This window comes from Pseudoduganella albidiflava (assembly GCF_004322755.1).
Classification (GTDB): domain Bacteria; phylum Pseudomonadota; class Gammaproteobacteria; order Burkholderiales; family Burkholderiaceae_D; genus Rugamonas; species Rugamonas albidiflava.
Genome location: NZ_CP036401.1, coordinates 457,408 through 515,078, shown reverse-complemented (window position 1 = coordinate 515,078; position 57,671 = coordinate 457,408). Strand labels below are relative to the sequence as shown.

At 65.6% G+C, this 57,671-nt stretch carries 49 protein-coding genes and 1 pseudogene (2 of these 50 only partly in view); 25 read left to right on the top strand and 25 right to left on the bottom strand.

Annotated elements, in window-relative coordinates; translation table 11 throughout:
* Window positions 1-939 carry the 5' portion of a UDP-N-acetylmuramate:L-alanyl-gamma-D-glutamyl-meso-diaminopimelate ligase gene (gene mpl, locus EYF70_RS02205; RefSeq protein WP_131143936.1) on the bottom strand. The gene continues 453 nt to the left of window position 1, outside the view, so 939 of the gene's 1,392 nt are visible here — the first part of the coding sequence; its start codon is at window positions 937-939; its stop codon lies beyond the left edge, outside the window.
* Window positions 940-1,027: 88 nt separating this feature from the next.
* On the opposite strand from mpl, the gene EYF70_RS02200 reads away from it, so the two are divergent.
* The 9 genes and pseudogenes from EYF70_RS02200 to EYF70_RS02165 all read left to right on the top strand — a co-directional run bounded on the left by EYF70_RS02200 (window position 1,028) and on the right by EYF70_RS02165 (window position 7,932).
* Complete coding sequence (locus EYF70_RS02200) at window positions 1,028-1,684, top strand: hypothetical protein (protein ID WP_131143935.1); 657 nt, start codon at window positions 1,028-1,030, stop codon at window positions 1,682-1,684.
* On the top strand, window positions 1,681-2,241 hold the full coding sequence (locus EYF70_RS02195; protein WP_131143934.1) for a TlpA family protein disulfide reductase: 561 nt from the start codon (window positions 1,681-1,683) through the stop codon (window positions 2,239-2,241). The genes EYF70_RS02200 and EYF70_RS02195 overlap by 4 nt, the downstream gene beginning before the upstream one ends.
* Before the next feature lie 130 nt (window positions 2,242-2,371).
* Window positions 2,372-2,809, top strand: a complete 438-nt coding sequence (gene aroQ / locus EYF70_RS02190; RefSeq protein ID WP_131143933.1) for a type II 3-dehydroquinate dehydratase — start codon at window positions 2,372-2,374, stop codon at window positions 2,807-2,809.
* Between the two features lie 110 nt (window positions 2,810-2,919).
* Entirely contained in the window at window positions 2,920-3,390 is a 471-nt protein-coding gene (gene accB, locus EYF70_RS02185; protein ID WP_131143932.1) for an acetyl-CoA carboxylase biotin carboxyl carrier protein, read from the top strand.
* A 112-nt stretch (window positions 3,391-3,502) separates the two neighbouring features.
* Window positions 3,503-4,861 (top strand): acetyl-CoA carboxylase biotin carboxylase subunit, encoded by a 1,359-nt coding sequence (gene accC, locus EYF70_RS02180; RefSeq protein ID WP_131143931.1) that lies wholly within the window; start codon window positions 3,503-3,505, stop codon window positions 4,859-4,861.
* On the top strand, window positions 4,858-5,799 hold the full coding sequence (gene prmA / locus EYF70_RS02175; RefSeq protein ID WP_131143930.1) for a 50S ribosomal protein L11 methyltransferase: 942 nt from the start codon (window positions 4,858-4,860) through the stop codon (window positions 5,797-5,799). Before accC ends, prmA begins: the two co-directional genes overlap by 4 nt.
* A gap of 10 nt (window positions 5,800-5,809) precedes the next feature.
* A pseudogene (locus EYF70_RS31990) lies at window positions 5,810-5,875 on the top strand (MJ0042-type zinc finger domain-containing protein); the annotation flags it as partial.
* Window positions 5,876-6,031: 156 nt separating this feature from the next.
* Entirely contained in the window at window positions 6,032-6,988 is a 957-nt protein-coding gene (locus EYF70_RS02170) for a DUF3426 domain-containing protein (protein ID WP_165497557.1), read from the top strand.
* 8 nt (window positions 6,989-6,996) lie between these two features.
* Window positions 6,997-7,932, top strand: coding sequence for a carbohydrate kinase family protein (locus tag EYF70_RS02165; RefSeq protein ID WP_131143928.1), 936 nt, complete (start codon window positions 6,997-6,999; stop codon window positions 7,930-7,932).
* A 324-nt stretch (window positions 7,933-8,256) separates the two neighbouring features.
* Here EYF70_RS02165 and EYF70_RS02160 read toward each other — a convergent pair whose 3' ends face one another.
* Together EYF70_RS02160 and EYF70_RS02155 are read right to left on the bottom strand one after the other, a co-directional pair.
* Entirely contained in the window at window positions 8,257-8,766 is a 510-nt protein-coding gene (locus tag EYF70_RS02160; RefSeq protein ID WP_371861748.1) for a YggT family protein, read from the bottom strand.
* Window positions 8,767-8,975: 209 nt separating this feature from the next.
* Window positions 8,976-10,160 carry a transcriptional regulator gene (locus EYF70_RS02155; protein ID WP_131143926.1) on the bottom strand — a complete coding sequence of 395 codons (1,185 nt, stop codon included), beginning with the start codon at window positions 10,158-10,160 and terminating at the stop codon, window positions 8,976-8,978.
* A gap of 1,025 nt (window positions 10,161-11,185) precedes the next feature.
* Between EYF70_RS02155 and EYF70_RS02150 the strand changes: the two genes are divergently transcribed.
* Window positions 11,186-11,383, top strand: a complete 198-nt coding sequence (locus EYF70_RS02150; RefSeq protein ID WP_131143925.1) for a hypothetical protein — start codon at window positions 11,186-11,188, stop codon at window positions 11,381-11,383.
* Between the two features lie 67 nt (window positions 11,384-11,450).
* Window positions 11,451-13,535: a glycoside hydrolase family 43 protein gene (locus tag EYF70_RS02145; protein ID WP_131143924.1), complete on the top strand. Its 2,085-nt coding sequence runs from the start codon at window positions 11,451-11,453 to the stop codon at window positions 13,533-13,535.
* A 272-nt stretch (window positions 13,536-13,807) separates the two neighbouring features.
* Here the strand turns inward: EYF70_RS02145 and EYF70_RS02140 are convergent, their stop codons facing one another.
* Window positions 13,808-14,230, bottom strand: coding sequence for a hypothetical protein (locus EYF70_RS02140; protein WP_131143923.1), 423 nt, complete (start codon window positions 14,228-14,230; stop codon window positions 13,808-13,810).
* Window positions 14,231-15,117: 887 nt separating this feature from the next.
* Here EYF70_RS02140 and EYF70_RS02135 point away from each other — a divergent pair.
* The gene (locus EYF70_RS02135; protein ID WP_131143922.1) at window positions 15,118-15,384 is read left to right on the top strand and encodes a PAAR domain-containing protein; all 267 of its coding nucleotides are present in this window, start codon (window positions 15,118-15,120) and stop codon (window positions 15,382-15,384) included.
* A 162-nt stretch (window positions 15,385-15,546) separates the two neighbouring features.
* Here the strand turns inward: EYF70_RS02135 and EYF70_RS02130 are convergent, their stop codons facing one another.
* From EYF70_RS02130 to EYF70_RS02080, 11 genes are all read right to left on the bottom strand, one after another.
* A complete protein-coding gene (locus EYF70_RS02130; RefSeq protein WP_131143921.1) occupies window positions 15,547-16,665 on the bottom strand; it encodes a ribonucleotide-diphosphate reductase subunit beta in 1,119 nt (372 codons plus the stop codon).
* Window positions 16,666-16,789: 124 nt separating this feature from the next.
* Window positions 16,790-19,744 (bottom strand): ribonucleoside-diphosphate reductase subunit alpha, encoded by a 2,955-nt coding sequence (locus EYF70_RS02125; protein WP_131143920.1) that lies wholly within the window; start codon window positions 19,742-19,744, stop codon window positions 16,790-16,792.
* A gap of 690 nt (window positions 19,745-20,434) precedes the next feature.
* On the bottom strand, window positions 20,435-21,892 hold the full coding sequence (locus EYF70_RS02120; protein WP_131143919.1) for a sigma-54-dependent transcriptional regulator: 1,458 nt from the start codon (window positions 21,890-21,892) through the stop codon (window positions 20,435-20,437).
* Window positions 21,889-23,607, bottom strand: coding sequence for a sensor histidine kinase (locus EYF70_RS02115; protein ID WP_229420667.1), 1,719 nt, complete (start codon window positions 23,605-23,607; stop codon window positions 21,889-21,891). The genes EYF70_RS02120 and EYF70_RS02115 overlap by 4 nt, the downstream gene beginning before the upstream one ends.
* A gap of 31 nt (window positions 23,608-23,638) precedes the next feature.
* Window positions 23,639-23,911, bottom strand: coding sequence for a PP0621 family protein (locus EYF70_RS02110; RefSeq protein WP_131143918.1), 273 nt, complete (start codon window positions 23,909-23,911; stop codon window positions 23,639-23,641).
* Entirely contained in the window at window positions 23,908-24,711 is an 804-nt protein-coding gene (locus EYF70_RS02105; RefSeq protein WP_131143917.1) for a cytochrome C assembly family protein, read from the bottom strand. Before EYF70_RS02105 ends, EYF70_RS02110 begins: the two co-directional genes overlap by 4 nt.
* 199 nt (window positions 24,712-24,910) lie before the next feature.
* Window positions 24,911-25,723: an ABC transporter ATP-binding protein gene (locus EYF70_RS02100; RefSeq protein WP_131143916.1), complete on the bottom strand. Its 813-nt coding sequence runs from the start codon at window positions 25,721-25,723 to the stop codon at window positions 24,911-24,913.
* 1 nt (window position 25,724) lies between these two features.
* Complete coding sequence (locus tag EYF70_RS02095) at window positions 25,725-26,546, bottom strand: ABC transporter permease (protein WP_131143915.1); 822 nt, start codon at window positions 26,544-26,546, stop codon at window positions 25,725-25,727.
* Between the two features lie 9 nt (window positions 26,547-26,555).
* Window positions 26,556-27,521: an ABC transporter substrate-binding protein gene (locus tag EYF70_RS02090; RefSeq protein ID WP_229420975.1), complete on the bottom strand. Its 966-nt coding sequence runs from the start codon at window positions 27,519-27,521 to the stop codon at window positions 26,556-26,558.
* An 83-nt stretch (window positions 27,522-27,604) separates the two neighbouring features.
* The gene (locus EYF70_RS02085; protein WP_131143913.1) at window positions 27,605-28,636 is read right to left on the bottom strand and encodes a M48 family metallopeptidase; all 1,032 of its coding nucleotides are present in this window, start codon (window positions 28,634-28,636) and stop codon (window positions 27,605-27,607) included.
* 3 nt (window positions 28,637-28,639) lie between these two features.
* Window positions 28,640-29,689, bottom strand: coding sequence for a YjgN family protein (locus tag EYF70_RS02080; RefSeq protein ID WP_131143912.1), 1,050 nt, complete (start codon window positions 29,687-29,689; stop codon window positions 28,640-28,642).
* A gap of 217 nt (window positions 29,690-29,906) precedes the next feature.
* Here EYF70_RS02080 and ffh point away from each other — a divergent pair, with 217 nt between their 5' ends.
* From ffh to EYF70_RS02065, 3 genes are all read left to right on the top strand, one after another.
* The gene (ffh, locus tag EYF70_RS02075) at window positions 29,907-31,274 is read left to right on the top strand and encodes a signal recognition particle protein (protein ID WP_131143911.1); all 1,368 of its coding nucleotides are present in this window, start codon (window positions 29,907-29,909) and stop codon (window positions 31,272-31,274) included.
* Window positions 31,275-31,606: 332 nt separating this feature from the next.
* A complete protein-coding gene (locus EYF70_RS02070; RefSeq protein ID WP_130187556.1) occupies window positions 31,607-31,990 on the top strand; it encodes an SWIB/MDM2 domain-containing protein in 384 nt (127 codons plus the stop codon).
* Window positions 31,991-32,256: 266 nt separating this feature from the next.
* On the top strand, window positions 32,257-34,938 hold the full coding sequence (locus EYF70_RS02065) for a Calx-beta domain-containing protein (protein ID WP_131143910.1): 2,682 nt from the start codon (window positions 32,257-32,259) through the stop codon (window positions 34,936-34,938).
* 96 nt (window positions 34,939-35,034) lie between these two features.
* Here the strand turns inward: EYF70_RS02065 and EYF70_RS02060 are convergent, their stop codons facing one another.
* Window positions 35,035-35,670 carry a lytic transglycosylase domain-containing protein gene (locus EYF70_RS02060; RefSeq protein WP_131143909.1) on the bottom strand — a complete coding sequence of 212 codons (636 nt, stop codon included), beginning with the start codon at window positions 35,668-35,670 and terminating at the stop codon, window positions 35,035-35,037.
* A complete protein-coding gene (locus EYF70_RS02055; RefSeq protein ID WP_131143908.1) occupies window positions 35,670-37,406 on the bottom strand; it encodes a proline--tRNA ligase in 1,737 nt (578 codons plus the stop codon). The genes EYF70_RS02060 and EYF70_RS02055 overlap by 1 nt, the downstream gene beginning before the upstream one ends.
* A 263-nt stretch (window positions 37,407-37,669) precedes the next feature.
* Here EYF70_RS02055 and EYF70_RS02050 point away from each other — a divergent pair, with 263 nt between their 5' ends.
* A complete protein-coding gene (locus tag EYF70_RS02050) occupies window positions 37,670-38,299 on the top strand; it encodes an RNA pyrophosphohydrolase (protein ID WP_131143907.1) in 630 nt (209 codons plus the stop codon).
* Between the two features lie 202 nt (window positions 38,300-38,501).
* Window positions 38,502-38,933, top strand: a complete 432-nt coding sequence (locus EYF70_RS02045) for a DUF1841 family protein (RefSeq protein WP_131143906.1) — start codon at window positions 38,502-38,504, stop codon at window positions 38,931-38,933.
* 290 nt (window positions 38,934-39,223) lie between these two features.
* Here EYF70_RS02045 and EYF70_RS02040 read toward each other — a convergent pair whose 3' ends face one another.
* Window positions 39,224-39,568, bottom strand: coding sequence for a c-type cytochrome (locus tag EYF70_RS02040; protein WP_131143905.1), 345 nt, complete (start codon window positions 39,566-39,568; stop codon window positions 39,224-39,226).
* Between the two features lie 8 nt (window positions 39,569-39,576).
* Entirely contained in the window at window positions 39,577-39,906 is a 330-nt protein-coding gene (locus EYF70_RS02035; RefSeq protein ID WP_131143904.1) for a c-type cytochrome, read from the bottom strand.
* A gap of 217 nt (window positions 39,907-40,123) precedes the next feature.
* On the opposite strand from EYF70_RS02035, the gene EYF70_RS02030 reads away from it, so the two are divergent.
* The 6 genes from EYF70_RS02030 to EYF70_RS02005 all read left to right on the top strand — a co-directional run bounded on the left by EYF70_RS02030 (window position 40,124) and on the right by EYF70_RS02005 (window position 46,302).
* Window positions 40,124-40,987, top strand: a complete 864-nt coding sequence (locus tag EYF70_RS02030; protein ID WP_131143903.1) for an AAA family ATPase — start codon at window positions 40,124-40,126, stop codon at window positions 40,985-40,987.
* Window positions 40,984-41,586 (top strand): GNAT family N-acetyltransferase, encoded by a 603-nt coding sequence (locus EYF70_RS02025; protein WP_131143902.1) that lies wholly within the window; start codon window positions 40,984-40,986, stop codon window positions 41,584-41,586. The genes EYF70_RS02030 and EYF70_RS02025 overlap by 4 nt, the downstream gene beginning before the upstream one ends.
* Window positions 41,580-42,761, top strand: a complete 1,182-nt coding sequence (locus EYF70_RS02020) for a vWA domain-containing protein (RefSeq protein ID WP_131143901.1) — start codon at window positions 41,580-41,582, stop codon at window positions 42,759-42,761. Before EYF70_RS02025 ends, EYF70_RS02020 begins: the two co-directional genes overlap by 7 nt.
* Before the next feature lie 155 nt (window positions 42,762-42,916).
* The gene (locus EYF70_RS02015; protein ID WP_131143900.1) at window positions 42,917-44,260 is read left to right on the top strand and encodes a sensor histidine kinase; all 1,344 of its coding nucleotides are present in this window, start codon (window positions 42,917-42,919) and stop codon (window positions 44,258-44,260) included.
* The gene (locus EYF70_RS02010; RefSeq protein ID WP_218943748.1) at window positions 44,260-45,012 is read left to right on the top strand and encodes a LytR/AlgR family response regulator transcription factor; all 753 of its coding nucleotides are present in this window, start codon (window positions 44,260-44,262) and stop codon (window positions 45,010-45,012) included. Before EYF70_RS02015 ends, EYF70_RS02010 begins: the two co-directional genes overlap by 1 nt.
* Window positions 45,013-45,210: 198 nt before the next feature.
* Window positions 45,211-46,302, top strand: coding sequence for a S41 family peptidase (locus EYF70_RS02005; RefSeq protein WP_165497556.1), 1,092 nt, complete (start codon window positions 45,211-45,213; stop codon window positions 46,300-46,302).
* A gap of 45 nt (window positions 46,303-46,347) precedes the next feature.
* On the opposite strand, the gene kdpE is transcribed toward EYF70_RS02005, so the two are convergent.
* The 6 genes from kdpE to EYF70_RS01975 are packed head-to-tail and all read right to left on the bottom strand — an operon-like array spanning window position 46,348 to window position 54,343.
* Window positions 46,348-47,088, bottom strand: coding sequence for a two-component system response regulator KdpE (gene kdpE / locus EYF70_RS02000; RefSeq protein WP_229420666.1), 741 nt, complete (start codon window positions 47,086-47,088; stop codon window positions 46,348-46,350).
* Entirely contained in the window at window positions 47,066-49,819 is a 2,754-nt protein-coding gene (locus EYF70_RS01995; protein ID WP_131143897.1) for a DUF4118 domain-containing protein, read from the bottom strand. The genes kdpE and EYF70_RS01995 overlap by 23 nt, the downstream gene beginning before the upstream one ends.
* A gap of 18 nt (window positions 49,820-49,837) precedes the next feature.
* The gene (gene kdpC, locus EYF70_RS01990) at window positions 49,838-50,422 is read right to left on the bottom strand and encodes a potassium-transporting ATPase subunit KdpC (protein ID WP_131143896.1); all 585 of its coding nucleotides are present in this window, start codon (window positions 50,420-50,422) and stop codon (window positions 49,838-49,840) included.
* Window positions 50,423-50,444: 22 nt separating this feature from the next.
* Window positions 50,445-52,520 (bottom strand): potassium-transporting ATPase subunit KdpB, encoded by a 2,076-nt coding sequence (gene kdpB, locus EYF70_RS01985; RefSeq protein WP_131143895.1) that lies wholly within the window; start codon window positions 52,518-52,520, stop codon window positions 50,445-50,447.
* Between the two features lie 9 nt (window positions 52,521-52,529).
* Window positions 52,530-54,248: a potassium-transporting ATPase subunit KdpA gene (kdpA, locus tag EYF70_RS01980; RefSeq protein WP_131143894.1), complete on the bottom strand. Its 1,719-nt coding sequence runs from the start codon at window positions 54,246-54,248 to the stop codon at window positions 52,530-52,532.
* A complete protein-coding gene (locus tag EYF70_RS01975) occupies window positions 54,245-54,343 on the bottom strand; it encodes a potassium-transporting ATPase subunit F (protein ID WP_131143893.1) in 99 nt (32 codons plus the stop codon). Before EYF70_RS01975 ends, kdpA begins: the two co-directional genes overlap by 4 nt.
* A gap of 355 nt (window positions 54,344-54,698) precedes the next feature.
* Between EYF70_RS01975 and EYF70_RS01970 the strand changes: the two genes are divergently transcribed.
* Together EYF70_RS01970 and EYF70_RS01965 are read left to right on the top strand one after the other, a co-directional pair.
* Complete coding sequence (locus EYF70_RS01970) at window positions 54,699-56,696, top strand: DNA topoisomerase IV subunit B (RefSeq protein ID WP_131143892.1); 1,998 nt, start codon at window positions 54,699-54,701, stop codon at window positions 56,694-56,696.
* Window positions 56,697-56,709: 13 nt separating this feature from the next.
* Window positions 56,710-57,671, top strand: the 5' portion of a protein-coding gene (locus tag EYF70_RS01965) for a molecular chaperone HscC (RefSeq protein WP_131143891.1). Its footprint extends 742 nt past the window's final position; 962 of the gene's 1,704 nt are visible here — the first part of the coding sequence; it begins with the start codon at window positions 56,710-56,712; its stop codon lies off the right edge, out of view.

Sequence of the window (57,671 nt, the reverse complement as noted above, 5' to 3'; positions counted from 1 at the left end):
CAGTGACTTGGCCGCCTGGGCGACCGGCACGCCGACATTGCGGGCGGCGGCGATCGCGGCCAGCGCGTTGTAGCGGTTGTGGCGGCCGGTCAGCTTCCAGTTGATCAGCGCTTCGAACTTGCCGTTGAACAGCACGTCGAAGCTGCCGTCCGGATGTTCCTTCAACGTCCAGTTGGCGTTGCCGTCATTGCCGAAGCTTTCCTTCTCGCTCCAGCAGCCGCGCCGGATCACGCGCTGCAGGGATTCTTCGTCGCCGTTGACGATCACGCGGCCGATGCCCGGCACGGTACGCACCAGGTGGTGGAACTGGGTTTCGATCGCACCGATATCGGGGAAGATGTCGGCATGGTCGTATTCCAGGTTGTTCAGGATCGCCGTCTTGGCGTGGTAGTGCACGAACTTGCTGCGCTTGTCGAAGAAGGCCGTGTCGTATTCGTCCGCCTCGATGACGAAGAACGCCGAATCGCCGCTCTTGCCGGCGGTTTGGCCCTGCAATCGCGCGGAAATGCCGAAGTTCATCGGCACGCCACCGATCAGGAAGCCCGGCGCGTAGCCCGCATCTTCCAGGATCCAGGCCAGCATCGACGAGGTGGTGGTCTTGCCGTGCGTGCCGGCCACCGCCAGCACCCATTTGTCACGCAGGATGTGCTCGCCGATCCACTGCGGGCCGGACACATACGGCAGGCTGCGGTTGAGGATTTCCTCGACCAGCGGATTACCCCGCGAAACCACGTTGCCGATCACGTACAGGTCCGGGTTCAGCTTCACCTGGTCCGCATCGAAACCCTGGATCAGTTCGATACCCTGGGCTTCCAGCTGGGTGCTCATCGGCGGGTAGACGTTGGCGTCGCAGCCGGTCACCTTGTGGCCGGCTTCCTTGGCGAGCACGGCGAGGCCGCCCATGAAGGTGCCGCAAATGCCGAGGATGTGAATGTGCATGGGGATCGTGCTCCGTGGTGCTGCGTGGTCAAAGGCGCGATTTTACCCGACGCGCTGGCTTTCGCCGGTTCAGAGTATCATTCCGGCCATGATGCCGAACCATGAAGCCAACGACCAGGTCGCGCTCCTGCGCGCCGAAATCGCCGCCGCCGCCGCCAGGATGGTTGCCCAGGATGGCGCCGACTACGGCACGGCGAAGCGCAAGGCGGCCCGCCGCATCCTCGGCGATGCGCAGGCCAATTCGCTGCGCGATGCGCTGCCGGACGATGCGCAGATCGAGGAAGAGGTGCGCCAGTACCATGCGCTGTTCAACGCCGCCACGCAGCCGGCCCGCCTGCTGAAGTTGCGCCTCATCGCGCTGGAAGTGATGGAACGGCTGGCCGAGTACCAGCCTGTCCTGACCGGCCCCGTATTGAATGGCAGCGCCGGCGAACATGACGACATCCGCCTGCAACTGTTCGCCGACAGCGCGAAGGAAGTGCAGATCTTCCTGCTGAATAAGAACGTCAATATAGAGATCTCGGAAAGCGAGCATTTCAAGGGGCCGCGCCACGACCCGGTCGAGACCGTGAGCTTCCTGTGGCATGGCGAAGGCGTGCATGCGGAACTGTATGAACAGCAGGACCTGCGCGGTGCCAGAAAGAAAAAGAACGAACAAAAAGCCGGCGATCGCCCGGCGCGGGCCGACATCGACGAGCTGCGCGCGCTGATCGCCACCGAACATCCTGAACACGGAAACGCATGAAGACATCCCACCTGCTGGCCTGCGGCGCCATCGCCGTCGTATTCGGCGCGATCGGCGCCTGGGTCGGCATCAACAAGAAAGCCCCGCCACCGCCCATTACCTCCACCGTCCCGCCCGGACAAGCCGCGGCCGGCAGCGCCGTCGTCAACGCCCTGCTGGCGCGCACCATGGCCGATGCCCAGGGCACGCAGCAGCCGCTGGCGCAATGGAAAGGCAAGCCGCTGCTGGTGAATTTCTGGGCAACCTGGTGTGCACCGTGCGTGAAGGAAATGCCGGAACTGTCGGCGCTGCAAACCAGCGGCAAGTACAAGAACCTGCAGGTGATCGGCATCGGCATCGACTCGCCCACCAACATCGCCGAATTCACGAAGAAGTTCCCGATCGCCTACCCGCTGTACGTGGATGGCGTGGCCGGCACCGAGCTGTCGCGCCAGTTCGGCAATGCCCAGGGCGGCTTGCCGTTCACGGTGCTGATCGGCGCCGATGGCCAGGTGAAGAAGACCTATCTCGGCCTGCTGAAGTTCGATCAGCTGCACCAGGATCTGGCAGCGCTGTGAGCGCTGCCGGCACTGCCCGCACCACCACTCCGGTAACGACTCAGTTTACTATTTGGCAAGTTCTTTTTTCTTGCCAAATAGTCGCGTCAGGCGGCAAAATGCGGAACTTTCGCTGGACTAAGGTCACAACATGGCAAAACACCTGCTGCTGCTGAACGGCCCCAATCTGAACCTGTTGGGTACCCGCGAGCCCGGAATCTATGGGGCGACGACACTGGCACAGGTGGAACAGGCGGCACGGGACCAGGCCGCCTCGGCGGGCGCGCAGCTGCATGCCTTCCAGAGCAACCATGAAGGCGCGCTGATCGACCGCATCCATGCCGCGCGCGACGAAGGGGTGGACTTCATCGTCATCAATCCCGGCGGGTATACCCACACCAGCGTGGCCCTGCGCGATGCGCTGGCCGGCGTGGCGATTCCGTTCGTCGAAGTCCATATATCGAATATTTATCAGCGCGAAAGCTTTCGCCACCACTCATTTCTCAGCGCGATTGCCAAGGGAACGATTTGCGGACTCGGCACCGAGGGATACCGCTTTGCCATCGACTTTGCACTAAGAAGCAGTTAATCTACGCGATCTGCGCGCTATTTACAGCGTAGTCGCTTATGTGCCAGCTTATTTGGCTTAACATGGCAGCCGCGCCAATTTCACAAAACAAGATTAGACGGGAGTCTCAGATGGATCTACGCAAGCTCAAGACTTTGATTGACTTGGTTGCCGAATCGGATATTGCAGAACTCGAAGTGACCGAAGGCGAGAGCAAGGTGCGCATCGTCAAGTCGTCCGCCATGCCGCAAAACCAGGTCGTGATGATGCCGCAGGGCGGCGCGCCGACCCAGTACATGCCTGCCGCCGCGCCGGCTCCCGCGCCTGCCGCCGCACCGGCCGTGCCGGCCGCCGCCGCCGAGCCGACCGGCCACATCGTCAAGTCGCCGATGGTCGGCACGTTCTACCGTTCTTCCGCACCAGGCAGCGCGCCGTTCGTCGAAGTGGGCGCGACCGTGAAGGAAGGCGATACGCTGTGCATCATCGAAGCGATGAAGCTGCTGAACGAGATCGATGCCGACAAATCCGGCACGATCACCCAGGTTCTCGTCGAGAACGGCCAGCCGGTCGAATTCGGCCAGCCGCTGTTCGTCATCGGCTGATCCATAGGCCGATGAGGGCCGGCGCGTGCCGGTCCGGCGGCCCAGCCGCCACGTTAGCTCCCTCTCCCAGGACACCCGGCACGCCCGGGTGTTCGCAAACATAGAACTAGCCATGTTTGAAAAAATCCTCATTGCCAATCGTGGTGAAATCGCGCTGCGTATCCAGCGCGCCTGCCGCGAGATGGGCATCAAGACGGTCGTCGTGCACTCCGAAGCCGACAAGGACGCGAAATACGTCAAACTGGCCGATGAATCCGTCTGCATCGGCCCGGCTTCGTCGAGCCTGTCCTACCTGAACATGCCCGCCATCATCAGCGCGGCCGAAGTCACCGACGCCGAGGCGATCCACCCCGGCTATGGCTTCCTGTCCGAAAACGCCGATTTCGCCGAACGTGTCGAAAAATCCGGCTTCGTGTTCATCGGCCCCCGTTCCGACTCGATCCGCCTGATGGGCGACAAGGTCTCGGCCAAGCAGGCGATGATCAAGGCGGGCGTGCCCTGCGTGCCTGGTTCCGACGGCGCGTTGCCGGAAGATCCGAAGGCGATCGTGCAGATTGCCCGCAAGGTCGGCTATCCGGTCATCATCAAGGCGGCTGGCGGCGGCGGTGGCCGCGGCATGCGCGTGGTGCATACCGAAGCGGCGCTGCTCAATGCGGTGACGATGACGAAGAGCGAAGCCGGTGCCGCCTTCGGCAATCCGGAAGTCTATATGGAGAAATACCTGGAGAATCCGCGCCACGTGGAAATCCAGATCCTCGCCGACGAACACAAGAACGCCGTATGGCTGGGCGAGCGCGACTGCTCCATGCAGCGCCGCCACCAGAAGGTAATCGAGGAAGCGCCGGCCCCCGGCATTCCACGCAAGCTGATCGAGAAGATCGGCGACCGCTGCGCCGAAGCCTGCCGCAAGATCGGCTACCGCGGCGCGGGCACCTTCGAATTCCTGTATGAAAACGGCGAGTTCTACTTCATCGAGATGAACACCCGCGTGCAGGTGGAACACCCGGTGACGGAGATGATCACCGGCATCGACATCGTGCAGGAACAGATCCGCATCGCCTGCGGCGAGCGCCTGCGCTTCCGCCAGCGCGACGTGATGCTGTCCGGCCACGCGATCGAGTGCCGCATCAACGCCGAGGACCCGTTCAAGTTCACGCCTTCGCCAGGCCGCATCACGTCGTGGCATGCCCCGGGCGGCCCAGGCGTGCGTGTCGACTCCCATTCGTATGCGGGTTACTATGTACCGCCGCACTACGATTCGATGATCGGCAAGGTGATCACCTATGGCGCCACGCGCGAGCAGGCGATCCGCCGCATGCAGATCGCGCTGTCGGAAATGGTGGTCGAGGGCATCCTCACCAACATCCCGCTGCACCGCGAGCTGATGGTCGACGCCCGCTTCATCGAAGGCGGCACCAACATCCATTACCTGGAACAGAAACTGGCGGAAATGCCGAAGGCGGGTGCATGAGCTGGAACGAAATCGTCATCGAAGTCGCCCGAGAGCATGCCGAGGCGCTGTCGGACGCGCTGATGGAAGCGGGCGCGCTGTCCGTTTCCGTCGAGGATGCGGACGAAGGCACCGAAGCGGAACAGCCGCTGTTCGGCGAACCGGGCATGGAGCCGAAGGAAGCGGCGTGGGAACACAGCCGCGTGGTGGCCCTGGCCGACGTCGATGCCGATCACTCGTTCATCGTGGCCGCAGCGGCCCGCGCCGTGGGCCTGAAGGCCCTGCCGGCCTACACCACGCGCAGCGTGGCCGATGAAGACTGGGTGCGCCTGACGCAATCGCAGTTCGAGCCGATCCACATCGGCAAGAACATCTGGGTCGTGCCGAGCTGGCACGAGGCACCGGACCCTGCCGCGCTGATCCTGGAACTCGATCCGGGCCTGGCATTCGGCACCGGCAGCCACCCGACCACGCGCCTGTGCATGGAATGGCTGGAAGCCCATCCGGCGCCCGGCAAGACGGTGCTCGATTACGGCTGCGGTTCCGGCATCCTGGCGATGGTGGCACGCAAGCTGGGCGCGGAAAAGGTCGCCGGCGTCGATATCGACCCGCAGGCGATCGACTCGGCGCGCGACAACGCCGCCCGCAACCAGGTACAGGACATCGAATACTTCGTGCCGGAAGACTTCGCGCAATCGGCTTATGCCAGCGCGCAGTTCGACATCGTCGTCGCCAACATCCTGTCGTCGCCGCTGAAACTGATGGCGCCGATGCTGTCGGGCCGCGTGGCCGACGGCGGCGCGCTGGTGCTGTCCGGCGTGCTGGCACGCCAGGCCGAGGAAGTGGCCGCCGCGTACGCGCCGTTCATCCAGCTGTCCGTCTGGGCCGAGCACGAGGGCTGGGTCGCCCTGTACGGCCGCAAGGGCGACGAAACCGCCCCTGCTTCACGCCAAGGGTAACGCCGCACGCATGGCGCTCGCCACCAAATGCCCCCACTGCCATACCGTGTTCAGGGTCGCCCTGGACCAGTTGAAGCTGCGTGGGGGCATCGTGCGTTGTGGGGCCTGTAACGAGATCTTTGACGGGAATGCGGCGCTCGTGGAGCCCGCGACACCCTTCTCCGTGGCGCCTGTCGCGCCCATGGCGGCTACTCCCTCATCCGCGCCTGCCGCGCCGAAGCTGGATCTGGAGTTGGACCTGGATGACGTGGCGGTCCACGTACGGGAAGCCGAGCCGGAACCGGCGCATGGACCTGAACCCGAGTTGGAGCCTGAGCCGGAACCTGAGCCGGAACCGGAAGCTGAGCCGGCCTCCGAGCCGGCACCAGCCGACAGCCACCGCCGCGAGCCCGCGTTCGACATGCCGTCCGAGCACATCGTGGCGGTCGCGCTGGATGACCTGCACCATTTCGACCACGAACCCGGCGACCAACCCGAACCGGTCGTCCCGCCCCCTGCATCGAGGAACAGCTCCAGCGATGGCGCCAGCGATGCAGCCAACCAGGCCGCCGAACGCGCGTCCGACGATGCCGCCGCCGCCGACCTGCTGGCGGCCGCGCCGGAAAGCGCGCTGCTGGCCGCCGGCGCCGGTGGTGCCACTGCCCTGCCCGATGACGCCGGCGGGCACGAAGAAGAACCGGAATTCGTCCGCCAGGCGGCGCGCCGCGAGCGCTCGCGCCACCTGGCGCGGCTGGCGATGATGGCAGGCATCCCGCTGCTCGCGTTCGTGCTGCTGGGCCAGGGCGTGGTCTCGCTGCGCAATCGGCTGGCCGCCGACTATCCGGCCATGAAACCGGCGCTGCAGGCGCTGTGCGGCCCGCTGGGCTGCACGGTCGAGCTGCCGCGCCAGATCGATGCGCTGGCGATCGAACAGGGCGAGCTGCAGACGCTGGCGCCGGACACGTACAGCTTCGTCACCGTGCTGCGCAACCAGTCGCGCTCCGTGCAAGCCTGGCCGCACATCGAACTGGTATTGAACGACACGGCCGACAAGCCCGTGCTGCGCCGCGTGTTCGCGCCGCGCGACTACCTGGGCAAGGCCGCGCTGGCCCAGGGCTTCCGCCCGCGCAGCGAGCAGTCCGTCAAGCTGTACTTCGAGCTGGACCGGCTGCGCGCCTCCGGCTACCACATCGCCATTTTCTACCCCTGAAGACTCCCATGAACCAGACTTCCCTGATCTGTGGCTCGCTCGCCATCGACATCATCATGCAATACGAAGGCCGCTTCGGCGACACGCTGCTGGCCGACCAGCTGCACAAGGTGAACGTATCGTTCCTGGTGCCGACCATGCGCACCGAGTTCGGCGGCTGCTCCGGCAACATCGCCTACAACCTGAAACTGCTCGGCGGCGATCCCCGCATCGTCGGCGTGATGGGCCAGGATTGCGCCGCCTACCTGGAGCGCCTGCAGAAGCTCGGCATCAGCACGCAGAACATCCTGATCAAGAAGGATGCGTACAACGCCCAGTGCTTTGTCACGGCCGACTCGGACAATAACCAGATCAACGCCTTCCACCCGGGCGCCATGTCGTTCGCGCACGAGAACGACATCGAAGCGGCCGGCCCGGCCCGCATCGCCATCATCTCGCCGGACGGCCACCTGGGCATGCTCAAGCACGCCGAGGACCTGGCCCGCCTGGGCATCCCGTTCGTCTTCGACCCGGGCCAGCAACTGCCGATGTTCACGCCCGAGCAGCTGCTCAAGTTCATCGACCAGGCCACCTACGTGACCTGCAACGACTACGAGATCGAGCTGCTGATGGACCGCACCGGCCTGGCGCTGGACGACATCGCCGCGCGCGTGGAAGCCCTGATCGTCACGCGCGGCGAGAAGGGTTCGGAGATCTACACGGCGGGCCAGCGCATCGACATCCCGGCCGTGGAAGCGGCCGTGCTGGACCCCACCGGCTGCGGCGACGCCTACCGCGCCGGCCTGCTGTACGGCCTGTCGCACGACCTGGGCTGGGAAACCACCGGCCGGCTGGCCAGCCTGCTGGGCGCGATCAAGATCGCCCACAAGGGCGCGCAGAACCACTGGTTCACGCGGGAAGAGATCGCGGACCGGTTCGAGCAGGCGTTCGGGTACAGGTTCTAGAGGTTGCTGATGGCGGTGGCGTACAGTTGTCTGTCCCTGATGTCGCCTGGTTAAGCGTTACCCGACACATCGAAAGTGCATGCATTCACCCCAACAGCGAAGGGCTGGGGTCAGACCCGCCGGGTCTGACCCCTGAATTTGCACTTGGGGTGGGCTTATCTAAGCGGCATAAGGATCAGTCCCCTCGATCTGCGATGTCGGCTCCGCTCCCTGCCGACAACTGGCTGGGACAGACCCCTGCGGCCCGCCCGCTATCTCCACATCGAGCTCTACCCCAAAACAAAAAAGGCGCCGCGGCGCCTTTTTCATTGGCTCATCAACACCTCACCGGAACAGCATGTCCAGCACGAGCTGGGCGATCTGCAGCAGCACCAGCGCGACCAGCAGCGACAGGTCGAGGTTGCCCACCAGCGGCACCACGCGCCGCACGGGCTTGAGGATCGGCTCGTTCAGGGCGCGCACGAACGGCGCCAGCGGCGCGTGCGGGTTGACCCAGCTGAAGATCGCCTCGACGACCAGCAGGATCATGAAGCCATACAGGATCCACTGCAGGAAGCGGTGCAGCGCCATCAGCATGATGAGGTCGAACGGGTAGCCGGCGAACCAGCGCACCGACGTGGCCAGCACCACGATCAGGAACGCGCCGAGCAGGCTGGCCCAGTCGTAGCCGCCCACGCCGGGCACGAGGCGGCGCATGGGGCGCACCAGCCAGTCCGACAGCTGGAACGTAAATTGCGCCACCGACGACGGCGGGCGCACGCGTGTCGCCTGCATCCAGAACCGCAGCAGCAGCACCCCGCCGAGCAGGACGGCAACGGTATCGACGATCAGCATCACAATACTAAGCACGAGCATTCTCCATAAAAAAACCGCCGTGCGATTGTCTCACACAGCGGTATTCTCGCCCATCAGGCCGCGAATCGGATCCGCTCAGTGGATACGCTCACTGGATGCGCTCACTGGATACAATTTGCGGATACGATGAGCGGCCGCGATCGGCAACCGGGACGGGCGGCCGGCATGGCCGGCACGCCCGTCGCCGATCAGGAAGGACGGGTGCTGGTCGGGAACGGCCATGCGGCCGCCGGTGCCAGCGTCGTCTTCGCCGATGGTACGGAAGCGGCGGCCGGAACAGCGGCCGGTGCTGCCGCCGGCGTGTCCTTCTTCGCTGCCGAATCCTTCTTCGCCGCGGCCTTCTTCGGCGCAGCGGCTTTCTTCGCTACTGGTTGTTCCGCGGGCTTGTCGGCCGTAGTCGCTGCCGGGGCGGTAGCCGGCGCGGCCTCAGGCTTTTTTGCTGCGGTCTTCTTCGCGGCTGGCTTGGCGGCTGGCTTGGCGGCTGCCTTCGTTGCGGCCGGCTTGGCTGCCGGAGCTGCCGACTTGGCTGCCGCCTTGGCGGCGGGCTTCGCTGCTGCGCCCTTGGCTGCAGGCTTGGCGGCTGCACCCTTGGCTGCTGGCTTGGCGGCAGCGGTCTTGGTGGCGGCGGCCTTTTTCGCTGCAGGCTTGGCTGCCGGCTTGGCTGCGGCGGTCTTGGTTGCGGCTTTCTTGGCTGCAGGCTTGGCGGCCGGCTTGGCGGCGGCGGTCTTGGTTGCGGCCTTCTTCGCTGCAGGCTTGGCGGCCGGCTTGGCGGCGGCGGTCTTGCCAGCGGCTTTCTTGGCTGCCGGCTTGGCTGCCGGCTTGGCGGCGGCCTTCTTGGCTGCAGGCTTGGCTGCCGGCTTGGCAGCGGCCTTCGTCGCGGTCTTCTTGGCTGCAGGCTTCGCTGCGGCGGTCTTGGTCGCGGCTTTCTTGGCTGCCGGCTTCGCGGCGGTGGCCTTGGTTGCCGACTTCTTCGCTGCCGGCTTGGCGGCGGCCGTCGTCGATTTCTTCGCTGCCGTCGACTTGGTTGCCGTCGTCGATTTCTTCGCTGCCGTCGACTTGGTTGCCGTCGACTTCGCTGCCGTGGACTTGGCCGCGGTCGACTTGGTTGCGGTGGTGGACTTCTTCGCTGCGGCCGGCTTTGCCGCTGCCGTGGTCTTCTTCGCCGCCGCCGGCTTCGCAGCCGCCGTGGTCTTCTTCGCTGCGGCAGGCTTTGCCGCGGCGGTCGTCTTCTTCGCCGCAGCAGGCTTGGCAGCCGCGGTGGTTTTCTTCGCAGCGGCAGCCGGCTTGGCGGCTGCAGCTTTCTTGGCAGGAGCGGCAGCGGCCTTGGTGGCGGCTGGCTTCTTCGTATCGGTCTTCTTGGTGGCGGTAGCCATTTTATTTCTCCTTCATCCGGGATGAAAATACGCACATAGTTGAAACCCGTCCGGCATACCCGTCGGCATGGCGGGCGAATTATTCATCGGCACAAGCATTTCGATGTTTGCGCTAATGAATTCGGCACCCGGCTGAACTGCTGCAGCTCCTCACGACTGCAGCACTTCAGCCATTCGACCAGCGTCACCGTCCGGTACGTTGTTGTTCGTACCCTGCCTCGTGCCTCATGCACGGGGCGCGGCGCCGGTCTCAAAATTCTTGTTCTTCGTGTCTCCGGTATCGGGCGCATACCCAGCTCCGAACCTTTGCATCCACTCGCATCGTGCCTGGCTCTCAAAGAAAAAACCGCCCGGCCTGACGATGTTCAGGCGAGGCGGCCTACCAGTTAACCATGTGGTTGTCGTGCATATCTGTGCGAACTTTTGTCCTGTTGTTCTTTGCCGCGGTGCTTGATTGCGCTCTTGGCTTTTTCGGGAATCGCAGCTTCGAGACACACTCGAAAAACACTGCTTGCAAATACCCTTGTTTTCAAGCTCGTAAAGTACACGAAAACCTTTGTGATGTGCAACCGGCACGCATGCTTTTCGCAGTGTTTTTTTACTGTGCTGCGCGAGGTAGCGCACATAGCCGAGCGCACCTCGCGCGCCGCGCACCATCGCCCAGCCTCGCCGCGAGGCCGGCGGCGAAATATGGCGCTTCGCATAGCGCCTTTACCTAAAGGCGCTATGCGAAGCGACACGACGCCACCACATGCATGAGCCGGCATGCGCGCGACGCGCGATGGCTGCTTCGCCGACGCGCCACATGGATGACGCCGCACGAAAAAAAAGTGCGCGCCCATGCACACGCAATGGTGTGCGCTCCCCCGAAAGAGCCATCCCGCAGCGTCCGCGCGCGACGCGACGCAGCCCCTCCGCATATCGAAAGACGCGCCAGGCATATCGACGCTGCACGCCACTTCGCCTTCCACGCACTGCTGCCGCGCTAAGAAATCACCGCGCTGATCGAAGACCTCGCCGCCGCGATGGCCGCGCTCACTGCCGGCCCGGCGGCGATCCAGCGCCTGCTGGACACGGCGGCGCGGCACACCCCGGCACCGTTCGGTGGCCTGCTGCCGGAAGGCTTCACGCTGCCCGAGCCGGCGGCATCGCGCAGTGAAGGCATCGCTGTTCCGGGTCCGCCAGGCATACCCTTCTTCATATGGATGAGCGCTAAAAATTGATTGGCCAGTGACAGCCGTTACGGTTATGTTGGGCTCCCCACATCGACCGCCTCCACGGATTGCCGACATGCCGACTCTGTTCTCCCTGCGCCTCGCCGCCACCCTCGCCCTGTCCTCCACCCTGATCGTCGCGCCCGCGATGGCCCAGCTTCAAGCGCGGCCCGCGACCGGCCTGTCGACCGCGACCTGGACGCCGGACAACGGCAACGGCACTTTCACGAACCCGCTGTTCTACGACGAGTTCTCCGACCCGGACATGATCCGCGTCGGCGAGTACTTCTACCTGACCGGCACCACCATGCATGCGATGCCGGGCCTGCCGGTGCTGCGCTCGAAGGACCTGGTGAACTGGGAGTTCATGAGCTACGCAACGCCGAAGCTCGACTTCGGCCCCGCCTACCGGCTCGAAGATGGCAAGGGGATCTATGGCCGGGGCATCTGGGCGCCCAGTTTCCGCTTCCACGACGGCACCTTCTACATCTTCAGCAACGTGAACGGCCGCGGCACGCAGATCTACACGGCCACCGACCCGAAGGGCCCGTGGACGCACCGCGAGATGAAGCGCAGCCTGCACGACCTGTCGGTGCTGTTCGACGACGACGGCAAGGTCTACGTGGTGTGGGATCACCAGGAAATGAAGATGGCCCAGCTCACCGCCGACCTCACCGACCTGGTGCCGGGCACCCAGAAAGTCCTGTTCGGGAAGGACCAGGGCATGGGCGAAGGCGCCCACCTCCTGAAGATCGACGGCAAGTACTACATCCTCAGCGCGAACTACGCCGGCGGCTTCCGCATGCCGGCCGCGCGCGCCGACCACCCGTTCGGACCGTGGGAGGTGAACCATTCGATCAGCACCAACGAAGGCTTCGGTCTGGCCCAGGGTAACCGGCTGAAGAAGAACGAGGCACCGTTCGAGGCGGTACCGGGCGACCCGAAGCGCCACGACGCCACCGCGATCCACCAGGGCGGCATCATCCTGACGCCGGCCGGCGAATGGTGGGGCTACTCGATGATGGACTACAACTCGGTGGGGCGCCTGCTGTCGCTGTCGCCGGTGACGTGGCAGGATGGCTGGCCCTACTTCGGCCTGCCGGGCAACCTGGGCCGCAATCCGCGCACCTGGGTGAAGCCGAAGACGGACGCGCCGCAACCCGTCGCGGTGCCGTTCCAGCGCAGCGACGATTTTTCAGGCACCGCGCTGAAGCCGGTCTGGCAGTGGAACCACGTGCCGGTCGATGGCAAGTGGTCGCTGGCCGAGCGGCCGGGTTACCTGCGGCTGCATGCGCTGCCGGCGAAGTCGTTCTGGGAAGCGAAGAACAGCCTGACGCAGCGCGCCATCGGACCGAAGTCGTCGCCCACCGTCGCGCTGGACGTCGCAGGACTGAAGGAAGGCGACGTGGCCGGCCTGGCCCTGCTGAACCTGCCCTATGCGACGCTGGGCGTGGAGAAGACCGCCGCCGGCCTGTCGATCGCCATGTTCGACCAGGCGAGGAATGCGACCCAGCGCGTGCCGCTCAAGCTCGATGCCAAGGCCGCGCGGGTGTGGCTGCGCGCCGATGCCGACTTCCTGACGGAGAAGGCGCGCTTCTCCTACTCCGTCGACGGCAGGAAGTTCGTGCCGCTCGGCGACGAGTTCACGATGATCTTCCAGCTCGTGACCTTCCAGGGCGTGCGCTACGCCCTCTTCAACTACAACACCGCGGGCATGGAGGGCGGCGTGGCCGACTTCGACAGCATCGACGTCTACCAGCCCTACCCACGCGGCCTGATGCGCGCGATCCCGGTCGGGAAGACGATCCGGCTGACCTCTTTTGGTGCGAAGACGGGGCTGCAAGGCGGCGGCGGCCGCCTGTCGGTCGGCGCGCCTTCCGCGTTCGCCGTGCAGGACATGCAGCTGGGCCGGGTGGCGCTGCGGGCCGGCAAGCAGTACCTCACGGTGGGTTCGGATGGCGCGGTGTCGCTGGCCGATGGCGCGCCGGGCGCGGCGCAGAGCTTCCAATGGATCGAGACGCCGACCGGGGAACTGGTGCTGATGTCGATCGCGAACAATCGCTTCCTGCGCGTGGATCCCGCGTCGCGGTCGATCGCGGCGGATAGCCCGGGGCCGCTGACCGAGAGCGCGGATGGGACGCGGTTTATCTGGGCGCGGTGAGTTGGGTGGTCGCCTGAACGAAAAACGCCAACCTGTCGGGTTGGCGCTTGATCCCAAGCGGCTTCGTCACGCGTTCGATTACCAGGACTAGGATCTGCCGCCTTCCGTGGCTGATCGCCTCAAGGCACGTCGCAATCGCCAGTTATCCGCGAAAACACACACGAACGCCACCAGGGTCAGTACATCGAACGCGTCCTGGCCCAGATAATGCCAAATCGCCCAGGCTGCGAGCGAACAGGCCAACCCCGTCACAACGAGCAGGATTCGATCGTTCATCGCTGTGTCGCGGCCAGCCGGTACATGTTGCGTCCGGGGACGTCCTTATATGTTCCAGGCCAACGCCGAAGGGTGACCGGAAGCCATGGCCGGCTCAAATGCTGTTGCTGGGCCAGCAGCATTACATCTGCCAACGAAGTTCCATTGCCCAGCACTCGACCGGTAGCGACAGCGATGCTTCCTATGACCGCCCCGACGTAAAAGGCTCCCGACAGGGCCCCAACCACAACAAGTTTCTCAAGGCGCGTACCGGCACCAATGAGCTCTCTGACCGTGACTTTTCGTCCGAATTTATCGAGGAGCCCAAGAAGCACCCCAGCATTGGTGACTGCTGTTTGAAACGATCCATAGAGGGATTCCGGCGCCGGCAACCCGAGCGCATCCATGTTTTCCTTGAAATAGCGATAGAAGTCGGACATGTTTCCTCCTGTAAGTAGTGTCAGGAGAGAGTAGCGCCGTCAAACTGAGGCGATTTGAAGTTACGCAGAGGCAGCCTGCGGACCAACGCCTCGCGACAATGCGCACGGTCATTCATCGGCCGCTCGGTAGCGGAGACGGCAGAGCAGCATCCGCCGAAGCAGCGCTGACCTGCTGCCTGCCTGATGGCAGAAAGGCAGCAACGCTCTATTCGATCGTCAAAATCGTCGCAGAGTCCGAATGGGTGCAGCAAAATTTATGTAAAGCATGAAATCAAACCGATCTTTCTCAACTGCCCTGTGTGTAGCCCTATCGATGGGATATGGGATCTGCGTGGCTGCATCAAATCATTCCGGCTTTCCAACCGGTTCCTTCCGCCTGCGCCCTGCTGGCAGCGATGTCAAAACCAGTGCCGCCACACCGGAAACCCGGCCTGATTCCCCCCTGGGAGAACTGGTTGCAAGCGGAAGCCCATGCCCGCAAACCGGTTGGTGGCAATCGAGCGAAGGAGGAAAAATCGAAGGCGGGCCCCGGCGGCGTTTCGTTGCTGGCGAACCGATGCCGGATGTCGTATTGCTTGGGGCGTCGTCCGTATGGCAGCGGTTCAAGGGCCAGCGGCCATCGCACCGGACCGCGACATTATGGAAGCTGGTCGGCTACGATGACGCTGCTCCGAAGCCATCCCTGGCGTCAGCTGATCCCAACGCCAACCCGCCATCATCGCAGGGAACCGAGCCGGAACCGCCTCGCGAAGGATGAGCTGAAGCCAACAATTATCAGTGCAACGCAGCACACGTGCCCGGCACGTGGTGCTGCCCGAAAGCAGGATTCACATCGGTCGAGGCCCTGGACTGGGCATGTCGACTTTTCTCACTGAACGGGATCACCCATGCCCAATGTCATTCGCCTTGGCGACCCCACTTCTCATGGCGGAAGAGTCGTGAGCGTTTCCGCATCTCATTTCACCGTTGGCGGCATTGCCGTTGCCCGGGTGGGAGACAAGTGCATCTGCCCCATCAGGGGACACGAGCTATGCATCATCACTGAGGGCAGCCCGGTGCACTCCATCGATGGCATTCCCGTGGCGTACGAAGGACACAAGACCAGTTGCGGTGCCACGCTGATTGCCACGACGGGTACCTTCAACGAAGAGTAGCCAATGCAGGCTGGTGCATCTTCCGCCTTGGACGCGCGAGCGCGAGTCGGCTCCGAATGCGGATGGGGCGCCGGTTACCACGACAGCCCCGGCACCCGGCCAACGAAAAAGGCCCGTCTCTCGACAGGCCTTCATATAGAACGTATTACTTCAAGCTGAACATCAATCCCAGTTCAGCGCCCCACCCGTCTGGTACTCGGTCACGCGCGTCTCGAAGAAGTTGCGTTCCTTCTTCAGGTCGATCATCTCGCTCATCCACGGGAACGGGTTCTCGTCCTGGTCGAACATCGGCTCCAGGCCGATCTGCACGGCGCGGCGGTTGGCGATGAAGCGCAGGTAGCCCTTGAACATGGCCGCGTTCAGGCCCAGCACGCCGCGTGGCATCGTGTCTTCGGCGTAGCGGTACTCCAGTTCCACGGCTTCCTGGAACAGCGCCTTGATTTCGTCGCGGAACTGCGGGGTCCACAGCAGCGGGTTTTCCAGCTTGATTGTGTTGATCAGGTCGATGCCGAAATTGCAGTGCATCGATTCGTCGCGCAGGATGTACTGGTACTGCTCGGCGGCGCCGGTCATCTTGTTCTGGCGGCCCAGCGCCAGGATCTGCGTGAAGCCCACGTAGAAGAACAGGCCTTCCATCAGGCAGGCGAACACGATCAGCGATTTCAGCAGCTTCTGGTCGCTTTCGATCGTGCCGGTGGTGAAGGCCGGGTCGGTCAGCGTATCGATGAACGGGATCAGGAACTGGTCCTTGTCGCGGATCGATTTCACTTCGTTGTAGGCGTTGAAGATCTCCTGCTCGTCCAGGCCCAGCGATTCCACGATGTACTGGTAGGCGTGCGTGTGGATGGCTTCCTCGAAGGCCTGGCGCAGCAGGTACTGGCGGCATTCCGGCGCCGTGATGTGGCGGTAGGTGCCCAGCACGATATTGTTGGCGGCCAGCGAGTCGGCCGTCACGAAGAAGCCCAGGTTGCGCTTGACCAGGCGGCGCTCGTCTTCCGACAGGCCGTTCGGGTTCTTCCACAGCTCGATGTCGCGCTGCATGTTCACTTCCTGCGGCATCCAGTGGTTGGCGCAGCCGGCCAGGTACTTGTCCCAGGCCCACTTGTACTTGAACGGTACCAGCTGGTTGACGTCCGTCTTGCCGTTGATGATGCGCTTGTCCTCGGCGTGCACGCGGTGCGAGATCTGCTCGGCCGTGGCTTCCGGCTCGGCGGCGCCCTGGCCGCTCTGGCCCACGACAGGAGCGGCAGGTTTCACCACGTCATCTTCCCAGTTCAGCATAGTGTTTTCCTTTGTTTGTGATGGAAACCGCCCCGGGCGGTTTCCTGTCTATATCAGATGGCGACTCGGCAGCGCCGAGTCAAGAAGCTGGTTGGCAACCTTGTTGGCTACCGGATTGGCAACCTTACTGGCAGGCTTCGCACTCTTCGAAACCCGCATCGCCCGGACGGAGGTAGCACGCGGCGCCCTCCTGCACTTCCTGCACCGTGGTCGGCGCGGTGTGCGTCGGCACGGCAGTACCGGCGGCGGCAGGGGCAGCAGTGGCCGAGGTCGAGCCGATGGCGGCCGGCGACACGGCGTTCAGCGCGCCCGTCTTCGAGGTCGACTTCTCCATGTGCGAGGCGGCGATCGTGCGCAGGTAATACGTGGTCTTCAGGCCGCGCAGCCATGCCAGCTTGTACGTCTCGTCCAGCTTCTTGCCGGAAGCACCGGCCATGTAGATGTTCAGCGACTGGGCCTGGTCGATCCACTTCTGGCGGCGCGACGCGGCTTCCACCAGCCAGCTCGGCGACACTTCGAAGGCCGTGGCATAGATGTCGCGCAGGTCTTGCGGCACGCGGTCGATCTTGGACAGCGAACCGTCGAAGTACTTCAGGTCGGCGATCATGACCTCGTCCCACAGGTCGCGCGCCTTCAGGTCGCGCACCAGGTAGGAGTTGATCTCGGTGAACTCGCCGGACAGGTTCGATTTCACGTACAGGTTCTGGAACGTCGGTTCGATGCAGGCCGAGACGCCGATGATGTTCGAAATGGTCGCGGTCGGGGCGATCGCCACGCAGTTCGAGTTGCGCATGCCGAACTGCTTGATGCGCTCGCGCAGCGGGGTCCAGTCCATCGACGACGACATGTCCTGCTCCAGGTAGCCGCCGCGCTCTTCGAGCAGCAGCTTCACGGAATCCTGCGGCAGGATGCCGCGGTCCCACAGCGAACCCTTGTACGAGGCGTACTGGCCGCGCTCTTCGGCCAGCTCGGTCGAGGCGTAGTAGGCGTAGTAGCACACCGCTTCCATCGACGTATCGGCGAAGTTCACCGCCTCTTGCGAAGCGTACGGCACGCGCATCATGTGCAGGCAGTCCTGGAAGCCCATCACGCCCATGCCCACCGGACGGTGGCGCATGTTCGCGTTGCGCGCCTTGTCGACGGCGTAGTAGTTGATGTCGATGACGTTGTCCAGCATGCGCATCGCGGTGCGGATGGTCTTTTGCAGCTTCACATGGTCGAGCTTGCCCTCTTTCATGTGCGCCGGCAGGTTCACGGAACCCAGGTTGCAGACGGCGATCTCGTCCGGGCCGGTATTCAGCGTGATCTCCGTGCACAGGTTCGAGCTGTGCACCACGCCCACGTGCTGCTGCGGCGAGCGGATGTTGCACGGATCCTTGAACGTGATCCACGGGTGGCCCGTCTCGAACAGCATCGACAGCATCTTGCGCCACAGGTCCAGCGCGGCGATCTTCTTGAACACGCGGATTTCGCCGCGGGCCGCCGCGGCTTCATAGCCGAGGTAGGCTTCTTCGAAGGCCTTGCCGACCTTGTCGTGCAGGTCCGGCGTTTCGGACGGCGAGAACAGCGTCCAGTCGCCCTTTTCCATCACGCGCTTCATGAACATGTCGGGAATCCAGTTCGCCGTGTTCATGTCGTGCGTGCGGCGGCGGTCGTCGCCGGTGTTCTTGCGCAGGTCGAGGAATTCCTCGATGTCCATGTGCCAGGTTTCCAGGTAGGCGCACACGGCGCCCTTGCGCTTGCCGCCCTGGTTCACGGCCACGGCCGTGTCGTTGACCACTTTCAGGAACGGCACCACGCCCTGCGACTTGCCGTTGGTGCCCTTGATGTGGGCGCCCAGTGCGCGCACCGGCGTCCAGTCGTTGCCCAGGCCGCCCGCGAACTTGGCCAGCAGCGCGTTTTCCTTGATGGCGTCGTAGATGCCTTCCAGGTCGTCGGAGACGGTGGTCAGGTAGCACGACGACAGCTGCGAGCGCAGCGTGCCGGAGTTGAACAGCGTCGGCGTCGACGACATGAAGTCGAACGAGGACAGCAGGTTGTAGAACTCGATCGCGCGCGCTTCGCGGTTTTCCTCGTTCAGCGCCAGGCCCATCGCCACGCGCATGTAGAACGCCTGCGGCATTTCGATGCGCACGTCGCGGATGTGCAGGAAGTAGCGGTCATACAGCGTTTGCAGGCCGATGTAGCCGAACTGCAGGTCGCGGTCGGCGACCAGCGCCTTGGCCAGCTTCTGCAGGTCGAACTCGGCCAGCTTCGGGTCCAGCAGCTCGGCGGCGATGCCCTTGGCCACGTATTGCGGGAAGTATTCCACGTACGCCGCGGCGGCTTGCGCCTGCGGGGTTTCCTTGCCGAAGACTTCGCGGCGGATCACGTGCAGCAGGATGCGGGCGGTAACTTGCGTGTAGGCCGGGTCCTTTTCCATCAGGGCCCTGGCAGCCAGGATGGCGGACTTGTACAGCTCTTCGACGGGCACGCCGTCGTACAGGTTGCGGAACGTCTCGGAGAGGATGGCGTCGGCATCGACGTGCTTTTCCAGGCCGGAGCAGGCGGCATCGATCAGGTCGCGCACTTCCTGCACCACCAGCGGACGGCGCTGGCCATTCTCGGTCACATGCAGTTCCGGCTCGGCGATGCCGGCGGCGCCCGCGGCGGCCTTCTTGGCACGGCGCTCTTCCATCTGCTTGGCGCGGTACAGCACATAGGCCTTGGCCACGTCGTGCTCGCCGGAGCGCATCAGGGCCAGTTCCACCTGGTCCTGCACGTCTTCGATATGGAACGTGCCGCCAGAAGGCTGGCGGCGCACCAGGGCATTCACCACGTTGTCCGTCAGCTGTTCGGCCAGGTCGCGGATACGCGCGGACGCTGCGGCCGGGCCGCCCTTGTCGGTCTGCACGGCCAGGAAGGCCTTGGTCATCGCGACCTTGATCTTCGATGGCTCGAAGGCCACGACGGCGCCGTTACGGCGGATGATGCGGTAGTCGCCCATGGCTGCTGCGGTGGCCAGGCCGCTGGCCGGCTGCGCTGCGGCGGCTGGAACTTGCTGGGCGGACTGCGTGGTGATGTCTTGGTTCGATTGCATGTGTATTCAGCTCCCGATTAGTTGTTCGGAACAAATTCTTTCGCCACAAAAAAACGAGATAAGAATGGCAATGCCGGGGCCCTCGAAACAGATGTTCGAATGACTCTCCGGTTGCCGGTCCTTGCCCGGTGGCTCATGTGTGGTGCGGTATCGGGTGTGGGCCCTGGCGCTATCGAAGAGATGCCTGATCACAACAAAGTTATCAAGCAGCGTCACCTGGTTATCAACCGGGTTATCAACGCAGTTATCAACTGAGTTATCAACCGAAATCGCCAAGTTACCCACCAGGTTATCCACCTGAGCACTAGATTTAGTGCACCACACAATCTATGACACTAATTGTAGTGAGCGAGGATGCGCGCGACAAGCGTTACGGCCGGATATTTTTGCCAGAATGCCTAATAATTCTATTGACTTTTGAAGCCTTCGATAAGAACAGGCGTTCTTTGGTAAGCAAGCGCTAACCCCGCAAATGTGCTAGCCATGCACGCTTGCCCAAGCTTTCAGCAATGGTCGCCACGACGTCCGCCCGGGTTGCTTTATTGATACCACCAGCGGTGCTGGCCAGCTTCGAAGCAAGGAGTGCCGGACATTTCCCCGCATGCATTCGCCGGGAAAAATGCCGGTTCCCGGTCCCGGCCCGGCAGGCAAACACCGGTGTCCGACACCAGACTTCGAGGTACCTCTGCTTTACCCCTCGGGCTCCTGGATGCCCAGTTTCTGCATCTGGTAGCGCAACTGCCGGAAGCTGATCCCGAGCAGTTGCGCGGCCTGGGTGCGGTTGTACTGGGTCTGGTCGAGGGCACGCACGATGATCTCGCGCTCCACCCGCTCGAGGTACGCGGGCAGGTTCGACGGCAGCACGGAAAGGTCGGGCAATGGCGGCATCCGTTCGCCGGCCGGTGCCGGTGCGGGGGACACCAGCGGTACCGGGGCCTCGACCGGAACCGAAGCGGCAGGCGCGGGCGCCGGAGTCGCCGCCTGGGGTTCGGCCAGCCTGGCCCCCTTCAGCGCCAGGTCGGCCACGCCGATCACGCCATCGTTGGAAAACGCCAGCGCCCGTTCCAGGATATTTTCCAGTTCGCGCACGTTGCCGGGGAAGCTGTAGCCGCGCAGCGCATCGAGCACGCCCGGCCCCAGCGTGGCCGGCGGGCCGCCTGGTGCGCTCAGCCGGGCCAGGATCGCGTCGGTCAGCACCGGCAGGTCGTCGAGCCGCTCGCGCAGCGGCGGCAGCGACAGCTCGATCACGTTCAGCCGGTAGAACAGGTCCTGGCGGAACTTGCCCTGCTCCACGCAGCGCGCCAGGTCCTGGTGCGTGGCGCTGACGATGCGCACATCCACCGGTTCCTCGGCGGTGGCGCCGATCTTGCGCACGCGCCGCTCCTGGATCGCGCGCAGCAGCTTGACCTGCATCGGCAGCGGCAGGTCCGCCACTTCGTCGAGCATCAGCGTGCCGCCGTTGGCGGCCTGGAAGAAGCCGTCGCGCTCGTCCGCCGCGCCCGTGAACGCGCCCTTGCGGTAACCGAAGAATTCCGCCTCCATCAGCGCCTCGGGAATCGCGCCGCAGTTCACGGCGATGAACGGCTTGTCGGCGCGCGCGCCCTGCGCATGGATTTCGCGGGCAGCCAGTTCCTTGCCGGAACCCGATTCTCCCGTGATGGCGATCGGCGCCATCGAACGCGCCAGCCGGGCGATCTGCGCGCGCAGGGCCTGCATCGCCGCCGACTGCCCTTTCAGGCGGCTGTCCACCGTGCTCGGCACCGCCGGCCCGGAAGGCACATTCAGCTTCAGTGCCGACTGCACCATCATGCGCAACTGGTCGAGCTGCAGCGGCTTCGTCACGTAATCGAAGGCGCCGGCCTTCAGCGCCACCACGGCGTTTTCCGCGCTGCCGAACGCGGTCACCACGGCCACCGGCAGGTTGCGGCCGCTGGCGGCGATCTCGCGCACCAGGTCGAGGCCCAGGCCATCGGGCAGGCGCATGTCCGTCAGCACCAGATCGTACTCGTGGGCGGCCAGCTGGGCGCGCGCGCTGCGCAGGTCGGCCGCGCCATCCACGTCCAGGCCCATCTTGAGCAGCGTGATTTCCAGCAGGTCGCGCAGGTCGTCTTCGTCATCGACTACCAGTACGCGGGGGGAGGTACTCATGTCGGCTCTTCTTCTCTTGACGGGTGCGCGAACGTGATGACGAAGCGGCCGGAGGACAGCGGCGCGGCCACCGGCCCGGCATCGAGGCGGTATTCGTAGTCCAGCATCGCCTCGTTGTTCAGGCACAGCTCGCGCGCCAGGTACAGCCCCAGCCCCGTGCCCTTCGACGAGGTAGTGTAGAACGGTTCGAACAGGTGGGCCCGCACCTCAGGGGAGATGCCGGGTCCGTCGTCCTGCACGTGCAGTTCCGTCGGGCGGCCCGGCACCTGCACCACGAACAGGCGGATCGACGACGGCTGCCGGCTGGCATAGCGGATCGCATTGCCGAGCAGGTTGAGGAGCACTTCGCGCAGGTGCAGCGGATCGAAGCGCACCGTCACGTCGCGCACCCGGGCCACGTCGAGCACCTGCGGATCGAGCCGGTGCGTTTCGTCGAATTCGGCCTTCAGCTCGGCCACCAGCGCGGCCAGTGCCAGCGGCTCGTCGTGCACGTGCGCCTTGCGCGACAGTTGCAGGATGTCTTCCACCATCCGGTTCACCCGCGCCACGTTGTCGCCGATGATCTTCAGCAGCCGGGCATGCACGGGGGTGTCCAGGTCCTCGGCCAGCAGCGAGTTGGCATGGCCGATCGCGGACAGCGGATTGCGCACCTCATGCGCGATGCTGGCGGTGAGCCGGCCCATCGACGCCAGCTTCAGCTGCTGCGCCTGGTTTTCGATGGCCGTCACGTCCTGCAGGAAGATCACGTTGCGCTCGGTACCCAGTGCCATCGTGTCGGCGGCCGCGAAGCGCACTTTCAGGTGCGCGGCCAGGTCTGCCCGCACGCTCCACGCCGTGGTCGGGTCCTGCAGCGCGGGATCGGTGTAAGGCTTGACGGTCACGTAGACGGTATGGCGCGCCGGGTCGGCGCGCCAGTCCTCGTAGGCTTGCGCGACCGGGTGCAGCGAGGGCATCGCGCCCAGCCGCAGCCCCAGCGCGCCGGACAGGCCGAGCATCTGGCGCGCCGCCGGGTTGCCGGCCAACAGTTCGCCATTCGGCCCGACCACCACGATGCCATCGCCCGCCTGCGACATCACCAGCCGGTTGACGGCCTGCTGCACGCCGATCTCGATGCCGCGCTGTACCGCCAGCTCTTCCTGGTTGATCAGCCGCGCCGCCATGCGGTTCACCACCAGCACGGCGGCAAAGAAGGCCGCGCCATACAGGCCGGCCTGCAGCACGGCCTTGTCGCCATCGCCTTCCAGCGCGCGCCAGATACTGTCGGCCAGCATGAACAGCGACGCCAGCGAGGCCCAGAACAGGGCCAGCACCAGCGGCGCGAGGATCGCGCACCCGGCCAGCGGGAACAGGTAAAGGATGCCCAGTCCGCTGCGCACGCCGCCGCCCGCTGTATACAACAGCGAGATGACGACGAGGTCGCAGGTGACCTGGGACAGCAGCTGCAGCATGAAGCGGCGGCGCCACCAGGCCGCCGTGAGCGCGAACAGGACCGCCAGGAACAGGTAGAACGCGCAGGTTTGCGCGTACAGGAAACCGCCGGCCGATGGCAGGCCGCGGCTGTCGAAGCTCAGGTAGGCGAGCAGCACCAGCGCGATGACGACGCGCGTGGCGTTGAGCGTTTGCAGCGAGCGCCAGAACGTGTCGCGGGCCGCCGGGGACAGCGCCGGCAACGCGCTGGCCGCCTGCGCTCCCGCACTGAATCCCCTGTCGATCACCTGTGTTCCGGCCGTTGCGCGGACCGCCGGTTCATTTCAGCGGCGCGTGGGCGGGGCTGCAGTAATCGCGCCCGTTGGCAGGCACGTTTTCCGATGCCGGAAAATGCACGCCGCAATGGGCGCAGCACAGCATGGCTTCGGGCGGTGTCACCTGCCGCGAAGTCGATGCATTGGCCTGGCGCTGCTGCTCGCGCTGTTGCTGCTCCCACTGCTGCTGCTGCCGCCGCTGCGACGCCTTCAGCTTGGAACGGATGGCGAAATACACCAGCAGCGCAAGCGCCAGCCAGAACAGGATACGTGTCATGCGAAACCTCGGTGTAGCACTACTTCCAGAACAAAACGGCTGCCGACATAGGCCAGCAGCAGCGTGGCGAATCCCGCCAGCGTGAACGACAGCGCCGTCTTGCCGCGCCAGCCGCGAAAGTGCCGGCCGGCCAGCAGCGCCGCGAACAGTACCCACGACAGCAGCGTGAACACGGACTTATGGTCCCATTTCAGCGCCTGGCCGAACAGCTGCTCGGAAAACACGATGCCGGACAGGACAGTGAGGCTGAGCAGTGCGAAGCCGAAGCCGATCAGGCGGAACAGCAGCTTTTCCATCGTCAGCAGCGCCGGCAGCTGGTCCAGCGCGGCGGACAGGAACGTGACCTGCTCGCTGCGGGTGTGCAGCCGCGATTCCTGCAAGGCCATCAGCACGGCATGGAAGGCGGCAATCGTCAGCGTGCTGTAGGCCAGCGTGGCGATCGCGATATGCCAGCCGAACATCGGCGAGCGCCCTGCCAGCGCTATCAGCGCGCCCGGGAACAGGGCCTGCAGCGCGCAGGCGATGGCGGCGCACGGCATCACCATGCGGCGCAAGCCATCCAGCGAGAAATTGCGGTTCTCGATCCAGTAGGCGCCCACCGAGATCCACAGGGCGGACGACAGCATCGCCGCGAAGCCGAGGCGCAGCGAGCCGGGCACCACCACATCCATCCACAGGCCCGCGCCATGCACCAGCCAGGCCAGCGCCGTGCCGGCGGCAATCGGCCTGGCCTTCGCGGCAGGCAACAGGGCGCACACGATGTACAGCAGCGCGGCTGCGATCAAGAGAATGGTCTGCATCCGCGCAGTTTACACTAACGCGGCCATGCCGGCCGGCGGGCAAAAGCGCCGAAGTCCGGTATCTGACACCATTATCCAAGGGATAATGGTGTCAGATACCGGTTTTCGTGGAGCCTGCGCGCCGATCATGCGAAAACCGGTGTCCGACAATTTTTCTGGGAACACCATCCAGAAAAAATGTCCGACACCAGGGCCAACGCTAATCCACCGCCGCCAGCCGCAGCTCGTCATGATGATGCCGCTGCTGCTCTTCCATCACCAGCTGCCCCAGCTCGCGCTTCAAGGCATTGAAGTCGGCGCCGGCGGGGTCGCGCAGGCGCGGCAGGTCGACCAGGATGTCGCGCTTGATCGTGCCGGGGCGGTAGGTCATCACCACGATGCGGTCGGCCAGGTAGATCGCTTCCTCGATCGAGTGCGTGACGAAGATGATCGTCTTCTTCAGTTCGGACCAGATGCGCAGCAGCTCGTCCTGCAGGTTGCGGCGGGTGAGCGCGTCGAGCGCGCCGAATGGCTCATCCATCAGCATGATCGGCGAATCGAGGGCCAGCACGCGGGCGATCGCCACGCGCTGGCGCATGCCGCCGGACAGGTCCTTCGGATAGCGCTGCCGGAAGTCGGCCAGCGACAGCATCGCCAGCAGCTTGTCGACGGTGGCGCGGATCGCCGCTTTCGGCTGGCCCTTGATTTCCAGGCCGAAGGCGATGTTGTCCTCGACCGTCATCCACGGGAACAGCGCGTATTCCTGGAACACCATGCCCCGCTCGGGGCCGGGCGCCGTGACCGGCTGGCCGTCGGCGGTGATGGTGCCGGTGGAAGGCAGCGCGAAGCCGGCCACCGCGTTCAGCAAGGTCGACTTGCCGCAGCCGGAAGGGCCCAGCAGGCAGACGAACTGGCCGCGCGGGATGGCCAGGCCGATATCCTGCAAGGCCACGACTTCGCGCCCGCCACCGGTGGCGAACACCTTGCTCACGCCCGCCACGACGATGTGCGCATCGTTCTTTTCCAGGTCCATGTCAGTTCTCCAGGCCGCGGTGCCAGCGCAGCAGGTGGTTGTTCAGGCGGTTCACGCCCACGTCGATGGCCAGCCCGATCACGCCGATGGTCAGCATGCCCGCAATGATCTTGTCGGACCAGAAGTACTCGCGCGCCTCGGTGATGCGGAACCCCAGCCCGTTGCTGACGGCGATCATCTCGGCCACGATGACGACGATGAACGCCGTGCCGATGCCGATGCGCACGCCCGACAGGATATACGGCACGGCGGCCGGCAGCATCACGCGCAGGAACAGCGTGCTGCCCGAGGCGCCCAGGTTGCGCGCCGCGCGGATATAGATGCCGTCGACCTGGCGCACCCCGGCGATCGTGTTCATCAGCACCGGGAAGAACGCGCCCAGCGCGATGAGAAACACGGCCGGCGGATTGCCCAGGCCGAACCACAGGATCGACAGCGGAATATAGGCGATCGGCGGAATCGGCCGCAGCAGCTGCACCAGCGGATTGAGCCAGGCATACACGCGCGGGCTGGCGCCCATCGACAGGCCGATCGGCAGCGCCAGCCCGGCGCCGATCAGGAAACCGACCGCCACTCTATATAGAGAGCCCAGCGAATCGTGGATCAGCTCCCCGGAAAAGGCCCACGCCAGCCACGATTGCGTGGCCGGGTCGTGCGGCTGCAGCGGCAGCAGGTACTCGACCCACTTCGTCACCACCGCCCAGGGCGACGGCAGCACCTGGGGATTGACCCACCCCATGCTGGAGAACAGCTGCCATGCGGCGATCAGGACCACCGGCACCACCATGCCGATGCCGGCTTCCCGCCAGTCGATGCGCGCCATGCCGCCCCCTTACTTGATGCCGAGGCTCTTGCGGGCCCCCTCCAGCAGGTCGGTCTTGACCCAGTCCTTCGCCACCGGCGGGCGGCTCATGCGGCCGACGCCGGTCTTCACCATCACGTCCGTGGTGGTCTGGATGTGTTCCACCGAAATGTCGTGCACATAGGGCGAATTGCCGATTGCATCCTCGAAATCGTCCTTGGTGATCTGCCCCTTGAACACCACCTCGCGCACGTATTTCTCGGCCACGGCCTTGTTGTCGATGAAGGTCCTGGTCGCTTCGACGAAGCAGCGCATGAACTTCTCGGCCACCGGCCGGCGCTCCTTGTAGAACTTTTCCGTCATCACCATGGTGCGCACCGGCTCGCCGATCGGCGTGTTGTACGGCTTCATGATCTCGTTGCCGAAGCCCTTGTTGATGGCTTGCGAGGACTGGGGTTCGGATTGCATCATCGCGTCGATGTTCTTGCCCAGCAGCGCCTGATTGAGGTCGGCGTAGGCCAGGAACACCAGGCGCACGTCCTTGCCCGGCTGGTCGGAAGCGGTCAGCCCGGCCTGCTGCAGCTCGGCCAGCAGCAGCACTTCCTGGATGCCGCCGCGCGTGACGCCCACGCGCTTGCCTTTCAGGTCCTTGATCGACTTCATGGCCAGGTCGGTGCGGCCGACCAGCCGCGCGCCGCCCTTGGCGAAGCCGGCCACCACGTAGATCGGCGCCCCGCCCGCGCGGCCCGAGATGGCCGCCTCCGACGCCGTGGCGCCCACGTCGAGTTCACCGGCAATGATTGCCTGCATCACGTCCAGCCCCTTGGCGAACACGTGCTCCTCGACCTTGATGCCGCACTTCGGCGCGATTTCCTTGATATAGGAAACCGCCCCATAGTGGGCGAACTTCAGGTTGCCCAGCCTGACCACGTCCTGCGCCTGCGCACCCTGGACCGCGCCGAGCGCCATGCCCGCCGTTACCACCATTGCCACCATCGACTTCAGCTTCATCCGCGTCTCCCCGATTGTTTGAACAGCGGGGCCATCATAGCAAGCCCTGCCGTTCAAACGCGAGGAATTCATTGCTTGTAGCGACCATGCTGGCGCACGCGCGCCAGCCGTTCGGCTGTATCGGGATGGCTGGACAGGTAGGCCGGCACCTGGATGCCTTCCTCCTGCAGGCCCTGCAGCGCTGAAAACACTTTCTCCATGTGCGCCAGCGGCAAGCCGTTCCTCTCCAGCAGCGCGACGGCGTAATCGTCGGCCTCGCGTTCCGCATCGCGTGAATAATGCAGGTCCAGCGCCAGCGCCGGCAGGCCGGCCACCAGCGAGCTGGCGTCGCCGGAGATCAGCAGGCTGGCCGCGCCAACGATGGAACCCTGGATCAGCCGCCGTGTCAGGTGGCGGCCATGCAGGTGGCCCAGTTCGTGCGCCAGCGTGGCCATCACGGCGCCATCGTCACCGAGCAATTCCACCATCTCGTCGGTCATCACGATGTGGCCGGATGGCAGCGCGAACGCGTTCGGGCCGATGCGGCTCTTGCGGAACACCAGTTGCCAGTCCGGCGCCGGCCCGCCGGCCAGTCCGTCGGCCGTGCCCGGCGGCACCAGCCGTGCGAAGCGCGCCGCCAGTTCGCCGCGCCGCGCCGCGGGCAGCCGGCTGGGCGAGAACACGTGCCGGTCCAGCAGCGCCAGCGTGCCCTTGCCCATCTGGCGCTCGACCGCTACGGGCAGGTTGTGCGCCAGCAGGTCGGCGCCGGCCGGCAGCACGAACAGGTAGCCCAGCACCAGCATGCAGCTCGTGACGCACAGCGCCACCAGCGTGCCGCGCCAGCTTTGCTGGGCACGCACCACCATGCTGTCGCGGTGGCCAGTGGCGTGCAGCAGCGTGTCGAGCGCCGCCTGGTCGTCCGCCTCGAAGGTGGCTTCGTCGGGAAACGTCAGCTTGCGCGGCGCGCGGGCGATGCGCTCGGCCACGCGCATCTCCCACAGCGGCGTGCTGCGTTCCACGTCGCCCTCCAGGTGCACGGCGCCGTCGCGCACGGCCAGCGTGACACGGTGCGCGCGCGACGTGGTGCCGTCGAAATAGCTGCCGGCCAGGCCCGTCTCCATGCCTTACAGCGCCAGGTCGAAGTCGGCCAGGTCGGCCGCGCCGTCGCCGAGCGGGCTGACGTGCATCCGCTCGCCGGCGACGATGTCGTCCAGGCTGCCGTTGACCACCAGCGACGTGGATTCCAGGCGATACTTCATCAGGCGCACGGTGGCGAACGGGATGAACAGGCCCAGCGTGCAGATGATTCCAAGCGCGTTGGTCAGGTAGATCCAGATGACTTCCTTGCCCCGCATCGTGGAGCGGAAGGCATGGCCGCCCAGCTGCGTGTGGTTCCAGATCAGGTTCTGCAGGAGGGTTGCGAACACCAGGGCACTGCAGATGAAGAAGGGATACAGGATCATCGGCACCCACATCAGCATGCCGAGGGCCGGCATCTCGACGATGGACGTCAGCACGATCGTGGTGGTCACGCCAGCCGCCACCCATACGGCGAACAGCCCCAGGTAGGCCTTGTAGAAGCTGCCCACCCGCGCGTCGAACGAGAACGGCATGGTGCCGAAGTGGCTGCTGGTGTGCTGGAAGCGCTTGAGGCGCTGGTGGGCGAACGGGTACAGCAGGCCCAGGGTCAGTACGCCCAGCAGCGGCAGCACCAGGAAATACAGGTAGGCTTCCTTCGCGCTGCCCTTGAAACTGAAGCGGATGCCGCGGTAGCTGCTGTTATACAGCGCGAACTGCAGGCTTTTCCAGAGCAGCCACGGCATCACGGCCCAGATCACCAGCAGGATGCCCAGGCCGAGCATCGGCGACACCTTGCCCGCCAGCGCGTAGGCGCCGAACAGGACCATCATCACGATGCGCCCCTTCAGGATCGTGAGCGGCTTGGCGTGGTACTCGAAGCCGCCGCCTGCCAGCCGCGTGTTGGCGTAAAAATACTGGTTGCGCCGCACCTTGGCCCAGGCCGTATAGATGCCCAGCGTGACGACCGACAGGAACAGGTTGACGATCCAGATCCGGAAATACTCGCTGCCCGAGGCGGTAAAGGCAAAGCCTTCTTCCCGGCTTTCCGGGTCTACCTGCCGTACCGCTGCACCGCCGCTATGTATGCTGCTCATGATGCTCCCCATGATGGTGAGATTGAAGTGAACGAGCACGATGCAGGCGCCTTGAATAGTTGTCAATCAGAAATGACAAATGTTCTCATGGAGTGTGCACGGCTGTGACAATTGGAGAGCATCGCCGGCTTCCCCGCGCCGGACCCGCGCCCTCCGCACTCATGTAAAATGGCACGGTTTCCGGGCAGCTGCCCGCCTCTCTTACTGATCACCCGACATGCTAGACAATCTGACTCAACGCCTCGCCAAGGTCGTCAAGACCATGCGCGGCGAGGCCCGCCTGACCGAAGCCAACACCGCCGAGATGCTGCGCGAAGTACGCCTTGCCCTGCTCGAGGCCGACGTGGCGCTGCCCGCGGTGCGCGAATTCATCGGCAAGGTAAAGGAAAAAGCGCTGGGCGAGGAAGTGGTGGGTTCGCTGTCGCCGGGCCAGGCGCTGGTGGGCGTGGTGCAGCGCGAGCTGGGCGCGCTGATGGGCGCCGACCTCGGCCCCGAAGCGGCGCAACTGAGCTTCGCGCAGCAGCCGCCGGCGATCATCCTGATGGCCGGCCTGCAGGGTGTGGGTAAAACCACCACCGTCGGCAAGCTGGCCAAGTACCTGCGCGAGCAGAAGAAGAAAAAAGTGCTGACCGTCTCGGCCGACGTGTACCGCCCAGCGGCGATCGCGCAGCTGCAGTCCGTGACCGGCCAGGCCGGCGCCGACTTCTTCCCGTCCACCGCGCAGGACAAGCCGGTGGATATCGCCCTCTCCGCGCTGGACTGGGCGAAGAAGCATTACCACGACGTGCTGATCATCGACACCGCCGGCCGCCTGGGCATCGACGAAGAGATGATGAAGGAAATCGCCGCCGTGCACGGCGCCGTGAAGCCGGTCGAGACGCTGTTCGTGGTCGACGCCATGCTGGGCCAGGATGCGATCAACACGGCCAAGGCCTTCAATGACGCGCTGCCGCTGACCGGCATCGTGCTGACCAAGCTCGATGGCGATTCGCGCGGCGGCGCGGCGCTGTCCGTGCGCCATATCACCGGCAAGCCGATCAAGTTCGCCGGGGTGTCCGAGAAGCTCGACGGCCTGGAAGCGTTCGATCCGGCGCGGATGGCCAACCGTATCCTCGGCATGGGCGACATCCTCGCGCTGGTGGAAGAAGCGCGCAAGGGCGTCGATGCGAAAGCGGCGGCGGACCTGGCCGCGAAGGTCAAGGCGGGCGGCAAGTTCGACATGAACGACTTCAAGGCGCAGCTGGGCCAGATGAAGAAGATGGGCGGCATGGCCGGCCTGGTCGACAAGCTGCCGGCGCAGTTCCAGCAGGCGGCCGGCAACGCCAACATGGACCAGGCGGAAAAGCAGGTGCGCCGCATGGTCGGCATCATCGATTCGATGACGCCGGCCGAACGCGCCAAGCCCGACCTGATCAAGGCGGCCCGCAAGCGCCGCATCGCGGCCGGCGCCGGCGTGCAGGTGCAGGAAGTCAACCGCATGCTGAACCAGTTCGAGCAGATGCAGACGATGATGAAGAAACTGCAGGGCGGCGGCCTGATGAAGATGATGCGATCCATGAAGGGCATGATGCCGGGCATGCGCTAATCGGCCTGCGCTGAAACGCGGCCATGGCGGCGGCGCGGCGACTTGCCGTACCTGAGTACTGTCTGCGTCGCCGCGCCTTGCCCTGACCACGTTGCAGCACAGTCCCAGCGACTGTGTTCCGCGCCCGCAAAGCCTGATACCACGGGCGTTTCTTCCTTCTAACCGCCCTGTGCGCAAGCCCAGCGGCGGTTTTTGCCATTATTAACCTTTCTTTACGTGCCGTTTCCCACAAATAAGACGAAAAACGCTTGCATCCTTGTAAAAAGCCCACCAATATTAGCCGTGCGATTGTAGTGCGCAAATTTCCCTGTGTTTGTTAAGGAGGCTCGAATATGGCAACAGCCAAGAAATCCACGGCAGCACCTGCCAAGAAAGCCGCGACCAAAGCGGCTCCGGCAAAGAAGGCCGCCGCTCCAGCGAAAGCTGCAGCCAAGCCGGCAGCGAAAAAGGCAGAACCCGCAGCACGCAAGCCCAATGCAGCATTCATGAAAGAGATGACTCCGTCCGCACAGCTGTCTCCGGTAGTAGGCGCCTCCCCGCTGCCACGCACGGAAGTCACGAAGAAAGTCTGGGAATACATCAAGAAGCACAACCTGCAGGACGCTGCCAACCGCCGCATGATCAACGCGGACGACAAGCTGAAAGCTGTCTTCGGCGGCAAGGCCCAGGTTTCCATGTTTGAAATGACGAAGCTGATTTCCGATCACCTGAGCTGACCATGTACCGGCCAGCCCGGTTGTAATCGCCCCGGCGTGAAAACCCCGGGGCATTTTTTTTTGGCGCTGTTCGCTTTAAACAGGCATCGTCGCTGAGCAGGCCTTGTCACCAGGCAGGCGTCGTCGTCAAATTTGGCGCTGTTCGCTTTCAGCGCCGCTTTCCAGGCCGCTCCTGTGCTCCGGCTGATGACAACTTGCATTTAATAAGTTGCCAAAAAGCTTATTTTTATCGATGATGGCATTCCCCACAAGACAAAGGAGATGCCGTGTCCAGCCAAGTTTCCTCCCCCATCGTCGCTGCCCAGCCGCCCCTGCTGTCGGTTGGCGATATCCAGGTCGACCGCTCCACCCATTTCGCCACGTTCACCGTCACGCTGAACCAGGCGGTCGCCCAGCCATTCAGCGTCGACTACGACACCATCAACGGCAGCGCGTATGCCGGCGTGCGCGGCGATTACATGGCCAAGGCCGGCACGCTGCATTTCGCCGCCGGGCAAACCACGCAGGTCGTGTCGATCCCGCTGGCCGCCGCGGACGCGCAGGGCGCGGAATGGTTCGGCCTGCGGCTCGGCGCGCTGCATGGCCCGGGCGCCCGCACGGTGACGGTCGGCGACGCGGTCGGCCAGGCCCTGCTGGGCGGCCAGGAAGCCGCTACCCTGTCGCCCTACCTGCGCATCGCGGACGTGGTGACCGACGAAGGCAAGGGCTACCTGGAGTTCGTGGCAACGCTGAGTGCGCCGAGCGCCGGCGCGGTCAGCTTCAGCTACAAGGCTTATGCGGCGGACAATCCCGGCCAGTTGCTCGCCGAGTCCCGGGTGACGATTCCCGCCGGCGCGACCCAGCATGTGATCCGCCTGCCCATCGCGGACGATACCGGCGTCCGCGATGCCCGCAACATCGTGCTCGAGACTTCCGCCGTGGCGGGCGCCCGCGCCGAACGTTCCGGTGCCACCGGGACGGTGCTCGACAACGACATGATGGCCAACGGCATCGTCAAGTCGCTGCTTTCCGTGGGCACGGTATCGGTCGATGAAACGGCGGGGCTGGTGACTTTCGCGGTCACGCTCGACAAGCCGGTGGAAGCACCCGTCTCGGTGCGCTATGCCACCGGGGACGGCAGCGCCGTTGCCGATCCGCTGGGTGGCGACTACCAGGCCGGGTGGGGTACCGTGCATTTCGCCGCGGGCGAGCAGGTCAAATACGTGACCGTTGCGCTGCGCGACGACGCGCTGGCCGAACAGGCCGAGATGTTCCAGCTGCACCTTGCCACCAATCCCACCGGGCCCGGCGCCGGGTTCGTGGTGGTCAGCACGACACCCGGCGAAGCGTGGATCGGCCGCAGCGACCTGCCGGCGGCCAGCACGCCGGCGCTGACCGCCGGCAGCGTGACGGTGGGCGGCAACGAAGGCTATGCCGAGTTCACGCTGACCCTGTCGGCAGCCGCGCCGGAACGCGTGAGCGCCGGACTGGTATTGCTGGATGCGCAGACGAAGGCGACGGTGCGCTTTGTCGGCAGCGTCGAATTCGAACCGGGCACCACGCTGCAGACGGTGCGCGTGCCGGTCGGCGAGGGCACGCCCTTCGTGGCGGACAAGGCTTACGAACTGGCGCTCGCCACCCCGCACAACCTGTCGACCGCGGCGGGTGCGACGCTGGCCAGCTTCACCGTCACCGAAGGCGACCCTGCCATCAGCAGGGTACCGGCCGCGTCGGTGCGCGACGTCACCGTCGATGAAGCCCATGGCACGGCCACGTTCAGCGTGGTACTGGACCGCCCGGCCACGTCGCCGCTGATGACGTTCTCATGGCATACGGCGGACGGCACCGCGCGCGCCGGCAGCGATTATGTCGCCGCCAGGGGCGTGGTGACATTCGGCGCGGGTGACGTGGTACAGCGCGTCACGGTGCCACTGGTGCAGGACCACGCGGCGGAGGGGACGACGGAAACCTTCCAGCTGGTCATCGAGCTGCCCGACGGCAGTGTCGACGCATGGATCCACGACAACGCCGGAACCGCCTACATCCGCGACAGCGGCGGCACGGCGCAAAGCTACACGATCGCCGCCCGCGCTGCCGTGGCCAGCGAGAATGGCTGGGCGGAGTTCGACGTGACCGGCAGCGCGATGAAGGGCGGGCCGGAGCTGACCTACACGATCAGCGGCATCGATGCGGACCGCGTGGCCGGTGGCCTGGAGGGCACGGTCACGCTGGGAGCGGATGGCAAGGCCCTGTTGCGCGTGCACCTGCTCGACGACCTGTCGGCCAATCCGGATGCGACACTGAAGGTCACGCTCGGTTCCGGCGCAAGCGCCGCGGTGACCGTGGTCGACACGCTGCCACTGAGCGGCACTCCCGGCAACGACCGCTTCACGCTGCCGCTGCATCGCGACGACCGGTTCGATGGCGGCACGGGGTTCGACACCGTGCTGGTGGGCGGCGTGCGCGAACAGTTCGACCTCGCCAGCTTCGAAGGTGGCTGGCACCTGCGCAATGCGGCGACGGGCACCACGATCACGCTGGTGGACGTGGAGCGCATCGAATTCCAGAACGGTGCGGTGGCGCTCGACCTCGATGGCCATGCCGGCCGGGCGTACCGGCTGTACCAGGCGGCGTTCGACCGCCTGCCGGACCAGGAAGGGCTGGGCTTCTGGATCGCGGGCCTGGACAACGGCGCCACGCTCCAGGATGTGGCGGCCCAGTTCGTGGGCTCCGCCGAATTCGCGCAACACTACGGCGCGAACCTGGGCGATGCCGCATTCGTCACGGCGCTGTACGCCAACGTCCTGCACCGCGCGCCGGATTTCAACGGCGAGGCATTCTGGCTGGGTGCGCTGCAAAAAGGCGCGTCGCGCGCCAGCGTGCTGGTGGAATTCAGCGAGTCGGCCGAGCACCGGGCTTCCCTGGTGGCCTCGGCGCAGGATGGCATCGAGTTCCAGGTGTTCGACTGACAAGCAGGCATGACAGGAAGAAGACGCCGGCAATGCCGGCGTAGCAGTACAACCGCCGGCGGTTCCGGCACGACAGGAACCGCCGGCGATACCGGCTCAGCGCCAGTTATTCCAGGCTTTGAGCACCGCGTTCGGGTAGGCCGGCTTGCCGCGGCTGCCGTTGTAGCGCCCCAGCGCCAGGAACAGGTCGCCCCGCTCCATGTCGATGTACATGCGCAGGATCGCGCAGCCATAGCGCAGGTTGGTCTGCATGTTGAACAGCTTGCGGCGGTCGCGGTCGCCGATCACGTTGGTCCAGAACGGCATCACCTGCATGTAGCCGCGCGCGCCCACGATCGACACGGCGTACTTGCGGTACGCCGACTCCACCTGGATCAGCCCCAGCACGAGCGAAGGCTCGAGGCCGGCGCGGCGGGCCTCGTACCACACGGTTTCCAGGAATTCGCGGCGATGCATCTCGTCGGGCAGCTTGCGCGCCAGGCGGCCGGACATGTCGGCCAGCCAGGCATCGTAGCGCGCCTGGTCTGCCGGATTGGTGAACGCGGGCTTGGGTGGACGGGCATCGAGGATCGCGTTGGACAGCGCCAGCCGCACCGAGTCGGCCAGCGATTCCTCTTTCTGGTTGCCGGCAAAGCCGAACGGCGCGCACAGCACGCCGGTGGCGAAGGCCACCGTGTGCCACCAGCGCAAGGGGCGCGCCCACCAGCGGCGCCTTTCCCGGCCCACCTTCATTATTGCTGCACTCGGGCCTTGATGAAGGCCACGATGTCCGCCACCGGCACGTTGGTGGCCTCGGTATCGCGGCGGCCCTGGTATTCCAGGTTGCCATCCTTCAGGCCACGGTCGCCGATCACCACCCGGTGCGGCACGCCGATCAGTTCCCAGTCGGCGAACATGGCGCCCGGGCGCAGGCCGCGGTCGTCGACGATCACGTCGATGCCGGCCGCCAGGGCCGCCGCGTACAGCTTCTCGGTCTCTTCCTTCACCAGTTCGCTGCGGTCGTAACCCATCGGGCACAGCACCAGTTCGAACGGGGCGATCGAGGTCGGCCAGATGATGCCCTTGTCGTCGAAATTCTGCTCGATCGCCGCGCCCAGGATGCGCGTGACGCCGATGCCGTAGCAACCCATCTGCAGCGGTGCCGGCTTGCCGTTTTCATCGAGGTAGGTGGCGTTCATCGCCGCCGAGTACGCGGTACCCAGCTGGAACACGTGGCCCACTTCGATGCCGCGCTCGATCGCCAGCACGCCCTTGCCATCCGGCGAAGGATCGCCCTCGACCACGTTGCGCAGGTCGGCGGTGACGTGCGGCTCGGCCACGTCGCGGCCCCAGTTGGCGCCCGTGAAGTGGAAATCTTCCTCGTTCGCACCGGTGACGAAGTCAGCCATGTTGGCCACGGTGCGGTCGGCCACCACCGTAACCGGGGCCTTGGTACCGATCGGGCCCAGGTAACCCGGCTTGCAGCCGTACACTTCGGCGATTTCCGCTTCGGTGGAGAAGCGGTAGGCGCCCTGCAGGCCCGGCACTTTCGCCGCCTTGATCTCGTTCAGTTCATGGTCGCCGCGCAGCAGCAGCATGAAGTACTGTTTATCCAGTTTGCCGTCAGTCTCGGTTTCCACCGTCAGGGCGATCGTCTTCACCGTCTTCGACAGGTCGATGCCCAGCAGTTTCGCCACGTCCTCGCACTTGGCCGCCTTCGGCGTGGCCGTCTTCACCAGCTCGGCGGAAGGCGCGGCGCGCGTGCCCGACGCTACCGCCTCAGCCGCTTCCATATTGGCCGCGTAGTCGGAGGTGGGGCAATACACCAGCGCATCTTCGCCGGTGCTGGCGATCACGTGGAATTCATGCGAACCGGTACCGCCGATGGCGCCGTTGTCGGCCGCCACGGCACGGAACTTCAGGCCGAAGCGCGTGAAGATCTTCGTGTACGCATCGAACATCACCTGATAGGACTTTTGCATGCCTTCCAGGTCGCGGTCGAACGAGTACGCATCCTTCATCGTGAATTCACGGCCGCGCATCAGGCCGAAGCGGGGACGGCGCTCGTCGCGGAACTTGGTCTGGATGTGGTAAAAATTCAACGGCAGCTGGCGGTACGACTTGATCTCGCCGCGCACCACGTCCGTGATCACTTCCTCGGACGTGGGCTGGATTGCGAACTCGCGGCCATGCCGGTCCTTTACGCGCATCAGTTCCGGCCCCATCTTGTCCCAGCGGCCGGTTTCCTGCCACAGCTCGGCCGGCTGGACCAGCGGCATCAGCAGCTCGATGGCGCCGGCGCGGTTCATCTCCTCGCGCACGATCGCCTCGACCTTGCGGATCACCTTCAGGCCCATCGGCATGTACGTGTAGATGCCCGAGCCCAGCCGCTTGATCATGCCGGCCCGCATCATCAGTTTGTGGCTGACGATTTCGGCGTCGGAAGGCGCCTCTTTGAGTGTGGAAATAAAAAACCGTGACGCACGCATATCTGTGAATTCTTTTCAAAAAGAGAGGGTTATAATCAACCTAATTTTAAAGGATTAGCTGGCTGATGCATCCATCATTTATACAATCTGCGCAACTGCGTGGCCAACCGCGCGTTCAACGGCGCGCCAGGCCGCGGCCTTCAACCGCGGTCGCGCCGGCTGCTTCCCTACCCGGGGGGCGCTGCCGGCACGCGGAATCATGGGCAAAAATGTAAGAAGATAGGTGGGGGCTGCGTCGGCACGCAGAAAGTTTGAGGTGCACTATGCTCGATCGGGAAGGGTTCCGCCCCAACGTCGGCATCATCCTGCTCAACTCGCATAACGAGGTGTGGTGGGGCAAGCGGGTGCGCGAGCACTCATGGCAATTTCCGCAAGGAGGAATCAAGTACGGCGAAACACCCGAGCAGGCAATGTATCGGGAGTTGCAGGAAGAAATCGGCTTGCGCCCGGAACACGTGAAAATCGTGGGCCGCACGCGCGACTGGCTGCGTTACGAGGTACCGGACCATTTCATCAAGCGCGAGATCCGCGGCCATTACCGTGGCCAGAAGCAGATCTGGTTCTTGCTGCGCATGTGTGCGCGCGACAATGAAGTGAACCTGCGCCTGACCGACCACCCTGAATTCGACGCCTGGCGCTGGCACGAATACTGGGTGCCGCTGGACGTGGTCATCGAGTTCAAGCGCGAGGTGTACCAGCGCGCGCTGCAGGAATTATCCAGGTTCCTCACCTGGCCCGCGCACGGCGAACGCCGCCATTCGTCGCGCTACCTGCGCCAGCCGCATGGCCGCGGCCAGCAGGGCCAGCGGCCCCAGCAGCAGACGGTGGCGGCGCCGCCACAGGAGCTGGTCGGTTGCGACGGCGCGGCGCTGGCGACGTCCGGCAAGCGCTGACGTTCGCCGATCCGGCGCCGCCAGATGCACTGGTGTCGGACATCCTGCCTCCGGCAGGGTGTCGGACACCGGTTTTTCCTTGCACGGCTGTCCGGCACGGGATCTCCCCGCCCCGCGTCCGGCGCCGTTTTTGACTGTCTACCGCATGCGCCGGCATTTCTTTGTACAATGTCCGCCCATCCCCGCACGCCTTCCGCCAGCCATGTTCACCCCCTCCTCCCACGACGTCCGCCGCTTCTTCTGCGAAGTGTTCCGCAAGGACCGCGCCCATGAAATCCTGACGCCGCTCGAAGCGATGGCGCTGGACTGGGTGCGGCTGCATCCCGAGTACGATGCGGCGCTCGCCGACGTGGACGCGGCGCTGGCGCGCGATTACTCGGTGGAAGGCGGCGAAGCCAATCCCTTCCTGCACCTGGCGATGCACCTGTCGATTTCCGAGCAGGTCTCGATCGATTCCCCGCGCGGCATCCGCGCCGCCTACGAAGCGTTGTCGAAAAAGCGCGATTCCACGCACGAGGCGCAGCATGAAATCATGGAATGCCTGGGGGAGATGATCTGGAAGTCGCAGCGCAGCGGGCTGCCGCCGGACGGGGATGCGTACATCGACGCCGTGAAGCGCCGCGTGCAGCAGTGAAAGTTGCCTGGAAAATGGGGTCGTCCCTGATGCCGCTTAGATAAGCCCACCCCAAGTGCAAATTCCGGGGTCAGGGTGGAGTACTGGCTGGTAGGCCAGTACCGCTACGCCGGCAAGGAGCGATGCTCCTTGAAACCCCGGCTACGCCCCGGCGGGGTGAGGCAGGGGTTTCGCGAAGCATGCTTCGCGCCTGCGGAACGATGCTGGCATGCAGGCCAGCATTCCTTCCTGACCCCAGCCCTTCGCTTTTGGGGTGAATGCATGCGCTTTCAATGTATCGGCAACAAGAATTACCGCTTGATGACCATCGACCCCGGCAGGCTGTGGAAATACGCCGCCAGGTCTTCGATATCCTTGTTCGACAGGGGCTTCACCAGCCCGCCCATGATCGGGTTGTTGCGGCCGTTCGGGCCGTCGCCGCGCTTGTAGGCGACCAGCGCGTGGGCCAGGTAATCCTTGTGCTGGCCAGCCAGCTTCGGATAGCTCGGGTCGATCGGCGAGTTGTAATCCTTGCCATGGCAGGTGGCGCAGGCGTACTTGTCGGCCAGGGCCTTGCCGTTGTTGATGTTGCCGCCGGCGGCGGACACCGCGGCGGAGGCGATGCAGCAGGCCACGGCGAGCAGGGTTTTCTTCATCGTGGTCCTCATTTCTGCTTGGCGTAATAGGCGGCGATGTCGGCGATGTCCTGGTCGGACAGGCTGACGGCGATGCCCTTCATCGACGGGTGCTTGCGGTCACCTTTCTGGTAAGCCTTGAGCGCCGCTTCGATGTACCTGGCATTCTGGCCGCCGATCTTCGGCACCTGGAACACTTCGGGGAACGTGGCCTTGTAGCCCGGGATGGCGTGGCAGCCGATGCACATTTCGATCTTGGCTGGCGCGGCGGCCGGGTTGCCGACGACGTCCGCGGCGACGGCGACCTGGGTTGCCTGCGTGGCGCCGGCAAGCAGGCATACTGCTATGAGTCTATTCATGGGTGGCTAGTCGAATCCAAAAGAGTAATTGGAGGGGACTCATTCTCGTCGCGGTCTCCGTGTCCCCTTGCTGCTTGCATAAATACTTGCTTTTCGTGCTACCAGCGGCCGATTCTAGCGCAGCTGTTTCCGGTCGTCCACCACGATTCCAGTACGTTCTGGCATGCTCGGAACTACCGTATACTGGCTTTTTTCGTCCGCTACGGAAAGCTTTTCCATGACCGTCCCCCACCAGACCCCACGATTCGACGGCTCCGCCCAGTATGTTGCCACCGCCGACCTGAAACTTGCCGTGAACGCGGCCCTCACGCTGCAGCGCCCGCTGCTCGTGAAAGGCGAGCCGGGCACCGGCAAGACCATGCTGGCCGAGGAAGTCGCCGCCGCGCTGGACCGCCCACTGTTGCAATGGCACGTCAAGTCGACCACCAAGGCGCAGCAGGGGCTGTACGAATACGACGCCGTCTCGCGCCTGCGCGATTCCCAGCTGGGCGACGAACGGGTGCGCGACATCCACAACTACATCGTCAAGGGCGTGCTGTGGCAGGCCTTCACCGCGCCCGAACCGGTGGTGCTGCTGATCGACGAGATCGACAAGGCCGACATCGAATTTCCCAACGACCTGCTGCGCGAACTGGACCGGATGGAATTCTATGTGTACGAGACGCGCGAGATGGTGGTGGCGAAGCACCGCCCGCTGGTCATCATCACATCGAACAACGAGAAGGAGTTGCCGGACGCCTTCCTGCGCCGCTGCTTCTTCCACTACATCGCCTTCCCGGACAAGGATACGATGGAAGCCATCGTCGAGGTGCACTTCCCGCACCTGAAGCAGGAATTGCTGGCGCAGGCGCTGCGGACGTTCTATGAAGTGCGCGATGTCTCCGGCCTGAAGAAGAAGCCGTCCACCTCCGAATTCCTCGACTGGCTGAAACTGCTGCTGGCCGAGGATATCCCGCCCGAGGCGCTGCGCAGCCAGGACAGCAAGGCGATCGTGCCGCCGCTGCACGGCGCGCTGCTGAAGAACGAGCAGGACGTGCACCTGTTCGAGCGCCTGGTGTTCATGGCGAGGACCAACCGGTGATCGACGTCCGCCCCGTCACGCTGGAGTTCAATGGCGTGCGCCTGGAGCCGCTGGAGCAAGGGCACGCCGGCGGCCTGCGCGCGGCCGCCCGCGACGGCGAGCTGTGGAAGCTGCGCATCACCTCCGTGCCGGAACCGGACAACGTGGCGGCGTATATCGCCACCGCGCTCGAGATGCGCCCTGCCCGGCTGGCCTTCGCCGTGCTCGATGCCGCCACCGGCGAAATCCTGGGTACCACCAGCTACCACGACATCGTGCCCGCCATCGACCGGCTCGAGATCGGCTACACGTGGTATGCGAAAAGCCGCCAGCGCAGCCACGTCAACACCAGCTGCAAGCGCATGCTGCTGGCGCATGCCTTCGACACGCTGGGCTGCGCCGTGGTGGGCCTGCGCACCGACAACTTCAACCATGCCTCGCAGGCCGCCATCGAACGGCTCGGCGCGAAGAAGGACGGCGTGCTGCGCCACCATGGGATCCGGCGCGACGGCACCGTGCGCGACACGGTCATGTACAGTATCGTGCGCGGCGAATGGCCGGAAATCCGCGCCCACGTCGACTATCTGCTGCAACGTCCGCAAGCTCCACGCCCATGCTGATCGACTTCTTCTTCACGCTGAAGGACGCGAAAATCCCCGTCACCATCAAGGAATTCCTCACCTTGCTGGAAGCGATGGAGCGCGGCGTCGTCACGCAATCGTTCGACGATTTCTATTACCTCGCGCGCCTGGCGCTGGTGAAGGACGAAGCCCACTACGACCGCTTCGACCGCGCCTTCGCCCAGTATTTCAAGGGCATCGACGGTGCGTTCGACGGCAAGGCGTCGATCCCGCTGGACTGGCTGCTGCAGCGCATGAAGCGCGAACTGACCGACGAGCAGAAGGCCGCGCTGGAAAAATTCGGCTACGACAAGCTGATGGACCGGCTGGCCGAACTGCTGAAGGAGCAGAAGGAACGCCACGAAGGCGGCGGCAAGTGGATCGGCACCGGCGGCACCTCGCCGTTCGGCAATGGCGGCACCAACCCGGAAGGGGTCCGCATCGGTGGGAACGAGTCTGCAAAACCTGGCAACCGTACCGCCGTGAAAGTGTGGGACCAGCGCACCTACAAGGACTACGACGCCGACAAGGAGCTGGGCACCCGCAACATCAAGGTGGCCCTGCGCCGGCTGCGCCGCTTCGCGCGCGATGGCGCCCAGCAGGAACTGGCGCTGGACCAGACCATCCGCGCCACCGCCAACAATGCCGGCTGGCTCGATATCCGCATGCAGCCGGAACGCCGCAACAACGTGAAGGTGCTGATGCTGTTCGACGTGGGCGGCACGATGGACGACCACATCGAGCGCACCGAGGAACTGTTTTCCGCCGCGAAGTCGGAGTTCAAGAACATGGAGTTCTTCTACTTCCACAACTGCGTCTACGACTACCTGTGGAAGAACAACCGGCGCCGCAATGCCGAGCGCTTCCCCACCTGGGACGTGCTGCGCAAGTACCCGCCCGACACCAAGCTGATCTTCGTCGGCGACGCCACCATGAACCCCTATGAAATCCTGCAGGCCGGCGGCTCGGTCGAGTACAACAACGAGGAAGCCGGCGCCGAATGGCTGGCCCGTTTCACGCAAGCCTTCCCGAAGTTCGCCTGGCTGAACCCGGAGCCGGAACAGTACTGGCAGTACCGGCAATCCATCGCGATCATCGGCCAGCTGATGAACGGGCGCATGTTCCCGATCACCCTGGACGGGCTGGAGCGGGCGATGCGGGTGCTGAGCAAGTAGGGTATCGGCCGCCAGGCGCCGGCGGCGATCCGGCTATCGGCATTCATCCCGCCGGCGCCGGGTTCCTCCCCGATTCACGGGCATTCGTCGCATGGGCGAAATCATCCTCTCGCCCGCCGCTAGAATGGCGGGGCAAGTTCAACACGAGGATTCCGATGAGCTCTCCCGCTTACCCGCCGTTCAACGCGCCGCCCGTGCCGAAGATCACGCACGAGCGCCGCCTGGTGCGCCGCTACCTGCTGCAGTCGGCGCTGCGCTTCAACGCTGGTTCGCTGCTGTTCGTGTCGCTGGCGATCGCGCTGCTGCCTCTCGGGATGGATATCGGCACGCCTGCGCCGGGCGAAGCGGGAGTCCGCAAGCTGGATCCGTACATCGTCGGCGGTGTCGTGCTGGCGATCATGGCCTGGCTCGCACTGTTGTCCAGCGGGATCGCCCGCGGCTTTCTTTCCCGGCTGGGCGACCAGGGCACGGCGCTGTCCGCCGAGTCGATCGCATCCACGGTGACGCGCCGCATCGATGCCCCGTTCAATCCCTACACCACCTTCGACCTGTGCACCGAAACCCTGTCGGGACTGGCGCTCGGCACGGCGCTGGGATACGCCGGGCCGCCGGCGTTCTCCCATGACCCGTTCAAGGGCCGGATCGTGCTGGGCCGCTGGCGTCCCCCGGTACTGGGGCGCCATGTCGAGGTGAGGGTCTCGACCGAGCTGGGCCCCAGCTGCCGCATCGAGCTGCGCAGCCGCCCGGGCCTGGCCTGGTTCGCGATCCAGCAGGGCCAGTCGCTGAAGGCCGCCGAGACGGTGTGCGCCCACCTGCGCCAGCACCTCGAACGCCACACGGCCGTGCTGGAAGCGGCGCGGCGCGAACGCGAGCTGGAACGCACCTCGCTGCAGGCGCGCCTGTCGGCCCTGCAGGCCCAGGTCGAGCCGCACTTCCTGTTCAATACCCTGGCCAACCTGAAGTACCTGATCCGCACCGACCAGCAGGCCGCGCAGGAGATGCTCGACCACCTGGTCGGCTACCTGCAGAACGCACTGCCGGACATGCGCTCGGTATCCTCGACGCTGGGCCGTGAAATGGACCTGGCCAGCGACTACCTGGCGGTGATGCGCATCCGCATGGGCGAACGGCTGCGCTTCGAGGTCGCCGTGGACGACGACGTGCGCAGCCTGCCGTTTCCGCCGGCGATGCTGATCTCGCTGGTGGAAAACGCCGTCAAGCACGGCCTGGAGCGGGCCAGCCGGCCGGGCCTGATCACCGTCGGCGCGCAGCGCGAGCACAAGGGGGACGGCGAGCTGCTGTGCGTGTCCGTGGTCGATGACGGCGTCGGCCTCACCGAACAGGCCGGGCAAGGCACGGGCCTGGCGAACATCGCCGAACGCCTGGCGCTGCTGTACGGGCGCGCGGCCAGCCTGTCCGTGGAGCCCGGCGGCGGACCAGGCGAAGCACGGGGTGTGAAGGCCGTGCTGGCGGTGCCTGTGGCAGGAAAGGACGCCTGATGCCGACCGCCCTGCTCGTCGAAGACGAACCGCTGCTGCGGGCGGAACTGGCGGACCAGCTGCGCGGCCTGTGGCCCGAGCTGCAGATCGCCGGCCACGCCGAGAACGGCATCGACGCGGTGGCGCGCATCGATGCCTTGAAACCGGACATCGTGTTCCTGGACATCCAGATGCCCGGCCTGAACGGCCTGGAAGTGGCGCGCCACATTCCCGAATCCTGCCAGGTGGTGTTCGTCACGGCCTACGCGGAACATGCGCTGGCCGCCTTCGATGCCGGCGCATCCGACTATCTGGTCAAGCCATTGACCACCACGCGCCTGCTGCGGACGATCCGCCGCCTGAAGTCGCGCGCGGTCGCAAATCCGCCGCCGGCCGTGTGGGAAAAGCTGTTCGAACGGGATACCGCGCCGGTGTACCTCAAGTGGATCAAGGCGTCGAGCGGCAATACGGTGCGGCTGGTGATGGTGAGCGAAGTGCTGTACTTCCAGTCGGACGAGAAGTACACCCGGGTGGTGACGGAGAAAGGCGATGCGCTGATCCGGCTGCCGCTGAAGACCCTGCTCGAGCAGCTGGACCCGCAGCAGTTCGCGCAGATCCACCGCAGCGCCATCGTCAACCTCCAGGCCGTCGACCGGATCGAACGCAACGAATCCGAAGGGCGCGGCGGCGCCGGCCTGGAGGTGATCCTGAAGGGCCGGGCCGAGCGCCTGGCCGTCAGCGAAGCCTTTACCCGGCAGTTCCGCCAGATGTAGCCGGGCCGGGTAACGCCGGGCCGCCACCCGGCGCAGCGATGTCCAGTCTGCATGCCCGTAAGCTCGCAGCCGTTGGATATCCGGTCATCAAATTTCAGAGTCTGAATGAAGCAGCTGAATGGCCTGTGGACAAGGCCGCCGATCGCGCACGCCCGTTCGATCGGCACGACACATCGTTATCAACCAGGAGGAGAAAAAATGAAGAAGAACTGGATCGTCATACCGTCGTTGCTGGTGCTGTCCGTGGTCGGCGTAGTGGTGGCAGCAGGTGCGACCCAGCCCATGTGGCGGCCGCTCTGGGAACGCGTCAATCCTCCGCCGAAGGTCGTGGTCGACCGCGCGATGCGGACGCAAGCGCTCGATACGCTGGTGGCGAAACTGAACGAGAACTACATCTTCCCCGACAAGGCGAAGCAGATCGAAGCGGTGCTGCGCCAGCGCCAGCAGGAGGGCAAGTACGATGGCATCGCGGAAGGCGAACAGCTGGCAAGACAGCTGACGAAAGATATCCACGGCGTCGTCAAGGACCTGCACATGGAAGTGGTCTTCAGCCCCGGGGTGGTGCCGCCCGACGATGCGCTCGGACCTCCCCCCAGGACGCGTGCCGAGTGGGAGGAGCGCGCCCCCCTTCCCATGCGCCTGTTCGCCAGTTTGTCGGACCTTGGCGTGGAGAAGGTCGATCACCTGGGCCCGAGGGTGGGCTACTTGAAGCTCTCCGCATTCCATCCTCATTTCCTGGTGGACGAAAATTTCGCCTCGGCCATGGATGAACTGGCCGATACCGATGGCCTCATCATCGACCTGCGCGAGAACGGCGGTGGCGCACCGGACTCGGTGGCCTTGCTGGTCAGCTATTTCGTCGACGAGCGGACCCGCCTCAACGATATCTGGGACCGCAAGACCGGCGTCGCCAAACAGTTCTGGACGGTGGACAAGCCTGGCGGCAAGCGCTATGGCGGCAAGAAGCCGGTGGTGATCCTGGCCGGCCCCGGCACGATGTCCGCCGGCGAAGACTTCACCTACACGATGCAGGCACTGAAACGCGCCACGGTGATCGGCGAGCGGACCTGGGGCGGCGCCCACCCGGCGCGACCCTATCGGCTTGGCGACCATTTTTTCGCCGTGATCCCTGACGCGCGCAGCATCAGCCCGATCACCCAGGGCAACTGGGAAGGCGTGGGCGTCATCCCGGATATTCCGGCGGCACCCGACAAGGCGCTGGCGATGGCCGAGGACCTGCTGCGGCGCCGCCTTCAGGGCTCCGCCCCGCTGGCCGCCGCGGGACACTGACGGCACCCTGCCTTCCTGGCGCCGCGTCCCGGCGCCCGGACCGTATCAGCCCGGTGCGAGCAGCAGCCGGTAGCCGACCGCCGTTTCGGTCAGCAGGTGCGCCGGCTGGGCGGGATCGCGCTCCAGCTTCTGGCGCAGGTGGCCCATGTAGATGCGCAGGTAATGGCCGTTGTCGGCATTCGACGGTCCCCATACCTCGCGCAGCAGCTGGGGATTGGTCACCACGCGGCCGGCATTGTTGACCAGTACCGCCAGCAGGCGGTACTCGGTCGGCGTCAGGTGCACCATCTGGCCGCCGCGGGTGATCATGCGTGCCGGCAGGTCCACCTTCACGTCGCCGAACTGCACCACGCCGCCGGCGTCCTGTTCAGGGGCGCGGCGCCGCCGCTGCAGCGCGCGCACGCGGGCCAGCAGCTCGCCGACACCGAACGGCTTGGTCAGGTAATCGTCGGCACCGGCATCGAGCGCGCGGATCTTCTGCTCTTCGGCGACGCGGGCCGACAGCACGATCACCGGCACCGGCGACCATTTGCGCAGGTCGGCGATCAGGTCCACGCCATCGCCGTCGGGCAGGCCCAGGTCGAGGATCACCAGGTCGGGGCGGCGGGTACCGGCGTCGATCAGGCCGCGCTGCATCGTCGCCGCCTCCTGCACGTGCCAGCCTTCTTCCTCCAGCGCCATGCGCACGAAGCGGCGGATCTGCGGTTCATCCTCGACCAGCAGCGCGGTCGGCATCGGCCCGTCCGCCAGCTTGCTGGTCACCTTATTGCTCAACTTGTCGCTCATCCAGTGGTTCCTCCGGCAGCGCGGGCGGGGTACCCAGCGGCAGCGTGAAGACCAGGGCCGCGCCCCCTCCCCCGCCGCGCCGCGCGGAGATCGCGCCGCCGTGTGCCTCGATGATCGCGCGGCAGATCGCCAGCCCCAGCCCCACGCCGGGCTTGGCGGACTCCCGTTCGCCGCGCGTGAATTTTTCAAAGATCGCTTCTTCCTGGCCGGCCGGCAGGCCGGGGCCATCGTCGGCGACGGTGACTTCCAGGCTGCCGCGGAAGACCCGCGCGGACAGCGTGATCGTACTGCCGGCCGGCGTATATTTCGCCGCGTTTTCCAGCAGGTTGCCAAGTACCCGCTCGATCAGTACGGCGTCGTAGCGCACCAGCGGCAGGCCGGCCGGCAAGGCGGTGGCGATGCGGTGTCCGGCCAGCAGCGTGCGGCTGGCGCGCAGCGCACTGCCCACCGTTTCCTCCAGCGCCTGCCATTGCAGGTTCAGGTGCACGGCGCCGCTTTCGATGCGCGCCATGTCCAGCAGGTTCGCCACCAGGGTGCTCATGCGCACGGTTTCTTCCTGCAGCGCGCGCGCCAGGTCCATCTGCGTGATGGACAGGGCCGGCTTCGACATCGCCAGCGACTCGGCCAGCCCCACCAGCGACGTCAGCGGCGTGCGCAGGTCGTGCGACAGCGCCGCCAGCAGCGAGTTGCGCAGCCGCTCCGATTCCATCTGCACCAGCGCTTCCTGCGCCACGTCGATGTAATGCACCCGCTCCAGCGCGATCGCGGCCAGCGCGGCGAACGTGTCGAGATGGCGGCGCTGTTCGGGGATCAGCAGCCAGCGGCGCTCTTCCGGCTGCAGCGCCAGCACGCCACGGGTGCGCATCGGCGCGACCAGCGGCAGGTAGAACCAGGGCGACGCCGGCAGGGTGCCCGTGCCGATGCCGGCCGCCTCGGCATGGTCGAACGCCCACTGGCCGATGGCCGGATCGGGCGAATCCGCACCATCGGCGGCCGCCGGCGCCGCCGCAGCCTCCAGGCGCCCATCGGCATCCGGCAGCAGCAGTGCCACGCGCGCTCGAAAGGCCTGCGCCAGCGTGCGCTGCGTGATCTCGACCACCTGCTCCGCCTGCAACACACCGGTCAGCTCGCGCGCATATTCATAGAGCGCACGCACGCGCTCCTCGCGGTGCGACGCGACCCGGGCCTGGAAGCGCAGGTTGGCCGCCAGGTGGCTCGTGATCAGGCCCACCACCAGCATGACGCCGAACGTGATCAGGTACTGGACATCGCTGACGGCGAACGAGAACGTCGGCTGCACGAACAGGAAATCGAACGCGGCCACGCTGGCGAAGCTGCACAGCACGGCCGGCCCGCGGCCCAGCCGGAACGCCACCACCAGCACGGCGAGCAGGAACAGCATCGCGATGTTGGTGACTTCGAGCGCACCCGCCAGCGGCAGGCCCGCCAGCGCGACGGTACCGCTGGCGGCCAGCGCCAGCACGTAGCGCCCGTAGCCCTCCTGCCCAGAAAAACGGTGACAGTCACCATTTTTTCTGGAACTTCCGTTGCCCGAAAATTGGTGACTGTCACCGTTTTTCGAGAAACTTTGCTCGGCGGAAGCTACTTCGACGATGTCAAGCGCCGGGGCGGCGGCGGCGATGCGCCGCAGGTGCGGGGTGCGCCACGGCCTGGCGGGTGCGGCCCGGCCCAGCACCACCCTGGGGATATTCTGCGCCAGCGCGTAGCGGGCAATGGCCGTGCCGATGTCGTCGCCGGCCAGCACGGCCGTGGTGGCGCCCAGGTCCTGTGCCAGCTTCAGCACCTGCAGGATCTTCTCGCGCCGCGCGGCCGGCAGGCGTTGCAGCGCCGGCGTTTCCACGTACACCGCATGCCAGTCCGTGTTCAGCTGGCTCGCCAGCCGGGCCGCGCTGCGCACCACCTGTTCGCCATCCGCGCCGGTGCCCACGCAGGCCAGCAGCGCCGCGCCCGACTGCCACAGCGGGCGGATGGCCTGTTCCACGCGGTAGGCCTGCACGTCGCCGCCGATGCGGTCGGCGGTGCGGCGCAGCGCCAGTTCGCGCAGCGCGATCAGGTTCCCCTTGCGGAAGAAATTGCGGGCGGCGCGCCCGGCCTGCTCGCCGTGGTAGACCTTGCCCCGCCTCAGCCGGTCGAGCAGTTCATCGGCGGGCAAGTCCACCAGCACGACTTCGGCGGCCCGGTCGAACACGGTGTCGGGCAGGGTTTCCGCCACGCGGATGCCGGTGATGCCGCCCACCACGTCGTTCAGGCTTTCCAGGTGTTGCACGTTCACCGTGGTGAACACGTCGATGCCCGCGTCCAGCAATTCCTCCACATCCTGCCAGCGCTTCGGGTGCCGCGAGCCGGGCGCGTTCGAATGGGCCAGCTCGTCCACCAGAATCAGGCCGGGGCGGCACGCCAGCGCGCCATCGAGATCGAACTCGGGCAGCATCCTGCCGCGCCAGGCCACCTGCTTCGGCGGCAGCACCTCCAGGCCGTCGAGCAGCGCCGCCGTTTCGCCGCGGCCATGGGTTTCAGCGACGCCCACCAGCGGCCGCAAGCCCTCGGCCTGCAGCTTGCGGGCCGCCGACAGCATTGCAAAAGTCTTGCCCACGCCGGCCGAAGCGCCGAAGTAGATGCGCAGCCGGCCGCGCGCCGCGCGCTCTTCGCCGGCCTGCACCCGGGCCAGCAGGGCGTCCGGGTCGGGGCGTTGGCTGTCGATGGGAATCATGCGGCGCAGTGTAGACGATTACGGCGCAGCGGGCGCAAGCCGGTCGAGCGCCATGTTCAGCGCCAGCACATTGACCCTTGGTTCGCCGAGGAAGCCGAACCGCGGCCGCTCGGCGTGCTCCTCGATCAAGGTCGCCACGCTGGCCGGGGCGATGCCGCGCGTGCGCGCCACGCGGCCGGCCTGGTAGCGTGCCGCCGCCAGGCTGATGTCCGGATCCAGGCCGCTGGCGGACGCGGTGACCAGGTCGACCGGCACCGGCGCCGTATTGCCCGGGTCGGCCGCGCGCAATGCCGCGATGCGGCCCTTGACGGCATCGTGCAGTGCCGGGTTCGTGGGGCCCAGGTTCGAGCCCGCCGAAGCGGCGCCGTGGTTCGGCGCCGGGCTGGTGGCCGATGGCCGCCCCCAGAAGTAGCGCGGCGACGTGAATGCCTGGCCGATCAGGCGCGAGCCGACGGCCTGGCCGTCGCGGACGACGACACTGCCGGCGGCCTGGCCCGGCCAGGCCAGCTTGCCGATGCCCGTGACCACGGCGGGATAGACGATCCCGCACAGCAGCGTCAGCGTGGCGAAAATGGTGGCAGCGGGGCGGAGATGGGAAATCATGGCGGTTCCTTTCAGACGTCGTTCAGGCGAAGTGCAGCGCGGCCAGCGCCATGTCGATCAGCTTGATGCCGATGAACGGCAGCACCAGGCCGCCCAGGCCATACACGAGCAGGTTGCGGCGCAACAGCACGGCGGCGCCCAGCGCCCGGTACTTCACGCCTTTCAAGGCCAGCGGGATCAGGAACACGATGATCAGCGCGTTGAAGATCACCGCGGACATGATGGCCGAGCCGGGGCTGGCCAGGCCCATCACGTTCAGGCTGTTCAATTGCGGATAGGTGCCCACGAATGCCGCCGGGATGATGGCGAAGTACTTGGCCACGTCGTTGGCGATGGAAAAGGTGGTCAGCGCGCCCCGCGTCATCAGCATCTGCTTGCCGATTTCCACGATCTCCAGCAGCTTGGTCGGATTCGAATCCAGGTCGACCATGTTGCCCGCTTCCTTGGCCGCCTGGGTACCCGTGTTCATCGCCACCGCCACGTCGGCCTGGGCCAGTGCCGGCGCGTCGTTGGTACCGTCGCCCGTCATCGCCACCAGCCTCCCCTCGGCCTGCTGGTGGCGGATCAGCTTCAGCTTGTCCTCGGGCGTCGCTTCGGCGAGGAAATCGTCGACGCCCGCCTCGGCGGCGATGGCCGCCGCCGTCAGCCTGTTGTCGCCGGTGATCATCACGGTGCGGATACCCATCTTGCGCAGTTCGGCAAAGCGCTCGCGGATGCCGGCCTTGACGATATCCTTCAGCTCGACCACGCCCAGCACCCGGCCGCTGTCGACCACCACCAGCGGCGTGCTCCCGCGGCGCGCCACGTCGTCCGCCAGGCGCGCCACCTCGGCCGGCCAGTGGCCGGCCTGCCGCTCGACATGCTTGCGTATCGTGTCGGCAGCGCCCTTGCGCAACTGTCGCTCGCCGATATCCACGCCGCTCATGCGCGTCTGCGCCGTGAATTCCACGAATGCCATGTCCTCTTCGGCTCCCGCGGCAACCAGCTCATGCGCTCTTTCGTCCATCGCAAACCGCTGGCGCGCCAGCACGACGATGCTGCGTCCTTCCGGCGTCTGGTCGGCCAGCGAGGCCAGGTTCGCCGCGCTGGCCAGCTGTTCTTCCGTCACGCCGGGCGCCGGCAGGAACGCGGCCGCCTGGCGGTTGCCGTGCGTGATCGTGCCGGTTTTATCCAGCAACAACACGTCGACATCGCCGGCCGCCTCCACCGCCCGGCCGGAAGTGGCGATCACGTTCGCCGCCATCATGCGGCTCATGCCGGCCACGCCGATGGCCGACAGCAGGCCGCCGATCGTGGTGGGAATCAGGCACACGAGCAGGGCGATCAGCACCGTCACCGATACCGGCGCGCCGCTGCCGGAAGCCTGCACGGCGAACAGCGAGAACGGCAGCAGCGTCACGGTCACCACCAGGAACACGATGGTCAGCGCGACCAGCAGGATGGTCAGCGCGATCTCGTTCGGCGTCTTCTGACGTTTGGCGCCCTCCACCATCGAGATCATGCGGTCGATGAACGCCTCGCCGGGATTGACGGCGACGCGCACCACCAGCCAGTCCGACAGGACCCGGGTGCCGCCCGTCACCGAGGAGAAATCGCCGCCCGATTCGCGGATCACCGGCGCCGATTCGCCCGTGATCGCGCTTTCATCGACGGAAGCGACGCCTTCGATCACCTCGCCGTCGGCGGGCACCACGTCGCCCGCCTCGACCAGCACCGTCATGCCCTTGCGCAGGTCGCTGGCCGGTACCGGCAGCCAGCTGGTGCCGTACTTCGGCGTGGCCAGCTTCCTGGCAGTGACCTGCTGTTTCAGCGCACGCAGCGACGCCGCCTGCGCCTTGCTGCGGCCCTCGGCCAGTGCCTCGGCGAAGTTGGCGAACAGTACGGTGAACCACAGCCACACGGCGATGGCGGCGATGAATCCGGGGCTGGCTTCGCCTCCGCCGGTGGCGGCCTGCGCGGCCAGCAGCGTTGTGGCGATGCTGCCCACGTAGACGACGAACATGACCGGGCTGCGGAGCTGCACGCGCGGGTGCAGCTTGCGCAGCGCATCCAGCGCGGCGGCTCCCGCCAGCCGGCGGTCGAACAGGGTGCTATCCATGAAAACCTCTTAGTGGAAAAGTTGCAGGTGCTCGACGACCGGGCCGAGCGCCAGCGCGGGCACGTAGTTCAGCACACCCACCAGCAGCACGACACCGATCAGCAGTGCCACGAACAGCGCGCCATGGGTCGGCATCGTGCCGGCCGTGACGGGCAGCCGCGCCCTGCCGGCCAGCGAACCGGCGATCGCCAGCACCGGCACGATCACGCCGAAGCGGCCGAACCACATGGCGATCGCCAGCATCGTGTTGTAGAACGGCGTATTGGCGGACAAGCCGGCAAACGCGCTGCCGTTGTTGTTGGCGGCGGAACTGAAGGCGTACAGGATTTCGGAGAAACCGTGCGCGCCGGGATTGGCGATGCCCGCCGTGCCGGCCCCCGCCACCACCGCGATGGCGGTACCGGAAAGCACCAGCAGCGGCGTGACCAGGATGGCGATCGAGGTCACCTTCATCTCGTACGGGCCGATCTTCTTGCCCAGGTATTCCGGCGTGCGGCCGATCATCAGCCCGGCGATGAACACGGCCAGGATCGCGAACACCAGCATGCCGTACAGCCCGGAGCCCACGCCGCCGAAGATCACCTCGCCGAACTGCATCAGCAGCAGCGGCACGGCGCCGCCCAGCGGCATCAGCGAATCGTGCATGGCATTCACCGCGCCGCAGGAGGCGACCGTGGTGACGGCGGTGAACAGCGCCGAGGCGCCGATGCCGAAGCGGGTTTCCTTGCCTTCCATGTTGCCGCCCGACTGCAGCGCGCCCGCCGCCTGGTCGACACCCAGCGCCTGCAGTGCGGGATGCGCCGCCTGCTCGGCCGCGAACACCGCGAGCGTCATCGCCACGAACACGATCGTCATCGCCGCCAGCACGGCCCAGCCCTGGCGGAGGTCGCCCACCATGCGGCCAAACGCGAAGCACAGCGCGGCCGGGACCAGGAAGATGGCGATCATCTGCACGAAGTTGGTGAACGCCGTCGGGTTCTCGAACGGATGCGCCGAATTGGCGTTGAAGAAGCCGCCGCCGTTGGTGCCCAGCAGCTTGATGGCTTCCTGGGAGGCGACCGGGCCCATGGCGAGCACCTGCACGCCGCCATCGAGCGTGGCGACCTGGCGGTACGCGTCGAAGTTCTGGATCACGCCCTGGCTCATCAGCAGGACCGCCAGCAGCAGCGACAGTGGCAGCAGCACGTACAGCGTGGCGCGGGTGGCGTCGACCCAGAAGTTGCCGATGGACCCCGTGGCGCGGGCCGCGAATGCCCGGATCAGCGCGAACACCACGGCGATGCCGGTGGCGGCCGAGAAGAAATTCTGGCCGGCCAGCGCCACCATCTGGGTCAGGTAGCTCATGGTCTGCTCCCCCGCGTAGCCCTGCCAGTTGGTGTTGGCAACGAAGCTGACGGCCGTGTTGAACGACGAATCCGGGCTCACGCCGGGCAGCGCCTGCGGATTCAGGGGCAGCCACCCCTGCAGGCGCTGCACCGCATACACGAACAGCGTGCCCAGCGCGTTGAAGACGATCAGCGCGGTGGCATAGGCTTGCCAGCCCATGGTCCGGCCGGCCGGCACGCCGGCGGCGCGATACAGCGCTCCTTCGAACCGGTGCAGCCAGCCCAGGCCCCGGATCGGGCCATCGCCCTCGCCCACCCGGGCCAGGAAGGCACCCAGCGGCCAGGCCAGCGCCAGCAGCACGAACAGGAAGGCGCCCAGCAGGATCAGCGATGGGGTCGTCACAGAGCCTCCGCCTTCAGCAGCGCCACCAGCAGGTAGACGAACAGGGCGGCGGCAGTGGCGGCGCCGGCCACGTACACGACTTCGGTGGGGTTCATGGCCGGCCCCCCAGGCGGGCGCACCCCGCCGCCATCCCCCATGCCAGCGCGGCAAACGCGCCGATCAGTGCCAAAAACACGCTATCCATCGCTTTCCTTCCAGCTGTTGTCATGGAAGGAAGGTTATCGACGGGGGTCTAAAAACGGGGTAAAGACTTGCCGCCCCTGTGTAAACAAAGTATAAAAACGCCTTTTTACTGTATATTCATACAGCATTTGTATAATGCGTCCCACCCGGCGGCACCGTGTCGATGCGAGAGCGCTTGCTTTCCGGCCCGGCGCCTCGGCTAGAATGCCGGACTATCCGCTACCGCGTCCACCATCCGTTACAGCTTCAATTACGCAATTTGCAAGTATGGCCACCAAAAAACCAGTTTCCGACTACAGCGAATCATCGATCCGCGTCCTGAAGGGCCTCGAACCCGTCAAGCAGCGTCCCGGCATGTATACCCGCACGGAAAATCCGCTGCACATCATCCAGGAGGTGATCGACAACGCATCCGATGAGGCGCTGGGCGGCCATTGCCGGAACATCGTCGTCACGCAGAACGGCGATGGCAGCATCACCGTCGAGGACGACGGCCGCGGCATCCCGGTCGGCCTGCACCCGGAAGAAAACGTGCCCACCGTGGAAATCGTGTTTACCCGGCTGCACGCCGGCGGCAAATTCGACAAGGGCTCGGGCGGCGCGTACGCGTTTTCCGGCGGCCTGCACGGTGTCGGCGTATCCGTCACCAACGCACTGTCGAAGCGGCTGGAAATCAATGTCTGGCGCAAGGACGACAAGGGCAACGGCTACCACACCATCGCCTTCGAGAACGGCGACCTGGTGCAGCCGCTGACGTCCGGCCCGGCGCCCAAGGATGGCAAGAAGTCCGGCACCCGCGTCACCGCCTGGCCGGACGCGAAGTATTTCGATTCGCCGCTGATTTCCCAGGTCGAGCTGCAGCGCCTGCTGCGCTCGAAGGCGGTGCTGCTGCCGGGCGTGACCGTCACGCTGAAGAATGCCAAGACGGGCGACGTGCAGACGTGGCAATACAACGACGGCTTGCGCGGCTACCTGACGGAAGCGCTGGCCCAGACCGGCAACGGCGAAACCTGGGTGCCCCTGTTCGAGGGCGAGCAGTTCGCCGGCCCGGACGCGGAAGGCTTCGCGGAAGGCGAAGGCGCCTCATGGGTGGTGGCATGGACGGAAGAAGGCGCCATCATGCGCGAATCCTACGTGAACCTGATTCCCACGCCGAATGGCGGCACGCACGAATCCGGCTTGCGCGAAGGCTTGTTCGGCGCGATGAAGAACTTCGTCGAACTGCACTCATTGTTGCCGAAAGGCGTGAAACTGCTGCCGGAAGACGTGTTCGCGCGTGCCTCGTTCGTGCTGTCGGCGAAGGTGCTCGACCCGCAATTCCAGGGCCAGATCAAGGAACGCCTGAACTCGCGCGACGCGGTGCGCCTGGTCTCCACGTTCAGCAAGCCGGCGCTGGAGCTGTGGCTGAACCAGCACATCGACTGGGGCAAGAAGCTGGCCGACCTCGTCATCAAGCAGGCCCAGTCGCGCCTGCGCTCGGCGCAGAAGGTGGAAAAGAAGAAATCGTCCGGCGTGGCCGTGTTGCCGGGCAAGCTGACCGATTGCGAATCGACCGACGTGTCGCGCACCGAACTGTTCCTGGTCGAGGGCGACTCGGCGGGCGGCTCGGCGAAGATGGGCCGCGACAAGGAATTCCAGGCCATCCTGCCGCTGCGCGGCAAGGTGCTGAACTCGTGGGAGACGGACCGCGACCGCCTGTTCGCCAACAACGAGATCCACGACATCGCCGTGGCGATCGGCGTCGACCCGCACAGCTTCAGCGACACGCCGGACCTGTCGAACCTGCGCTACGGGAAAATCTGCATCCTGTCGGACGCCGACGTCGACGGTTCGCACATCCAGGTGCTGCTGCTCACGCTGTTCTTCCGCCACTTCCCGGCGCTGATCCAGAACGGCAATATCTGCGTGGCGCGCCCGCCGCTGTACCGCGTGGATGCGCCGGCGCGCGGCAAGAAGCCGATCCAGAAGCTGTATGCGCTCGATGACGGCGAACTGACCGCGATCGAGGACAAGCTGCGCAAGGATGGCCTGAAGGATGGCAGCTGGAGCATTTCCCGCTTCAAGGGCCTGGGCGAGATGAATGCCGAGCAGCTGTGGGAAACCACCATGAATCCCGATACGCGGCGCCTGCTGCCGGTGGCGCTGGGCGATTTCGCCCACACCGAGGCGGCGGCCCGCTTCAACATGCTGATGGGCAAGGGCGAAGCCGCCGCCCGCCGCGCATGGATCGAGGAACACGGCAACGAAGTCGAAGCAGATATCTGACAACGGACCTGCGATGATCATCGGGATCGATCTCGGCACCACCAACAGCCTCGCCGCCATCTGGCGCGACGGGCAATGCGTGATCGTGCCCAATGCGCTGGGCGAGCACCTGACGCCATCGTGCGTCAGCCTGGACGAAGACGGCACCATCCTCGTCGGCAAGGCGGCGCGCGAGCGCCTGCACACGCACCCGCACCTCACGGCCGCCACGTTCAAGCGCTACATGGGCACGGACAAGCGCATCCGTCTCGGCAGCCGGGAATTCCGGCCGGAGGAACTGTCCTCGATGGTGCTGCGCGCGCTGAAGGAAGATGCCGAAGCGTTCCTTGGCCACCCGGTCGAGGAAGCGATCGTCACCGTGCCGGCCTATTTCAGCGATGCCCAGCGCAAGGCCACCAAGGCCGCCGGCAAGCTGGCCGGCCTGAAGGTGGAGCGGCTGCTGAACGAACCCACCGCCGCGGCGCTGGCCTACGGCATCCGCGACCGCGAACAGGAAAGCAAGTTCCTCGTGTTCGACCTGGGCGGCGGCACGTTCGACGTGTCGATCCTGGAACTGTTCGAAGGCGTGATGGAAGTGCGTGCGTCGGCCGGCGACAATTTCCTCGGCGGCGAAGATTTCTCGACGATGCTGGTCGATGCCTTCCGCTCGCGCAGCGGCCTGGCCAAGGCGGGCGGCGTGGCGGATGCGGCGCTGGACCAGCGGCTGCGCGCCGAAGCGGAGCGCGTCAAGCGGGTGCTGACCGAGCAGGCATCGGCCACGATGAGCGTACGCCACGGCGGCCAGGAATACCGCTGGGACGTGGACGAGGAAGCCGTCACGCGGCTGTGGGAACCGCTGCTGGCGCGCCTGCGCGCACCGGTCGAGCGGGCGTTGCGCGACGCCACGATCCGCGCCACCGAACTCGATACGGTGGTGCTCGCGGGCGGGGCCACGCGCATGCCGGTGGTGCGCAAGCTGGTCTCGCGCATGTTCGG

Coding starts and splice junctions, on each gene's coding strand:
- EYF70_RS02200 (WP_131143935.1), top strand. CDS start 1,028: ATGATGCCGAACCATGAAGCCAACGACCAGGTCGCGCTCCTGCGCGCC.
- EYF70_RS02195 (WP_131143934.1), top strand. CDS start 1,681: ATGAAGACATCCCACCTGCTGGCCTGCGGCGCCATCGCCGTCGTATTC.
- aroQ (WP_131143933.1), top strand. CDS start 2,372: ATGGCAAAACACCTGCTGCTGCTGAACGGCCCCAATCTGAACCTGTTG.
- accB (WP_131143932.1), top strand. CDS start 2,920: ATGGATCTACGCAAGCTCAAGACTTTGATTGACTTGGTTGCCGAATCG.
- accC (WP_131143931.1), top strand. CDS start 3,503: ATGTTTGAAAAAATCCTCATTGCCAATCGTGGTGAAATCGCGCTGCGT.
- prmA (WP_131143930.1), top strand. CDS start 4,858: ATGAGCTGGAACGAAATCGTCATCGAAGTCGCCCGAGAGCATGCCGAG.
- EYF70_RS02165 (WP_131143928.1), top strand. CDS start 6,997: ATGAACCAGACTTCCCTGATCTGTGGCTCGCTCGCCATCGACATCATC.
- EYF70_RS02160 (WP_371861748.1), bottom strand. CDS start 8,766: ATGCTGATCGTCGATACCGTTGCCGTCCTGCTCGGCGGGGTGCTGCTG.
- EYF70_RS02155 (WP_131143926.1), bottom strand. CDS start 10,160: ATGGCTACCGCCACCAAGAAGACCGATACGAAGAAGCCAGCCGCCACC.
- EYF70_RS02150 (WP_131143925.1), top strand. CDS start 11,186: ATGGCCGCGCTCACTGCCGGCCCGGCGGCGATCCAGCGCCTGCTGGAC.
- EYF70_RS02145 (WP_131143924.1), top strand. CDS start 11,451: ATGCCGACTCTGTTCTCCCTGCGCCTCGCCGCCACCCTCGCCCTGTCC.
- EYF70_RS02140 (WP_131143923.1), bottom strand. CDS start 14,230: ATGTCCGACTTCTATCGCTATTTCAAGGAAAACATGGATGCGCTCGGG.
- EYF70_RS02135 (WP_131143922.1), top strand. CDS start 15,118: ATGCCCAATGTCATTCGCCTTGGCGACCCCACTTCTCATGGCGGAAGA.
- EYF70_RS02130 (WP_131143921.1), bottom strand. CDS start 16,665: ATGCTGAACTGGGAAGATGACGTGGTGAAACCTGCCGCTCCTGTCGTG.
- EYF70_RS02125 (WP_131143920.1), bottom strand. CDS start 19,744: ATGCAATCGAACCAAGACATCACCACGCAGTCCGCCCAGCAAGTTCCA.
- EYF70_RS02120 (WP_131143919.1), bottom strand. CDS start 21,892: ATGAGTACCTCCCCCCGCGTACTGGTAGTCGATGACGAAGACGACCTG.
- EYF70_RS02110 (WP_131143918.1), bottom strand. CDS start 23,911: ATGACACGTATCCTGTTCTGGCTGGCGCTTGCGCTGCTGGTGTATTTC.
- EYF70_RS02105 (WP_131143917.1), bottom strand. CDS start 24,711: ATGCAGACCATTCTCTTGATCGCAGCCGCGCTGCTGTACATCGTGTGC.
- EYF70_RS02100 (WP_131143916.1), bottom strand. CDS start 25,723: ATGGACCTGGAAAAGAACGATGCGCACATCGTCGTGGCGGGCGTGAGC.
- EYF70_RS02095 (WP_131143915.1), bottom strand. CDS start 26,546: ATGGCGCGCATCGACTGGCGGGAAGCCGGCATCGGCATGGTGGTGCCG.
- EYF70_RS02090 (WP_229420975.1), bottom strand. CDS start 27,521: ATGGTGGCAATGGTGGTAACGGCGGGCATGGCGCTCGGCGCGGTCCAG.
- EYF70_RS02085 (WP_131143913.1), bottom strand. CDS start 28,636: ATGGAGACGGGCCTGGCCGGCAGCTATTTCGACGGCACCACGTCGCGC.
- EYF70_RS02080 (WP_131143912.1), bottom strand. CDS start 29,689: ATGAGCAGCATACATAGCGGCGGTGCAGCGGTACGGCAGGTAGACCCG.
- ffh (WP_131143911.1), top strand. CDS start 29,907: ATGCTAGACAATCTGACTCAACGCCTCGCCAAGGTCGTCAAGACCATG.
- EYF70_RS02070 (WP_130187556.1), top strand. CDS start 31,607: ATGGCAACAGCCAAGAAATCCACGGCAGCACCTGCCAAGAAAGCCGCG.
- EYF70_RS02060 (WP_131143909.1), bottom strand. CDS start 35,670: ATGAAGGTGGGCCGGGAAAGGCGCCGCTGGTGGGCGCGCCCCTTGCGC.
- EYF70_RS02055 (WP_131143908.1), bottom strand. CDS start 37,406: ATGCGTGCGTCACGGTTTTTTATTTCCACACTCAAAGAGGCGCCTTCC.
- EYF70_RS02050 (WP_131143907.1), top strand. CDS start 37,670: ATGCTCGATCGGGAAGGGTTCCGCCCCAACGTCGGCATCATCCTGCTC.
- EYF70_RS02045 (WP_131143906.1), top strand. CDS start 38,502: ATGTTCACCCCCTCCTCCCACGACGTCCGCCGCTTCTTCTGCGAAGTG.
- EYF70_RS02040 (WP_131143905.1), bottom strand. CDS start 39,568: ATGAAGAAAACCCTGCTCGCCGTGGCCTGCTGCATCGCCTCCGCCGCG.
- EYF70_RS02035 (WP_131143904.1), bottom strand. CDS start 39,906: ATGAATAGACTCATAGCAGTATGCCTGCTTGCCGGCGCCACGCAGGCA.
- EYF70_RS02030 (WP_131143903.1), top strand. CDS start 40,124: ATGACCGTCCCCCACCAGACCCCACGATTCGACGGCTCCGCCCAGTAT.
- EYF70_RS02020 (WP_131143901.1), top strand. CDS start 41,580: ATGCTGATCGACTTCTTCTTCACGCTGAAGGACGCGAAAATCCCCGTC.
- EYF70_RS02015 (WP_131143900.1), top strand. CDS start 42,917: ATGAGCTCTCCCGCTTACCCGCCGTTCAACGCGCCGCCCGTGCCGAAG.
- EYF70_RS02010 (WP_218943748.1), top strand. CDS start 44,260: ATGCCGACCGCCCTGCTCGTCGAAGACGAACCGCTGCTGCGGGCGGAA.
- EYF70_RS02005 (WP_165497556.1), top strand. CDS start 45,211: ATGAAGAAGAACTGGATCGTCATACCGTCGTTGCTGGTGCTGTCCGTG.
- kdpE (WP_229420666.1), bottom strand. CDS start 47,088: ATGAGCGACAAGTTGAGCAATAAGGTGACCAGCAAGCTGGCGGACGGG.
- EYF70_RS01995 (WP_131143897.1), bottom strand. CDS start 49,819: ATGATTCCCATCGACAGCCAACGCCCCGACCCGGACGCCCTGCTGGCC.
- kdpC (WP_131143896.1), bottom strand. CDS start 50,422: ATGATTTCCCATCTCCGCCCCGCTGCCACCATTTTCGCCACGCTGACG.
- kdpB (WP_131143895.1), bottom strand. CDS start 52,520: ATGGATAGCACCCTGTTCGACCGCCGGCTGGCGGGAGCCGCCGCGCTG.
- EYF70_RS01975 (WP_131143893.1), bottom strand. CDS start 54,343: ATGAACCCCACCGAAGTCGTGTACGTGGCCGGCGCCGCCACTGCCGCC.
- EYF70_RS01970 (WP_131143892.1), top strand. CDS start 54,699: ATGGCCACCAAAAAACCAGTTTCCGACTACAGCGAATCATCGATCCGC.